This window comes from Ditibartonella choladocola, from assembly GCF_002007565.1.
Classification (GTDB): Bacteria; Pseudomonadota; Alphaproteobacteria; order Rhizobiales; family Rhizobiaceae; genus Bartonella; species Bartonella choladocola.
In genome coordinates, this window is the sequence record NZ_CP015625.1 from 1,038,087 (window position 1) to 1,095,757 (window position 57,671).

Here is a 57,671-nt window from a genome sequence, read left to right on the forward strand (position 1 = left end):
CGAAAAAGCCGATGAAGAACATCCGTTCAAGCTTGTTACCTCGCCTGCACATAATTTTCTGAATTCGACATTTTCGGAATCGCCGACATCTTTATTGAAAGAAATTCGCCCGACGCTCATGATTCATCCCGACGATGCGGCAATTTATGAAATTGCGGATGGCGATCTTGTCGAGATAGGCAATCACCGTGGCAGTGTGGCTCTTCATGCGAAATTGTTTGAAGGCCTGAAAAGGCGGGTTGTTATCTCGCAAGGATTGTTTGCCAATTCAAGTTTTGTTCGGGGCGAAGGGATAAATGTTTTGACCGGCGCAGATTCACCGGCTCCCAATGGCGGGCTTGCCGTTCACGACATAAAAGTGTGGCTGAAAAAACTGGAAAATTCCGAAAAAAAGCGACATTAGTAAAATGAACTGTATTTACCCGAAGATATTATAAAAAAATATAAGAAAATATGGAAAGGCGCCGGGGACGGCGAGACAAGAAAAAGATGCAAAAAATGAAAGCTATGATTGTTGGTGTGTCCGGCCTTTCACTGACAAATGACGAAAAGGATTTTATCGCTGAAAACCGGCCTTGGGCTTTCATTCTTTTTGCAAGAAATATCGGCTCGGCCGGCGAAATCAAACAATTGACTGCATCGCTTCGCTCGGCTTGCGGTCGCGATGATGCTTTTGTTTTTATCGATCAGGAAGGTGGACGTGTTCAACGGTTGCGTGCACCTCTTGCCCCCGATTATCCAACGGCAGCGACTTTGGGTGAACTCTATAAAAAGGATAAAGCCAAAGGGGTGCGCGCAAGCTTTATCATGTCACGTCTTCACGCATTCGATTTGCAGCGGTTGGGAATAAATGCAGATTGTCTGCCGGTTCTCGATGTTCCGATTGCAGGAGCGGACAATATTATTGGGAACCGCGCTTATGGCAACGATTGTGAAACTGTGATAGCTTTGGGACGTGCAGCAACCGAAGGCTTGAAAGCAGGCGGTGTTTTGCCGGTCATGAAGCATATTCCGGGTCACGGTCGTGCATTATGTGATACCCATAAAAGCCTTGCACGTGTCGATGCTCCGTTAGAGACTTTGCGGCTTACCGATTTTGCTCCTTTCGAGGCATTATCCGATCTGCCGGTGGCAATGACTGCGCATGTTGTTTATGAAAGTGTCGATCCGGAAAAACCGGCGACTTTGTCGAAAAAGATAGTGGGTAGCATTATCCGCAACGAGATCGACTTTGACGGTTTGTTGATGACAGATGACTTGTCGATGAAGGCACTTTCTGGCGACTTGGGTGATTTGGCAAAAGAAGCTTTTGCCGCGGGATGTGATTTGGTTTTGCACTGCAATGGCGAGAAAGAGGAAATGGAGAAAATTGCTGCTGCAACACCTTGGCTTGAAGGCAAATCGGCTGCGCGTGCGCAAGCGGCGACGAATTGGGTTTCCCAGCCTGACAATGCCGATGAAAAGGCCTTGCGGGAAGAATTTCACAGTCTCTTGATGTTCAAATAACGGATATAAGATTTGGCACCAAACGATAAAAAATCGCCGTCGAGCGGGAGAAAGAACACCGGACATCCTGCCCAGAGGGCAATGGAACCGATTTGGGAACAGGAAGAAGAACATGGCGTCAGTGAACCGACACTGGTGATTGATGTTCAGGGGTTTGAAGGTCCGCTTGATTTATTGTTACAATTGGCACGTAACCAGAAAGTCGATTTGGCACATATATCAATTGTCGAACTTGTACAGCAATATCTTGATTTTGTTAAAACAGCGCATGAATTGAGACTGGATCTTGCAGCCGATTATCTGGTGATGGCGGCCTGGCTTGCTTACCTTAAATCCCGCCTTCTGGTTCCACAAAGATCGGATGATGAAGGTGAAAGTGGCGAAGAGCTTGCCGGATTGTTGCAATTCCGTTTGCAGAGGCTTGAAGCCATGCGCGAAGCAGCAGGCCAACTTGTAAACCGTAACCGTTTGGGACGTGATGTTTTCAAGCGTGCCAATCCGGAAATGGTCGTTGTGGAAAAAAAGCACCTTTATGACGTATCTCTCTATGATTTATTGATGGCTTATGCCGGTTTGCGCCAAAGGCAGGCAGTGAAGCGCGTCGAAGTGGGAAAGCGGGAGGTCTGGTCGCTAAAGGCCGCGCGTGCAATATTGGTGCGGTTGATGGGTGAAGCAAAGGACTGGCAGGCTTTGGACAAATTCCTGTTTGCCTTTATTCCGACAGCGCAGGAACGTCGCACCGCTTTAGCGAGCACTTTTGCGGCAAGCCTCGAAATGGTGCGAGAAAAACAGCTTGATATTCGTCAGGCAGCACCATTTGCTCCGATTTATCTTCGGGCGCACAAAAAAACGGAAGGCGAGCAAAAAACGGTGAACGGCGATCGGGCAGAGCAGGGAACCAAGTGAAATGGCTGAACAAAACACAGCAGAAAAAAAGCAGAATGGCGAACTTGACATTACGCCCGAACTTGTCCGCATGGCCGAAGCGATTGTTTTCGCGTCGAGCGAGCCGGTAACCGATCGCGCTCTGGAAGAGCGGCTCCCTAAGGGCGCAAATATTGCTGCCATTATGGATGTGCTTACACAGGATTACAAAAAACGCGGTGTCAATCTCGTCAAAGTAGGTAATGCCTATGCCTTCCGTACAGCACCCGATCTTGCTTTTCTTCTGAATAGACAAGAGGAACGTCCGAGGAAGCTTTCTCGTGCCGCTTTGGAAGTGCTGGCAATTATTGCCTATCACCAACCGATAACACGTGCGGAACTAGAAGACGTCAGAGGCGTTGAAACATCGAAAGGTACGTTGGATGTGCTGATGGAAGCAGGTTGGGTGAAAATTCGTGGAAGAAGGCGCGTTCCGGGGCGACCTGTCACTTACGGAACGACCCTTGCTTTTCTCGATGAATTCAGCCTGCCGGAAATTTCCGATTTACCGGGGATGGAAGAGCTGAAAGGTGCAGGTCTTCTATCGTCAAGATTACCGGCAAGTTTCCGTATGCCATCACCAACCGCCGATCCTGATATTCTGACCGATGAAGAAGAACCGCTTGAAGATGTCAATTTGGAACAATTAGGACTTTTAAGTCCACTTGATCGGGAAGAAAAATCTTAAAATCACCTTGTTTGGGAATAAAAAATGTAAATACACGTGGTTGTGTTTAAAAGACTTGAAAAAAGTGTCTAAAAGTACACATTAAGACAGTTCCAGCATTGAAGAGAGTACATAATGGGAAATTTCTTTTCACCTGTTCACCTCATAGTGATTCTACTCATCATTCTTGTCCTATTCGGTCGTGGTAAGATTTCTGAATTCATGGGCGATTTTGCCAAAGGTATCAAGAGTTTCAAAAAAGGTCTGAAAGAAGACGATGACGAGGTTGAAACTCAGCAACCGGCGGAGCGGCCGGAAATCAAAACTATTGATGTTCAACCGGAAGAGACAGTTCAACCGGCCAAACGTGTAGCGAGTACACGTAAACCGGCGGCAGCGAAAACCGCATCCCGTTCAACCAAATCGAAAGCTAAAACAACGCAACGTAAAACGACGAAATCGTAAAGTTTTCTTGTTGACGGAGCTTTTCTTGAGAAAGCCTTTCTTATGGGAAAGGATCTTTGAATAATGTTCGGAATTGATGGACCGGAATTTATTGTCATCCTTATCGTGCTGATTGTTGTGGTCGGCCCGAAAGACTTGCCGAAAATGTTGAAAGCGATCGGCAAGGCGACGGCGCGTATGCGCTCGACAGCCAACGAGTTCCGGCGTCAATTTGATGAGGCGATGCGTGAAGCCGAACTCGATGATTTGCAAAAAACACTTTCGGATGTGAAAGATCTTGATCCACGCAAAAAACTCACAGAAATATTCGATCCTATCCGTGACGTAGCAAAAGACGTCAAAGCAAGCATAGATGTTCAAGAAAATGATAGCACATCCAAATCGGATGCGTCGTCAACTGAAGATGCTGGCGAAGAAAAACCGGTTGGTGCAAAAAATGGCGCGCCTCAAGGGCAAATAACGGGAAGTTCTGCCACAAGTTCGGTAAGAATTGTCGATGACGAAAAATTCCAGTCGGCCGAAGTTCCAATGGCATCGGCCGGTGGCGACACTGTAGCGAGAGCGGAAAATGCGCCGACACAAAGCTCGGATGAAGCTGAAAAAACAAAACAACCGGCCAGAAAAGCAACAAAAGAAAAGATAGCGGCGAAAAATAATTCTTCTACCAAGTCGAAAGCTGCGACTAAGACCAATAGAGCCGCTTCTTCAAAGCAGTCCGCGTCAAAAAAAGGTGTTGAAACTCGCGCGGCAGACGCTCCTTCACGCAAACAGAAGAGTGTAAAAGGGGCGGTTTCTGAAACGAAAAAGAAAACCACTATCGGTGTTTGAATAAAATAGGAAAAATCATCGTGCATGAGGATGAAGACGAAGTCGAAGCGAGTTCGGCGCCGCTACTGGATCATTTGATCGAGTTGCGACAACGCATTATTGTGTCTTTAATCGCGTTTGCCATTGCGTTCATCATCTGCTTTTTCGTCAAGGATTATATACTGAACTTTTTGTTATGGCCTTACCAATGGGCAATGAAAATTTCGGGTGGCAATCCTGATAGTATCCGGTTGCAATCGACACAGGTCTGGGAAACATTTCTGACAAAAATGAAGCTTGCAGCTTTTGGCGGTGTCATTTTGTCATTTCCTTATCTTGCGTTCCAGCTATACAGCTTTATCGCACCGGGGCTCTATCGCAATGAGAGGCGGGCTTTTTTGCCGTTTCTCATCAGTGCACCAATTTTATTTCTTTTGGGTGGGGCATTTGTCTATTGTGTGCTCGCCCCCATGATGTTGTGGTTTTCGCTTTCACAGCAATTGTTGCCTGATTCTCATTTGAAAGTGGAATTTATTGCACGTATTTCCGATTATCTGAGCTTCATGCAGTCTTTCATTCTTATATTCGGGCTTATCTTCCAGCTTCCTCTTGTTACCAGCCTGTTGACAAAAGCCGGGCTTATTACGTCGAAAATGCTGGTTTCCAAGCGGAAATGGGCAATTCTGATTGCTGTTGTTGTTGCAGCAATGGTGACACCTTCCGATTTCTTTACAATGTTTGGCGTCGCACTTCCTACAATTTTGCTTTATGAAGTTTCTATAATTGTTTCACGCTGGATCGAAAAGAAAGAAGCAAAAGAAAAGAACAAGGCTTCCTGATTAGTCCATTGTGGTTTAAGAACAGAAATAGAATTCAAAAATTTTATACAGGAATATCTTGATGCTTGATATCAAATGGATTCGCGAAAATCCGCAAAAACTCGACGAAGCTTTGGCAAAACGCAATGCCGAACCACAGGCAGAGAAATTGATAGCGCTTGATCTTGAACGGCGTAACCACGTTTCACATGTGCAGGTTGCCCAGGAAAGACGTAACGCCGCATCCAAAGAAATTGCGCAGGCTATGGCTTCCGGTGATACGGAACGGGCCGAAGCTCTGAAGTCGGAAGTGGCGGAACTCAAAACATTCCTTTCAACAGCAGAGACAAAAGGGAAAGATCTGACAGCAGCTCTTGATGATGCCCTTTCGCGTATTCCCAATATTCCGCTTGACGATGTTCCCGTAGGGCGCGACGAAAAGGATAATGTGGAACGCTATAAGGTGGGAACACCACCGTCTTTCCCGTTCGAGCCGAAACAGCATTTTGAAATCGGTGAAAAGCTTGGCCAAATGGATTTTGATCGTGCGGTCAAACTTTCCGGCGCGCGTTTCACAGTCTTGTCGGGACAACTCGCCCGTCTTGAAAGGGCACTCGGCCAATTCATGATTGATGTCCACACTCTGGAACACGGTTATCGTGAAGTTTCAGTTCCGGTACTGGTTCGTGACAGCGCACTTTTCGGTACTGCCCAACTGCCAAAATTTGCCGAAGACCTGTTCGAGACAACCGATGGCCGTTGGCTTATCCCTACAGCAGAAGTGCCTCTGACAAATCTCGTTGCAGGCGATATTCTGGATGCAAAAAAGCTTCCAATTCGTGTCACTGCCTTAACACCATGCTTCCGTTCGGAAGCCGGTGCTGCCGGTCGTGACACACGCGGAATGCTGCGCCAACACCAGTTCTGGAAAGTCGAAATGGTGTCTATTACCGACGAAGACAGCTCGTTGGATGAGTTGGAACGCATGACCGGCTGTGCCGAAGACATTTTGAAACGGCTGGGGCTTCCATTCCGCACAATTACTTTGTGTACAGGCGATATGGGATTTAGTTCCCGTAAAACATATGACCTTGAAGTGTGGTTGCCTGGGCAAAATACCTATCGCGAAATATCGAGTTGTTCTGTATGTGGCGACTTTCAGGCACGGCGCATGAACGCGCGTTACCGCAAAGAAGGCGAAAAATCGCCTCGCTTCGTTCACACTTTGAACGGTTCGGGCGTTGCGGTCGGCCGTTGTCTCATTGCAGTCATGGAAAATTATCAGCAAAAAGATGGCTCGGTGGTTATTCCGGAAGTTCTGCGCCCCTATATGGGCGGATTGGAACGGATTGAAGCTTAATTTTTTCAAGGAACTTCAATATGCGTATTTTGCTAACCAATGATGATGGTATCCATGCGGAAGGGTTGAAAGTTCTCGAACAGATAGCCCGTAAACTTTCGGATGATGTCTGGGTTGTTGCTCCGGAAGAAGACCAAAGTGGTGTATCGCATTCTTTGACCATTTCCGATCCTTTGCGTTTGCGTCAGATTGATGAAAAACATTATGCTTTGAAAGGTACGCCGACCGATTGTGTCATTATGGCAGTCAAGCATATTATGCCGGAAGCACCCGATCTTGTACTTTCGGGTGTTAATGCCGGCGGCAATCTGGCTGACGATGTGAGCTATTCGGGCACTGTTTCGGGTGCAGTAGAGGGGATGATGCAGGGAATCCGCTCGATTGCTCTTTCGCAAGAATTTTTGCATGAAACGAACCGCGACAATATACCTTGGAATACAGTATTGTCTCTTGCGCCCGATATTTTGAAAAAGCTCGTAAAAATTCCGCTTCCTGAAGGTGTTCTTTTGAATGTGAATTTCCCTGCTTGTGAAGCTCGCGAAGTTACCGGTTTGTCCGTTGCTCCGCTCGGTCATCGCGGGCACAAGATTCTGATTGACAAGCGTGCAGACGGCCGCGGCTTGCCCTATTACTGGATGTATTTCAGCAGGGGAAAGGGCGAGAACAAAGAAAAGACAGATATTGATGTCCTGCAAGACAAGGCCATTTCTGTCACGCCTATGAAACTTGACCTGACAGCCCATGATTTTCTTCACTCATTGGAAAAAGCACTTGGGAGTGCGTGACGAATGGAAGCTGCTTCGCCTTTGTCAGAGCGGGAGGAATTGATAAATCTTGTCCTCAAAATGCGGGGCAGGGGGCTTGATGATATGGCGTTGTTTGCAGCTCTGGAGCGAACATCGAGACGCGGCTTTGTATCGGCACCATTTATTGAAAGTGCTTATGAGAACAAAGTCATTCCGATTGAATGCGGTGAATATATCGAACGGCTTGAAGAACAATTATATATTATATCGGCTTTGGCATTGGAAAAGAAACACCGTGTGCTGGAGATCGGAACCGGTTCGGGCTTTACCGCAGCATTATTGGCGAGACTTGCCGGTCGTGTCACAACAGTCGAACGCTATAAAACTTTGTGCGACATTGCTCGCCAAAGATTTCACGCACTTGAAATAGATAACATCGTTTTACGGCAAATGGACGGTAGCCGTGCATTGTCGGGCTCAGGCCCCTATGACAGGATTCTGGTTTGGCCTTCGCGAAATAGAGAGCCACAAGAATTTCTGGATTTGTTGGCAGCAAACGGAATTCTGATAGAAGCAATCGGACCGGACGAGGGCGAACAGATGGTCGTAAGGTATCGCAAAACCGGTAGCCGGTTCGAGCGGATGGATATGTTTCGTGTGCGCTATCAACCTTTTATTGAAGGGATCGCGGCAATTTTATAAACCGCATCAAAAAACGCGAACGGGTTGGAAATAATGGCACCGTAAAGTCGGGCGGTTTTGTCGGAAGTTAATGGACAAACCCCGTTTTTTGTCAAATGCATGAAAATGATATATATTTTGTAACGGTTAAAAACCTGTCGGTAACCGTAAGCCAAGCTTTTGTCGGCAATAATTTTTTTTAACCTTAACAGAAATTTTAACCGTCAAGTAACATTAACACGATTTAATGCGCTTAGTTGAGTATCGGGTAAATGGACAAAAAACATGCGTTTGACAATAATGAGTAAAGCTTCGCACCGCTATCTTCAAACAGCGGCATTGTTCATCCTAGCTGGTTTTGCCACGGGATGCAGTTCCGGTACCCAACGTTTTACGGATAGTTTTTACACTGGCGCAACCGCCAATCAACAACAGGCGATCAATAAACAGGCCGGTTATCAGCAAATGCCGCAAACGACGGGTTCTATTCAAAGTAGCGAACTACCGCCGGTTGCCGGCCAACCGTCCTATCAGGCCGCCCAGTCGCAATCGCAACCAACCTATAGCGCGTCAGCTTCCCAACCCACCCAGGTAGCATCTGCAGGTCAGGTCATGGGCACACCGCCGCATAACCTTGGAGAAATGCCTTCATCTTCATCGTCCGGTTCGTCGACAACAGCGAAGAAAAATGGCAGCTATATCGTTCAGAGTGGTGACACTCTTTATAGTGTTTCCCGCAAAACCGGCGTAAGCGTCGAATCACTCAAAAGCGCAAACGGCTTGAGCAATGGAGCTATACGGGTCGGCCAATCCTTGATTGTTCCGGGTGGTCATAACACCGAAGTGGCTTCAGCAAACACAAAAACAGCGACACCGGCCGCTCTTCCTGAAACAAAACAGACAACGCCCGCAAAAACAGCCGCCGCAACCCCGCAGACACCCGCTCCGGCAGCAACCGAGCCGGCAAAGACTGCACAAAATGAAACGGCAAAACCGGCAGCAGAACCGGCCGTTGCCAAAAGCAGCGATACAACAATCAATCAGGCTGAAAATGTAGCCGTTGTCGCACCGCAAGCAACAGGCATTTCAAAAATGCGTTGGCCGGCACAGGGGCGCATTCTGTCAAGCTTCGGTCAGAAAGATGGCTCCAGTACGAATGACGGTATTGATATTATGGCGCCGGAAGGTTCATCGGTTAAGGCAGCAGAAAACGGCGTTGTTATTTATGCCGGTGACGGCCTGAAAGAATTCGGCAATACAGTGCTTATCCGCCACGAAAACAATATTGTGACTGTTTACGGACATAACAGCAAGATTCTGGTTCAAAGAGGTCAAAAAGTTCGCCGTGGTGATGAAATCGCAAAATCAGGTATGTCGGGCAATGCATCGACACCGCGTGTCCACTTTGAAGTGCGCAAGAACTCAAGTCCTGTTAACCCGATCAAATATCTGGAAAACTGATAAGACGATCAAGGCAAACATGCTATAAACGAGGTTACGCAAAAAGCCGGTTTTGAACCGGCTTTTTTATGATCTCCAAGATGATGTTTTCAATCAAGTTTCTTGCCTAAACGACCGGCAAGGGCAAGAATAAATTGCCATGCGACACGCCCCGAACGGTTTCCACGCGTTGTTGCCCATTCAAGTGCGTCGTGGTGGACTTTATCCAGTGGTTCATCAAGCCCGTAATGACGGACATATCCGTCAATCATATCAAGATATTCATCTTGTGCGCATTTATGAAAACCGAGCCATAAACCGAATCGGTCCGAAAGCGAGACCTTTTCTTCAATCGCTTCCGATGGATTGACAGCCGTCGACGATTCATTGTCGATCATTTCGCGCGGCATCAAATGACGCCGGTTCGAGGTTGCGTAAAAAAGAACATTTTCCGGACGCCCTTCAACACCGCCGTCGAGAGCGGCTTTGAGCGACTTGTAAGAGGTGTCGTCCTGATCGAACGACAGATCATCACAGAAAATAATGGATCTATAGGGTGTTTTTCTGAGTTCACTTAACAATACGGGAAGTGTTCCTATATCCTCGCGATGGATTTCAATCAGTTTTAGGGGACGTTTGTCTTTATTTTGCTGGTTAATTTTTGCCTGAACGGATTTTACCAGTGAAGATTTTCCCATGCCACGCGCGCCCCAAAGAAGAACATTGTTGGCGGGCAAGCCGTTGGCAAATTGGCGCGTATTTTCAATGAGCGCATCACGTGCCTGATCGACGCCTTTGATAAGATCAATATCGACCCTGTTTACATGTTTGACCGGATTGAGCGTCAATTTTTCAGGATTCCAGACGAAGCAGTCGCATTGATCCATATCAAGGGGCGTAACTTCAGGCGGTGCCATGCGCGACAATATTGCAATCAATTGATCGAGTTTACGGTTTAATGTTTCATCAGTCATTTGAATCTTCCGCCAATTGTTTTACGTATGTCATTATCACGTGTGATAATAAAACCAAAATTTTTCTTCTTGAAAGCTTTGTCGGTTGCGTTATCAAGGGCAAAGCTTTAATGCCTAGGATTGAATGGTGACCGCTTGAAGCGGTTGATCGAGCTTCGACCATGTAAATCGTGAAGTTCGACTTATCGATTGAACGAATATGTCCAAAAAGGATATGTCCAAAACGGGTGATGCCCGCTACCAAAGCTAGGAGATAGTTAATGTTTATTACCAACGCTTATGCACAGGCCGCTGGTGGTTCGACGGGGGAAGTGTCAACTTTGATGACGTTTGCACCTTTTATTCTGATATTCGTCATCATGTATTTTCTCATTATCCGGCCACAACGTAACCAGATGAAAAAGCGTCAGGAAATGCTTAATGCTATCCGTCGTGGTGATACAGTGGTGACTGAAGGTGGTCTTATCGGTCGCGTTACAAAAGTCATCGGCGATGCCACAGGCGAGTTAGAGGTGGAAATTGCTGAAAATACACGTGTTCGTGTCTTACGGTCAAAAATTCTGACTGTCGAAGTCAAGGGTGAGCCTGTATCGGAGCCAAAGCAAAAACCGGCTTTGAAAGCGAAAAAGGGTAAAAAACAGCTTACCGATGCAGGCCGTCAGGACAATGTCCAGACTGAAGAAAAAACCGAAGACGAACAGACAGACCAGAACGCCCACGAGGCGGAAACATCCGGAGCTCAAAAAAATACCGATACTTCGGAAAGTCACGAAAAGACCGGAGCCTGAGTAAAGTTAAAACGGCTATTTGACGTTTTTTTCAAGTTTGCTAAAGATGATTCCCGTTAAACGGGAATCGTTGATTCTCGGGAATGCAATCATTGTTGGCATTCCTCTGGAAACTGGCGGTTAAATCTTTTTAAAAAAGGTGGCCGCGCGCTTGTGTTACGTTTTCGGGTAGAAGCGTTATGATCGGGTGGTGATTTCAGTTTTCAAGGAAGTAAATTACGAGGTAAATTCGGGAGCCTGCTTATGCTTTATTTTCCTCGCTGGAAACGGCTTCTGATCTGGGTGATCGTGCTGCTTGGTGTTGTTGTCGCATTACCAAATATTTTGCCTCGCACTGTTCTTGACCACCTGCCAAAATTTTATTCTACGCTTCATTTGCCGATGGGTGTCGATTTACAGGGCGGTTCACGCCTTGTGGTTCAATTACCAAAGAATGAACTTGATAAACGTGACGCTACGATAGATGTCATGAAAAGGCGGCTTGATATAGGGGCTGCCGGTTTCAAAGATTATTCCATTGCCAAGCAAAGCAGGGATAAAATCCGCATTGAAGTTCCAGGTCTCTTCGATGTCCAACTTCTCAAAGATATAGTCAGCGTTACTGCCCGTTTTTCGCTTTATGAAGAAGATACATCTGTTCCGGTCAATGAAGTTGTTATGGGTAAAATCGCTCGTCCCGAAGGGACGATCGTTACCTATTCGATGGATGATCCGCCGGTAAGCTATTTGTTGAAAGAGCCGCCATTTCTCACCAATGACAACATTGCCGGTGCTTATGCGGAAAAAAACAAAAACGGGTCATTGCTGACCGTTGCACTGGATAGTGAAGGGGAGCAGAAGCTTTCCGGATTTACCGGAAAAAATCCTGATAAGCGCCTCATCATTGTTTTCGACAATGAAGTTCTGGCCGCTATGAGATTTCCTGTCCCTATCAACGATGGTTATATTCGTGTGGGGCCATTGCCGGATGACGTTGCACACAACCTCGAAACGGTTCTCACAACAGGTCCTTTGCCGACAGATCTGACCTTCATTGAAGAACGGACTGTAGGGGGCGATCTCGGCACTGCCTACGCTAAAGCCGGTCTTCATGCGGCTTTCGGAGCTCTTGTCATTGTCGCCGTGTTCATGATCTTGTCCTACGGTTTACTCGGATTGACGGCAGATGTCGCACTGGCCGCCAATTTGATGATGCTGGTTGCAGTCTTGAGCATTATCGGCACTCCGCTAACGCTTGCCGGATTTGCCGGTCTTGTTCTGATAATCGGCGTTTCGGTTGACGCCAATATTTTGATTTATGAACGTATACGCGAAGCACGGCGCAACAATTATTCGGTTACGCAGGCTGTAGAAGCCGGATTTTCCGGTGCAATGAGCACGATAGTCGACGCCAATGTCACAACTTTCATCGCAGCCCTTGTGCTCTTTATGTTGGGAACAGGCCCGATTCACGGCTTTGCACTGACTGTTACGATCGGCATTCTGACATCACTCTTCACAACATTTACCTTCACACGGATGATGATAAGTTGGTGGATCAGGACATTTCATCCTCGCGAAATTCCGCAACGCATTATTCGCATTATCCCGCCGAATACCAGTATCCGCTTTATGAAACTGGGCAAAATAACACTCGCAGTATCGACTGTTCTGATTATTTTGACAGGCAGCCTTTATGTAACAGCAGGGGTCAATTACGGCATCGACTTTGCCGGTGGGTCGCTTGCAGTGCTGGAGGCAAAAAACGGTAAAGCCGATATTTATGACATTGCTGATCGCGTCTCCGACCTCAATATCGGCGGTGTCAATGTTTCGCCGACAAAAAGACCTTCGGAAGCGGAATTGACAATTGCCAGCCAAGGTAATGGCGAGGATGCAGAACAAACCGTTGCAGTAAAACTTCGAGGCGAATTCGGAAATGATTATACATTGCAGCGCCTTGATATAGTCGGGCCGACTGTTTCAACCGAGTTGAGCCGTGTCAGTGCGCTTGCCATTTTCGTATCGTTGCTGGCGATATTTATTTATGTTTTATTGCGTTTCCGCTGGCAATTTGCCGTTGGTGCGGTTTTGACGACGGTACACGATATTATTATTCTTGTTGGCATTTTTCTTTTGTTCCAATGGCAGTTCAACCTTTGGAGCATTGCAGCATTACTCGCTATCATCGGTTATTCGCTCAATGATACGATCGTCGTCTATGATCGGGTGCGTTCGCTTCTTAAAAAACGCGGCGCGATAGATATGCGCAGTCTCGTTGATATTGCTATCAACCGTACATTATCGCGTACAATTTTGACATCGCTTGCGACTTTGGTTGCGCACCTTCCGCTTTATTATTTTGGCGGTGCAGACATGAAAGATTTTGCATCAGTGCTGCTCATTGGTATAATCATAGGTACGTATTCGTCTATATTTATAGCTGGTCCGCTGCTTGTACTTTTGAAAGTGAAGCCAAATCAGACTGGCGACAAAGGTTTGTAATGTCTGATGCAATCAAGATGAAGGAAGCGCATTTTCCAGGACGTGCGCCAATTGATGCTTATGGAAATGGCGGGTTCCGCTTTGCAGACATGTCCCATCGGGGTTCGATTGTTTGCGTTCCATCGGGCATATACGGGATTGAAATGAAAGCCCCCGTGCCGGAGATGGCTGATATGCAACATATTCTGGATGAAGCGGATAAAATTGAAGTGTTGCTTGTCGGCACAGGAGAAAACCTGTTACGGCTACCGCAAAATTTGCGAACTTTATTGCATAACAAACATATCTCGGCTGACACAATGAGCACCGGTGCGGCAGTCCGCACATTCAACGTACTTCTCGCGGAAGATCGTGCGGTTGCTGCAATCTTCTATGCAGTTGAATGAACGAGGATATTTCCCATTGTTTCAGACTTTTAAAAGAGAGCGATAGAGATCGCTATCTTTCGATTTTATTCGCGCCGCAATGCCACCGCGAAGGCTTGGCGAGCCTTTTTGCTTTCAATGTAGAGATGAATCGCATTTCGGAAACTGTACGTGAACCGATGATCGGCGAAATCCGCTTACACTGGTGGCGTGATGCGATCGAAGCCGATAAAACGGGAGAGGGCAATCCTGTGTTAAGTGCATTGCTTTCCACTATCCATAAATACGAATTACCGAAAGCGGCCTTATTACGCTATTGTGACGCACGTGTGTTCGATTTTTATGACGACCAAATGCCCGACGTGACAAGCCTTGAAGGCTATTGTGGGGAAACAGCAAGTGCTCTTTTTGAGCTGGCATGTCGAATTCTTGATCGGAATGCTTCGTCGCAGACAGCGGACGCTTCGGGGCATGGCGGTGTCGCGGATGTCGTGTGTCGGCTCTTGCGTTCGCTTCCTTTGATAAAGTCACACGGAAAACAGTATTTTCCGAAGACTATGGTTGAACCGACTGCGGATGATTACCTCGTTTCAAAAACGACGCAAAAGCCCGTGGAACCGCAGGAAAAAATGTTGAGTGCCGCAATCGGGTTGGCTGAAAAACATTATCGGGAATTCTATCACCATTATCGGACACTCGATGCAGCCGTTAAACCGGCTTTTTTGCCTCTGGCAATTATACCGGAGGCATTGAAGAAGATCGAGAAGAAAGGTGCACTCGCATTCAAGGAATGTGTGACACCTTCGCCCCTTCGCCATTATCTGCTGATTACAAAAGCAGCATTGAGTGGACGCATGCCGAAACTATAAAGCTATATTGGAAAACTATAAGCCTGCACCTTCGGGAATGAAAATACGGCAGGGTTCTCCAACCTGAAGGGGCGTTCCATTTTCCTCGCGTATGATGAGACAATCGGCATTGGCCATTAATCGTATCAACGACGAATCCTGACTGCGAACAGGCGTGACCCAGCGCTCGCCTTTTGAATTGACAGTCAGATTGGCACGGACAAAATGACGCCTTGGGCCGTTTTCGGGAAGCGGAACCGCAAGAAGCGCATCTTCAATATGCGGACGATAATTGCGTCCGGATAGTTTTTCCAATATCGGCACCAGAAAAATATGACCGCAAACCATGCTGGAGACTGGATTTCCGGGAAGCCCCAGTACCAACATTTTATGATCGTCAGGCAAAACACCGAACATTAACGGTTTTCCCGGCCTCATTGCCACTTTCCAGAAGTCGAGTTTCATACCTTCCGACTTCAACACCGTTTGCACGAGGTCATATTTACCAACCGAAACCCCGCCGCTTGTGACGAGGAGATCAACTTTTTCTTTCCTTGCACGTTCAATTTTTTCACGGATCGATTCTTCGTTATCGCGTGCAATGCCGAGATCGACGACATCACAATGATGCGCTCTGACAAGATAGGCAAGGCCGTAGGAATTCGAGCAAACAATCTGGTCTTTTCCCGGAATTTCGCCTGCCTCTACGAGTTCGTTTCCGGTTGCAAGTATTGCAATTTTAGGTCTTTTGACAACTTCCACCGCTCCATGCCCGGTCGAGGCACAAAGTGCCAAGGCCGACGGTGTCATAATCCGTCCTTTTTCAAGAACGCTGTCGCCTTTTTGAAAATTTCCCCCTCTGGGGCGGATATTGGCTCCCGCTTCGGGTGCTTTCGTAAAACTGACACGGTTGCCTTCAAGCTTTGCATCTTCTTGAATAATCACTGTGTCGGCATCATCGGGAACGGGAGCACCCGTAAATATGCGGACTGCTTCGTTTTTCCCGATTTTTCCGCTATAGCCTTTGCCAGCCGCCGATTCTCCTACGAGATCGAATTCTCTGTTCTGTTCGTAATCTTGATAGCGTATGGCGTAACCATCCATCGCAGATGAACGAAAGGGCGGCTCTGTCAGTTCTGCAATGACATCTTGTGCAAGCACTTGTGCTTCACCGATTTCAGCAAGCGGCGTCAGCTCGCTTTCAAGTGTATGCGTTGCGGTTAATAAACGTTTTAAAGATTCGTCAACATTGATGAGAGGCATTTTTATCTTCTCGCTTCCACGTGCCAGATTTTCCTCCCCGCTTTTCCAGTAAACAGATATTGCTTATGACCATGCTTTTATCCAGAGCTTTTGCCATGTCATAAATGGTCAGACAAGTCACCGATACGGCAGTCAGTGCTTCCATTTCGACACCGGTCTTTCCATTAAGGCCAACGGTGGCTGTAATTTGATAACCGGGTAAATCGTGATCGGGTGTGATGTCGACAGATATTTTTGTGAGCATCAGCGGATGACATAGCGGAACGAGTTCCGATGTCTTTTTTGCTCCCATAATACCGGCAATTCTGGCTGTCGCCAGAACATCGCCTTTCGGGGCATTGCCATTCTCGATTGCTTCGAGTGTTTCTCTTGCCATCTTTATCGAACCATGTGCGATGGCTGTACGGTCAGTCTCCCTTTTACCTCCGACATCAACCATGTGTGCTTCACCTTTGGCATTCACATGGGTCAGTTTATCTGTCATATCATAGCCCTAACAAGGTTTTTGTGGCCTTTACGACATCAGTCTGGCGCATCAAACTTTCCCCGATCAGAAAAGAACGAATGTTGCTTTTTTCCAATCTTTTCAGATCGCCATGGGTGAAAATTCCACTTTCACCGACCAATAAGCGATCATCAGGAACCATATGGGAAAGCCTTTCCGAATTGGCAAGATCAACTTCAAAATTACGCAAATTGCGGTTATTCACTCCGATAAGAGGTGAACGAAGTTTCAACGCGCGTTCAACTTCATTTTCATTATGCGTTTCAATGAGCACATCCATACCAAGTTCAAAGGCGGTTTCTTCCAGTGCTTTTGCCAAATCGTCATCAACAGCGGCAAGTATGATAAGGATGCAATCCGCCCCCCATGCACGGGCTTCATAAACCTGATAAGTATCGAACAGAAAATCCTTCCTGAGGGCAGGAAGATTGCAGGCTCTACGGGCAGAACGCAAATATTCGGGCGAGCCTTGAAAAGAGGGCGCGTCGGTGAGAACAGAAAGACAGGCAGCTCCCCCTTCTTCATACGCTTTTGCAAGTGCCGGCGGGTCAAAATCTTCTCTGATGAGACCCTTTGAAGGACTGGCTTTTTTTATTTCGGCAATCAAACCGAAAAGACCTGCATCTTCTTTTGCTTTCAATGCACGATAAAAACCACGTGGTTGATCCGCTTCTGCGGCGAGGCTTTTGAGTTTTTCAAGTGGCAAGGCCTGTTTAGCCTTGCTGATTTCCTGCCGTTTATAGGATTCGATTTTCTTTAAAATATCACTCATTGACGTTACCCAAGGTCATTTGAAACCTTTATCAATTGCTCAAGCTTTTCTTTGGCTTTTCCCTGATCGATACTTTGCTCGGCAATTTTAACGCCCTCTTTTAATGTGTCGGCTTTTCCGGCGATGATAAAGGCGGCGGCAGCATTCAAAAGAACAATATCACGATAAGCCCCTTTTGCCCCTTCAAGCACTGCACGCAGCGCACGTGCATTATATTGCGGGTCACCCCCTTTGAGGTCTGCCATGGTAACACGTTTCAAACCGGCGTCTTCGGGCGTGACGGTAAATGTTGTCAGGACTCCGTCTTTCAGGGCTGCGACTTCGGTTTCACCGGCGGTTGTCAATTCATCCATACCGCTACCATGCACAACCCAGAGCGATTTCGACCCAAGCCCCTGAAGAACTTTTGCAATCGGCACCACCCATTGTGGTGAAAAAACACCGATCAACTGGTTGGTGACACCTGCCGGATTTGAAAGGGGCCCAAGTATATTGAAGATTGTTCGTGTGCCAAGTTCGACCCGCGCAGGCCCGACATGGCGCATGGCCGAGTGATGTGTCGGGGCAAACATAAAACCAAGCCCCACTTCGCGGATGCAGCGTCCTATCATTTCGGGGGTTGCATCAATATTGACACCGAGTGCCGCCAGAGCGTCAGCCGCACCGGATTTTGACGAGAGTGCCCGATTGCCGTGTTTACCGACCGGTACACCGGCACCGGAAACAACAAAAGCTGTTGCCGTTGACACATTGTAAGAGCCGGATTGATCGCCTCCTGTACCAACAATATCGACAGCGCCTTCAACAGCATCTACCCGCAACATTTTTTTGCGCATGGATGCAACAGCGCCGGTAATCTCGTCTATTGTTTCACCACGTACCCTCAGCGACATTAAAAAACCGCCAATCTGGGCAGGTGTCGCCTGGCCGGACATCATGATCGTGAAGGCCTGTTCGGCTTCATCTTTTGTGAGTGAAGCGCCGGTTGCGACCTTGTTTATGAAAGGTTTTAGGTCACTCATGAGATCCTCATTGGAAAGTGTTGGTAATCGCTCTAAGGTTGTTTGTATTGGCTTTCACAGGTGCGATTTCATTGGCTATCTGCAACATTTCCATGCGCAGATCGGTTTCGATCATGGCATCGATGTTTTCCTTTATATTATCTTCGACAGATTTTTCGTCATTATTCAACGGTTCTACCACTTCTGTTACCTGATAAACGATGCGTTGGGTATGAATGGCAGCTTTTGAGATACCGCTGTGCCCCTTCGGTCCTGAAAACACGGCATTGACACCGTCGCTCCCCAGAACCTCGTCCGAACCGCCGCGCTTTAGCCCGCGGGCTGTTTTCTTTGTGACACCGAGTTGTTTTGCAAGATCGTCAATCGTTTTATGATCGGACAATTCTTTTTCCAGTTGCGAAGCTTTCTCGTCGAGCAATTTTTGAGTTTCGTCAGCTTTCCATCCGGTCACAACTTTGTCTTTTACTTCGTCAAGAGTTCTATCGCGGGCATTTATGACTTTGTCGATGCGATACCAGACATAACCGCCACCCTGAATTGCGATAGGGTCAAGGTCTGCGCCTTCAGCCGCCTGAAAGATTCCATCAACCAGAATGGATTGTTGTGGCAGGTTACCAACGGTTTGCCCTGCAGGTGTTTGTGCTTTGGAATCAATTGTTATTTTGCGTAAAACAAGTTTGTACTGGTTTGCGAGGTCATCAAGGGATACCCCCTCGAAACGGGCATTTTCTATCGCATCATGGTCTTCTCGCATGGCCTTGGCAGCATTGTTTTTTGCCAGAATGTTACGAATGTCCGGTTCTGCTTTTTCAAAAGGAATGGGACCCTGCGGCGTAATGTTTACGACACGCATGATGACCGGACCTTCAAGATCATTGATAACATCGCTGACTTTACCCTGTTCAAGACCAAAAATATCGGCAGAAATTGTCGAAGGGAAGCCGGTCTTTGAAGCAGGCCCTTTGGTTATGTCAGCAAGCGTTTTGTGCTCGGATTTGACAAGATCATCGAAAGTCATCCCACCTCTAAGCTTTGCGGAAGCATCATCAGCTTCCGGTCTTGATTTGAAGCGCAATATTTGGACAGTACGTTCTTCAGGAGAGATAAAATGTGAACTATTTGCATTATAATATTCTTTGGCTTCATCCTCTGAAATGTCGGCCGGTTTTATCAAGCTTTCGGGAGTCATCTCCATAAGCGTGACCTGACGATATTCGGGGGCGTGAAATTCGCTCTTGTGAGCGTCAAACCATTTTTGCAGGTTGTCTTCTGTCGGCTCCTCAAGCTTGCCGGCTTCTTTGGGTGAAATAACCAGATAGTCTGCCGAGCGTGTTTCGCCGCGATAGTTCAGTAATGCCGAATAGAAAACGGCGGGTGCTTTCATGGAGCCGGTCGCCGAATAGATGAGCTGGTCACGTTTTTCTTTTGCCGCATAATAGTCGACAAAATCGCCTTCATGAGTGTTGAGTTGACGCAGATAACCGTTAAAGAGATTGCGATCGAAATGCCCATCCTGCTGGAAGAACCGGTCAGCTCCGATAGCACGCGCAATACCGTCTTTGGAGACACCGATTTTCATAAGCCGCGCCTGTTCATCCAACAGAACATCCTGTTGAAGCTGGGCCAACACCAGTTGCGGGATACCATATTGCTGTGCTTCACCTTCCGAAAGCAAACGCTGCATACGATTGGCAACTGAAAAACGCATTATCTGGTCGCGCAGTGCAAGCCTGTAAGCATCGGCTTTGATCGTTGATTTTCCGGAGATGAATAAATCGTGACCACTGGTTTTTCTTAATTCCGGTACCCCCCATAAAAGTACAAAGCATAGAACAAGTAAACCGAGAAAAACCTTGGCGACCCAAGAATTGACAGCACTTCGTATTGTATCAAGCATTGGCTAATTCCGTTTTAATTGGCTTCATTTCAGCAGAAAGCTCTGATAGGATGTGCAACAAAGACGCGCAATATGCAAGGTTTAAGACTTGCTTTAATGGTGCAATTTGTTAGTTAAGGCGATTAATGCGCCGTTTTAAGACTGTTATTGAGGTAAAATAATGACACCGAATGTTCGACCGCTTGTTGCAGGAAATTGGAAAATGAACGGAACCGGCGAATCTCTCGCCGAATTACGGGCTATATCCGCCGGTGTCAATTCGGATTTCGGCCGGCTGTTCGAGGCACTTATTTGTGTGCCCGCCACGTTATTGTCACGTGCGGCCGACAGCCTTGATGGCGAAAAGCTTCGTCTCGGCGGCGAGGATTGCCACACTGCAGACTTTGGTGCGCATACCGGTGATATTTCGGCTCCGATGCTCAAGGAAGCCGGTGCAAGTTATGTCATTGTCGGTCACTCGGAACGGCGCAATGACCATCACGAGACAGATGAACTCGTTCGTCAGAAAGCCGAAGCAGCTTGGCGTGCCGGAATGGTTGCCATCATCTGTGTCGGTGAAAAGCTGGAAGAACGTCAAAGTGGCAAAACACTCGATATTATCAAGAAACAATTGGCCGGTTCTGTTCCCGATGGTGCTACACCGCAAAATACTGTGATAGCCTATGAACCCGTTTGGGCAATCGGCACAGGTAAAACTCCAACAGCCGAAGATGTGGGTGAAGTCCACAAATTTATGCGTGATGAACTGGTGGCACGCTTTGGTCAGTCCGGATTGCTCTTCCGTCTCCTTTACGGCGGATCGGTCAAACCGTCCAATGCAGTCGAACTTTTAGGTGTTGAAAACGTGGACGGTGCGTTGATTGGCGGCGCAAGCTTGAAAGCGAGCGATTTTTTGGCAATTTGTAGTGCTTATCGTAAATTATAACTAAAGTTTTTCATTGCACCTCTTGGAATATGTGTAATTTGCGTGTAAAGAGCGGCGAACAGTAACATCAGAGCAGAGCTTATGCAGACAGTATTGATTGTCATCCACCTTTTAATTGTCATTGCACTTGTCGGCGTTGTGTTAATTCAACGTTCGGAGGGTGGTGGTCTCGGTATTGGTGGCGGTTCCGGTTTCATGACTGCACGCGGCACAAAAAATGCGTTGACGCGTTTGACTGCGATTCTGGCTATCTGCTTTTTTGCGACATCTATCGCGCTGGTGGTGCTGGATAGTGTCTCCAAACCTGGCGCCGATATTATCAACCGTATTCCGGTGAATGATGCAAAAACACCTGTAGAGAATGTACCGTCGACCGGAACCGGACAAGCACCTGCCGACAATTCAAAAGAACCGACGATTTTTGAACAGCTCGGCGGCAAGGATGGAAACAGCAGCGAGAACAGCTCGCAGCCTCAAAACAGCACAGGAACGCCGGCAGAACAGAATCCGGTTCCTCAACAACCGGAAAATCCCGTTCCGAATAATTGATGGCAGGAATATTTCTGTTTCCGGTCTTTCTTAAAAAATTCAAAAAGAGCGTTTTCGCTCTTTTTTTATGGTGCTGATTATGTGCGGTACTGAATTTTTTAAAGATTATATCTTTTACGAGGTTCGATTTTGAATATCCGGAGATAATCTTTCTGTTGTGATCCCGAACCTTTAACAATCAAAACATTACTGCAATTGCCAAATCATATAAAATAAATCATATGGCAAATTGTGTTTCGGCTTGTATTCGTTCACTAATGCAGCAGATCGGCTAAATGTTATCATTAACCTATTCCAAAAGATTCTGTTAACGAACCCCTGTGACAACAGGAATGGACGCTCCTATTGAGGAGGTGAGGGAAAAACAATAGACATGTGTGAAACATGCCGGTTCAAAATAGAAGACTTTTAAAGCTGAAAACGGGGAAAATAGGCAGCAAAAGAGGGGGGGCGTGCAATATCAAGGTGAAAAGTTCAAGAAATCAAGATGAAAAGGTTCGAGAAATTTCTTCCAAGTGATTGAAATTGGTTGTTATTTTGTAACAGTTGAGAAAAATCGTTGAAGTCTTTCACTATCGGCAAAATGTTTGTCAAAATAGAGCGCTCTATGCACGTTTTGAATCATTCTTAAAAATGTGTTGCATTGCTGCCATAGCAATTCATCATCTTTTATTTCACCACTTGAAAAAGATTGAGAAGATACGAAATTGGTCGTATGGAAAAGGCAATTGTATTGCAAAGCTTTTTGTATTGCAAAAGAACCTTTCAAATCTTCGTCGCGGAATTGAGCTTGAAATGAACCACCGTTTATTGATTGCCGGTTTGTCCGGCTTGTTTTTTTTGTCGGGCAATGTTGCCTTTTCAGAAGAAATCGCTGATAGCAATGATGCGGATAGCGCGCAAGTTGCTTCTATCGCTCCTGTCGGACATGTGCAGATACCATCTGTAAAAAGCTATAATGTTCCGGAAAAATATCGTCCGCAGACAGTATCATTTTCTGGCTATAAGCCCGGCACAATCGTAATTGATCCTAAAAACTATTTTCTTTACCTGATCGAAACGCCAACGACAGCAAGACGCTATGGAATTGCCGTCGGTAAAATCGGTCTACAGTTTAAAGGAACTGCGAATATACGTTTCAAACGGGAATGGCCACGCTGGATTCCGACAAAAGACATGGTGAAACGCAGTCCGGAACATTATGCAAAATTTGCCAATGGTATGGATGGTGGGCCAGGAAATCCGCTCGGCGCACGTGCTCTTTATCTTTGGCAGGGTGATAAAGACACCTATATCCGTATTCATGGAACAGTGCAGCCGTGGACTATCGGCTCGTCGGCGTCAAACGGTTGTTTCCGTATGATTAATGATGATGTCCTTGATCTTTATGATCGTGTCGATGTCGGCACAGAAGTCGTTGTGCTGTAACTTGACAGAATGAAAAAGTTCAAAGCCCCGTATATGACGGGGCTTTTTTATTGAATGAATACAATTGGTTGAAGTGAAAATATGAATCATTTCGTTAGCTTTTCTTTGACCGGTTGTTGAAGTTTGTCTTTTGGTTCTCATTATAAAATGCTTTAAGACGGAACTGTCAGGAACGCTATTTCAATCCTTTAAAGGGATTTGAAAACGAAATGCAAAAGACAGAAAATTTGCATAAAACCCAATTTTTTGCTGGAAGAATCATCAATGAACAGTTATCTCCATAAGCCCATGGCACGATATGTTTTTATTACTGGTGGCGTGGTTTCTTCCCTTGGAAAAGGCATTGCCGCAGCAGCTTTAGCTGCATTGTTACAGGCTCGCGGGTACCGTGTGAGGATTCGCAAGCTCGACCCTTATCTCAACGTTGATCCGGGCACGATGTCACCTTACCAACATGGTGAAGTCTTCGTGACAGATGACGGAGCCGAAACCGATCTTGATCTCGGACATTACGAGCGTTTTACCGGCCGTTCTGCCAATAAGCAGGACAATATCACGACCGGCCGGATTTATCGGAATATCATCGAGCGTGAGCGGCGCGGCGACTATCTTGGTGCGACAGTTCAAGTCATTCCTCATGTTACCGATGAAATTAAAAATTTCATCATGGAAGGAAATGAAAATTACGATTTCGTTTTGTGCGAAATCGGCGGCACTGTCGGTGATATTGAAGCGATGCCGTTTCTGGAAGCAATCCGGCAGCTTCATAATGAATTGCCTCCCCATACAACGGTTTATATGCATCTTACATTGATGCCCTATATTCCTGCTGCCGGTGAATTGAAAACCAAACCGACACAACATTCGGTAAGGGAATTGCAATCGGTTGGTATCGCACCGGATATTTTGTTGGTTCGTGCCGATCGTCCTATTCCGGAATCGGAGCGTCGCAAGCTTTCACTCTTTTGCAATGTCCGTCCTTCGGCAGTTATTCAGGCACTTGATGTCGATACGATTTACGATGTCCCGATCGCCTATCATCGCGAGGGGCTTGACTCGGAAGTGCTTGCTGCCTTCGGAATTGATCCTGCACCCGAACCGAAAATGGATCAGTGGGTTGAAATCAACCGTCGGCTTCATAATCCGGAAGGTGAAGTGACGATTGCGGTTGTCGGTAAATATACCGGCTTGAAAGATGCCTACAAGTCGCTGAATGAAGCTTTGACGCATGGTGGCCTTGCCAATAAGGTCAAGGTCAATCTCGAATGGATAGAATCGGAAATTTTTGAAAAAGAAGATCCGGCTCCTTATTTGGAGAAAGTTCACGGCATTCTTGTTCCGGGTGCTTTCGGGGAACGTGGTGCCGAAGGCAAGATTATGGCAATCCGTTTTGCCCGCGAACGTAAAGTTCCGTTCTTCGGTATATGTTTCGGTATGCAAATGGCCTGTATTGAAGCTGCGCGAAATCTTGTCGGCATCAAGAATGCGTCTTCCACCGAATTTGGTCCGACCGATGAACCGGTGGTCGGTCTGATGACAGAATGGCTTAAAGGAAATGATCTCGAAAAACGTGCCGAGTCTGGAAATCTTGGCGGCACGATGCGTCTGGGTGCTTATGAAGCCATTTTGAAGGAAGATAGTGCTATTGCAAAGATTTACGGCAAAACCGATATTTTCGAGCGTCATCGTCATCGTTACGAGGTCAATATAGACTATAAGGAAAGGCTCGAAAATTGCGGCCTGATTTTTTCCGGCATGTCACCGGATGGTGTCTTGCCGGAAACGATAGAATATCAAGATCATCCCTGGTTTATAGGCGTTCAGTATCATCCGGAATTGAAATCTCGTCCGTTTGAGCCACATCCGCTTTTTGCCTCCTTTATCAAGGCTGCAATGGTACAAAGCCGATTGGTATAACCGAAGCTTGTAGTTTCAAAAATTTCAGGCCTTGCAAATTGCACCGGATGCGCATTTGCAAGGCTTTTTGTTGCGCCGGTCTCAGGCTTCAGCCGATCAAAATAATCGAAATTTTCATGCTGTTCAAAAACTGTTTTCCGTATGGAAAATGCCGGTTCCGGGTTCGGCTTTATAACGTGTCATTTAGCGAGACGTTTTGAAAATTTAAAATTCAGGAAAGGTTCGATCGAACTGTCGCAATAATGGCTTTCAAGCGACACAAATTCCTACTGGCATAAATTCCTACCGGCATAACTTCCAACCGGTATAACTTCCAATTGGCATAACTCTCAAATCGTTATGGCGATCACATATTATTAATAGCCCCCCGTTATCGGAGCTTCTCATAAATAAAAAATTCATAAGGTTGAAACAGAATTTTTTTGGGAAAGAGTTTTCAGCTTTTCAGGACTGTTCCGAAACAATGATATTGAACAGTTCGGGTTTTATAAGGTAAGGTCTGACAATCAGTAAAGATCATGTCAAAATGACTAGATTAGAGGATCAAATGACAAAACCGAATAGCACTGTCACCGTGGGTAATGTTAAATTTTCCAATAGTGCGCCCCTTTCAATTATTGCCGGCCCTTGCCAGATGGAAAGCCGCGAGCACGCTTTCGATATGGCAGGCAAGATCAAGGAGATTACAGAAAAACTGGGCATCGGTTTTGTTTATAAATCAAGTTTTGACAAGGCCAATCGTACATCGCTCAATAGCAAGCGTGGCATTGGTCTTGAAAAGGCAATGGATATTTTTGACGATTTGAAGCGGGAATTCAAAGTTCCGGTTTTGACCGATATTCATACAGAAGAACAATGTGCAATTGTTGCCCCCCATGTCGATGTGTTGCAAATACCCGCTTTTCTTTGCAGACAAACCGACCTGTTGATTGCTGCTGCCAAAACAGGGCGCGTTATCAATGTCAAGAAAGGCCAGTTTCTCGCCCCGTGGGATATGAAAAATGTGCTGGCGAAAATTACCGAAAGCGGAAATCCGAATGTGATGGCTTGTGAAAGAGGTGTTTCTTTCGGTTATAACACATTGATCTCGGATATGCGTGCACTCCCGATCATGGCGCAATTCGGTTCTCCGGTCATTTTTGATGCGACGCATTCTGTCCAGCAACCGGGCGGGCAGGGCACATCTTCAGGAGGACAACGCGAATTTGTTGAAACACTTGCACGTGCAGCTGTCGCAGTCGGCGTAGCAGGTGTCTTTCTTGAAACGCATCAGGATCCCGACCATGCGCCGTCTGACGGACCGAATATGGTCAAGCTTGAAAACCTGCCACATCTGCTTGAAACATTAATGGCATTTGACCGGCTGGCAAAAAAACTTTAATCGATTTTATAAGGCAATGGGTATTCCCTCATAAAGAGAGTTTGTCTATTCATTGAAAAATAACGAACCCTGAACGGGAAGGAAACGTGAGATGACTGCAATTGTAGATATTGTTGGCCGTGAAATTCTGGATAGTCGTGGAAATCCGACTGTTGAAGTCGATGTTGTGTTGGAAGATGGTGCGTTTGGTCGGGCTGCTGTTCCCTCAGGCGCATCGACCGGTGCCCATGAGGCTGTCGAATTGCGCGATGGTGGCTCTCGCTATCAAGGCAAAGGGGTTGAAAAAGCCGTAAGTGCAGTCAACGGTGAAATTCTTCAGGAACTCGGTGGTCTCGACGCAGAAGATCAAATTGCGCTTGATGAGGCGATGATTGCACTTGATGGTACGCCGAACAAGTCACGTCTTGGAGCGAATGCTATTCTCGGTGTGTCTTTGGCAGCGGCCAAAGCGGCAGCAAATTCTGCCGGTCTTCCGCTTTATCGCTATGTTGGCGGCACACAAGCCCATTTGATGCCGACACCGATGATGAATATTATTAATGGCGGCGTTCATGCCGATAACCCGATCGATTTTCAGGAATTCATGATTTTGCCGGTCGGTGCGCCCACCATCAAGGAAGCCGTACGTTACGGGGCAGAAATCTTCCATACATTGAAAAAACGTTTGAAAGATGCAGGTCTTAACACCAATGTCGGTGACGAGGGCGGTTTTGCTCCCAATCTCAAGAGCGCAGAAGCAGCACTCGAATTTATTGTGGAATCGATCAAAGCCGCCGGTTACAAACCGGGTGAACAGGTTGCGCTCGGTCTTGATTGTGCGTCATCGGAATTTTACAAAAACGGATCATATGTTTATTCGGGCGAAGGCAAAACACGCAATGCCGAACAACAGGCCGATTATCTGGAAAAGCTCATTTCCGATTTTCCGATTATTACAATCGAAGACGGTATGGCCGAAGACGATTGGGATGGCTGGAAAATTCTGACCGATCGTATCGGCAAAAAATGCCAACTCGTTGGTGACGATTTGTTTGTGACCAATTCTGCACGTCTGCGCGATGGTATCAAAATGGGTGTTGCCAATTCTTTGCTCGTCAAAGTCAACCAGATTGGTACTTTGAGCGAAACGCTCGATGCTGTTGAAACCGCCCATAAGGCCGGCTATACAGCTATTATGTCCCACCGTTCGGGAGAGACCGAGGATTCGACCATAGCCGATCTCGCTGTTGCCACCAATTGCGGCCAGATCAAGACAGGCTCTCTTGCCCGTTCCGACCGGCTTGCCAAATATAATCAATTGATAAGAATTGAAGAAGAGCTTGGTTCCCAGGCACGTTATGCTGGTATTTCGGCTTTTCGTATCTGATTGAAAAACGGCTTTACCAATTTTGATTTTCAAGAGCGGGCATGATGCCCGCTTTTTTTGCGTTTTTAAGACTCGTTTTTTCAAGTTTGTTACTTATTTAATCGGGTAATTCCAACTCATCGGATTTGAATTTAAAAAAGTGCAAAATTGATTGCCGATCAGATTGGTGATTTTGCAATTTGTCACGCAAAGATCAGGAGTTTTCATGCGCGGTTCGATTATAAGCTACAACAGGAACAAAGGTCTTATTTCGGGGTTTGACGGCAACCGATATGAATTTTCGCGGCTTGACTGGCACGGTAAGGGGGAACCTTCCGAGGGACGGGAAGTCGATTTTGTTGCTGAAGGCGTTTTTGCGAAAAATATATTCCCGTTGCAAACCGACAGCAAGCATTCAAAAGTTGTTCTGGCAATCGTTTGCTGGTTTTTCGGGATTTTCGGTGTACATCGTTTTATGGTCGGAAAAATTGGTACAGGCGTGTTGATGCTTCTTCTCACAATCACGGTTTTCGGTTCGATCATCTCCCTGATCTGGACAATTATAGACTTTATCGTGATTCTTATGGGAAAATTCAAAGACAAAGATGGAAATCCGATTACGAGCGAATATCTTTAAGCCAATCGTTTCCGATAAATGGATGAACGCCGGAAAGGGCAGGAATTTTTGTCATGATCGGATATAGCTCAGGGTTAATTTCGGCTTTTCATTCTCTAACCGGAAAATAGGAGAGCATTGTTTCTTCGTGACCAAACATTCATTTATTGTGATCGGGTATTTGCCTGCGAGCAATTGTTTTGCGTTTTGATAATGGCAGGGGGCGCGCGATATTTCAGTTTGTTTTGTTTTTTCGGAATTTAGTCTTCCGGTAATCTATCTTTAATCAAAATCGTGCATGACTGATAGAAGCTCGACAGGAAAGAATATGATGTGGACAAAACAGAAACGCAGATCAATCAAGGGGCGATTTATATTGCCGCTTATGACAATTGGTGTGCTCAGCTATTTTGGCTACCACATTTATCACGGTGAGTATGGATTATATTCGCGCGTCAAAGTAGAACAGCATATTGATAGTCTCAATAACGAGCTGAAATCTCTTGAAGAGCAACGTAAAGGAATTGAAAAAAAGGTTTCACTTTTAAAAGACGGGCATATCGAACGCGATATGCTTGATGAATATGCCCGTAAAAATTTAAATCTTTCCAAGCCGAATGAATTTGTTATCCTGACGGGTCAAGGTGATCTGTCAAAATAAAAAAATTCTGTTCATTTCTTAAAAAACAATCATATCAATATTTTACACCACGTTTTACAAACATTTATAGTGCTTGTATGTTCGGCGGGGAAAGCGTATTTTTAAAACACCAATTAAGGGAGTTTAATATGGCAGCACGGGCTAAAAAAACTTCTGCGAAAAAGACGCAGACCGTATTAACCAATACCGCCAGATCACCTGAGCCGGCGGAATTTACCAAAGAAGAAGAACTTCAGTTTTATCACGATATGCTTTTAATCCGACGGTTTGAAGAAAAAGCCGGTCAGCTTTATGGCATGGGCGTTATCGGCGGCTTCTGCCATCTCTATATCGGGCAAGAAGCGGTGGTAACCGGCACAGTCAAAGCGATCAAGGAAGGCGATCAGGTTATTACTTCCTATCGCGATCATGGTCATATGCTGGCGACAGGCATGAACCCCCGCGGTGTTATGGCCGAGCTTGCCGGCCGCAAAGACGGCTTTTCCAAGGGAAAGGGCGGTTCGATGCATATGTTTTCCAAGGAGAAAAATTTCTTTGGCGGGCATGGCATTGTCGGAGCCCAGGTGCCGATCGGAACGGGTTTGGCGTTCTCCAACAAATATTTGGGACGCGACAATGTAACGCTTGTCTATTTCGGTGACGGTGCGGCCAATCAGGGGCAGGTCTATGAAAGCTTCAATATGGCTTCGCTTTGGAAACTTCCTGTCGTTTACGTGATCGAAAACAACCAATATGCAATGGGAACGGCAGTTTCTCGTGCTTCTGCCGAGACCGATTTTTCACGTCGTGGTTTGTCTTTTGAAATTCCCGGCTATGTTGTCGATGGTATGGACGTTTGCGCTGTAAAATCGGCAGCCGATGAGGCCGTCGCCTGGGCACGTTCAGGCAAAGGCCCGATTATTCTTGACATGCAAACATACCGTTATCGCGGCCATTCGATGTCGGATCCGGCAAAATACCGCACCAAGGAAGAAGTTGAAAAAGTCAAGACCGAACATGATCCGATCAATCAGGTGAAGAACCGTTGTATTAAAAAGGGTTGGGCAACCGAAGACGAACTGAAAGAGATTGACAAAAAGGTTCGTGCTGTTGTTGCCGATGCAGCAGACTTTGCGGAAAACGATCCTGAACCGGATGTTTCCGAACTCTATACCGATGTTCTTCTTTAATAGCGAGGAAAGCGACTATGTCTATTGATATCTTGATGCCGGCGCTTTCGCCCACAATGGAAGAAGGCAAAATTTCAAAATGGGTCAAAAAGGAAGGCGATAAAGTCGAAGCCGGTGATGTTATTGCCGAAATCGAGACCGATAAAGCAACGATGGAAGTCGATGCTGCCGATGAAGGAACAATCGGCAAGATTCTTGTTCCGGAAGGAACAGAGGGTGTGAAAGTCAATACGCCTATTGCTGTTTTGCTGGAAGATGGTGAAACAGTGGCAGACATTAAAAATGCGGTTAATCCTGCAAAAGAAGCGGCTCCCAAAGCGCCGCAGCCTGCTGCACCTGCTCAAGCTGCGCCAGCCGCGTCTGTTGCTGCTGCGCCGAAACCTTCGCAACCTGTTGTCCAGTCCGATCCGGACATTCCGGCAGGAACAGAAATGGTCAAAATGACAGTTCGTGAAGCTTTGAATGAAGCTTTGGCAGAAGAAATGCGCCGTGATGACAAGGTTTTTCTGATTGGCGAAGAAGTTGCGCAATATCAGGGTGCTTATAAGGTCAGTCAGGGGCTGCTTGATGAATTCGGCGCACGACGTGTCATTGATACGCCAATTACCGAACAGGGATTTGCCGGTCTTGGCGTTGGAGCGGCTTTTGGTGGCTTGCGTCCGGTTGTTGAATTCATGACGTTCAATTTTGCGATGCAGGCAATCGACCAGATTATAAATTCGGCTGCCAAGACACATTATATGTCGGGCGGACAGATGCATGCACCGATGGTCTTCCGTGGTCCGAATGGAGCGGCTTCGCGCGTTGGTGCGCAGCATTCCCAGTGCTATGCTTCGTGGTATAGTCATGTGCCGGGCTTGAAGGTTATCATGCCTTATACTGCCGCAGATGCAAAAGGTCTTCTAAAAGCTGCAATCCGCGATGATAATCCGGTCATTTTCCTTGAAAACGAATTGCTTTACGGCCATCAGTTCGATGTACCGAAGCTGGATGATTTTGTTTTGCCGATAGGAAAAGCCCGTATCCATAAGGCCGGTAACGATGTTACGATCGTCGGTATGGGCATGGGAATGAATTATGCAGTTGAAGCACTGCCGGAATTCGAGAAACTCGGAATTGATGTCGAGTTGATCGATTTGAGAACAGTTCGTCCTATGGATCTGCCGACCATTATCGAATCGGTGAAGAAAACAGGTCGTCTGGTAACAATCGAAGAAGGTTTCCCGCAATCATCTGTCGGAACTGAAATTGCTACCCGTGTGATGCAGCAGGCATTTGATTATCTTGATGCACCGATTGCCACAATTGCCGGCAAGGACGTTCCGATGCCTTATGCGGCGAACCTCGAAAAGCTTGCCTTGCCGAGCGTTGCCGAGGTCGTCGACGCGGTAAAATCTGTCACTTACAAAGCCTGAAGGAGACTGCACTATGGCTATTAAAATTACGATGCCGGCGCTTTCTCCGACTATGGAAGAAGGAACTTTGTCAAAGTGGGACATCAAAGTCGGAGATAAAGTTTCACCCGGTGATACGGTTGCCGAAATTGAAACCGATAAAGCAACGATGGAAGTGGACGCGGCAGACGAGGGAACGCTTGCAAAAATCGTTGTTCCTGCCGGCACACAAGGCGTGAAAGTCAATGCATTGATCGGTATTCTGGCGGAAGATGGTGAAAGTGCCGAGGATGCTATTAAAGCGATTGAAGACGAAGAAAAGAAACAGGCTTCATCTTCTCCGACAACCGCGCAACCGGCTTCTCCTGCTGCTGCCCCGCAGAAAGCCGATGCGAGCGCGCCTGTTGCCGCAGCCGCCAGTCCAAATCCCGCTCCGGCAACTGCTGTGCCTCCGGCTTCCAAAGCTCCGGTGACAGACAAAGGAAACCGGATTTTCGCTTCCCCGTTGGCTCGCCGGCTTGCAAAACAAAACGGGCTTCAATTGGAGCTTATTTCGGGTACAGGACCACATGGACGCATCATCAAACGCGATATTGATGCGGCATTGTCAAATGGTACCGGTAAGGCTGCGCCTGCGACTGCACAGGCTGTCGAAACTCCTGCTTCGGCCGGTAGCTCGTCGTCGGACGAACAGGTATTGAAGCTCTTCAATACCGATGAATACGAGATTGTTCCTCACGATGGTATGCGCAAAACCATTGCCAAACGTCTGGTTGAATCAAAACACACAGTTCCGCATTTTTATGTCACAATCGATTGCGAGCTTGATGCCTTGTTGAAATTGCGTGCCGAATTGAATGCGGCAGCTCCAATGGTTAAAACAAGTGCAGGCGAAAAACCGGCTTATAAGCTTTCGGTCAATGATATGGTTATCAAGGCGACTGCGTTGGCACTTAAAGCCGTTCCGGATGCCAATGTTTCGTGGCTTGATAGCGGTATGATGCGCCATAAATTTGTGGATGTCGGGGTCGCCGTTTCCATTCCGAACGGATTGATTACTCCGATCATCAAACATGCCGAGGAAAAATCGCTTTCGACGATTTCCAATGCAATGAAAGATCTGGCAAAACGGGCGCGCGAACGCAAGTTGAAACCCGAAGAATATCAGGGTGGAACGACTGCCGTTTCCAATATGGGTATGTATGGCGTCAAAGATTTCTGCGCCATTATCAACCCGCCACATGCAACGATCTTTGCGATCGGTGCCGGTGAACAGCGTGCTGTTGTCAAAAACGGTGCATTGGCTATTGCCACTGTGATGTCGGTTACATTATCAACCGACCACCGCGCAGTAGACGGTGCACTCGCAGCAGAACTCGCACAAGCCTTCAAAAAGTTCATTGAAAACCCGATGAGCATGTTGGTGTAATAATGAAAAAAACTGTTCCGGCTTATGGAGATACCCCGTCACGGGGATTAAATCTGATAAACCAAACACGTCACGCAAACGAAATTCGTTGGCCCCGTGTGCCGGAACAGCAATTTGAAGGTTCGGTTGAAGTTGTAGAGGCGGCATTGTGCAGATGCATGAATTGTTTCAGCGATACAACTTCAATCGGAGTTCGTGATGGTTCGACGAGATTTCCCAGGGTTTCAGGCTTTGGTTGGCCGCTTGATCTCGGAATGATTATGCTTGCAACAAATGACGTGAAAACATGTGTTGCAAAGAAAAGAATGGCAGCAAGTGAAGGAATGGAAAGACCGGCTGAAAACGTCCGCTCCCATTCTCATCCACTGCAAAGCGAACCATCGGAAATTATTTTTGTTTCGCCACTTCATGCGGCAGAAACAATCCATCCCTTGCGTAGCGGGCTTTTTAACGGCACTGTTGCCAAATCGGGAAAGCCCGCAAGTTTCTCACCGGATATTGCTGACGAGATGGAATGTGCCTTCTTCGACGCGGCGTCTGTCCCTCTTGTGTCACCACTTGATGGTGTGCACTTGATGAAAACAACACAAAAGCAATTGGCAAAGGGCTTCAACCATTGGTGCATGTCGTTCCCGGCCTCTCGCTCTATCTTTCCCCATGGAGGAAAAATTGGCAAATTCGTATGATGTTATTGTTATAGGTTCTGGCCCCGGCGGATATGTGACCGCAATCCGTTCAGCACAATTAGGCTTTAAAACTGCAATTGTCGAACGCGAACACCTCGGAGGCATCTGTCTTAATTGGGGATGTATCCCGACAAAAGCACTGCTTAGAACAGCAGAAATCAAGCATTTTAGCGAACATGCCAAAGATTATGGTTTGAAACTCAATGGTTCGATCGAAGCGGATATAAAGGATGTTGTCCAGCGTTCCCGCAATGTTTCTGCCCGCCTTAATGCAGGTGTCGGCTATTTGATGAAGAAGAACAAGATTGATGTTATCTGGGGTGAAGCCAAGCTGACAAAGGCCGCGACAGACGGTGGACTTGGCGAAATCGTTGTCGGAAAAATAACCAAAAAAATTATGCAGCCGCAAAATCCGGTTCCCAAGGGCACATTGGGGGAGGGAACATATCAGGCCAAACACATTATTGTCGCAACCGGCGCGCGTCCGCGCACTTTGCCTGGTATCGAACCCGACGGCAAACTGGTTTGGACCTATTTTGAGGCGATGGTTCCGGAAACCATGCCGAAATCCATCGTCGTTATGGGGTCGGGTGCTATCGGAATCGAATTTGCCTCCTTTTATCGTGATATGGGGGCGGAAGTTACAGTTGTGGAAATGATGCCGCAAATCATGCCGGTTGAAGATGCGGAAATTTCCGCTTTCGCCCGCAAGCAATTGGAGAAAAAAGGTATCCGAATCCTTACCGAAGCAAAGGTTTCGAAAATCGAAAAAACGTCCAATTCTGTGACAGCCCATATTGATATAAATGGCAAAACCGAGACAATCACTGCCGATCGTCTGATTTCTGCAGTCGGCGTGCAGGGCAATATAGAAAACATCGGCCTGGAAGCGTTAGGAGTAAAAACCGAACGCGGTTGTGTCGTAATTGATGAGTGGGGACGCACCAACGTTCCCGGTATTTACGCTATCGGTGATGTAGCCGGAGCACCGATGCTTGCCCATAAGGCTGAAGAAGAAGGTGTGATCTGTGTCGAGCATATTGCAGGGCTTGAAACAGCCGAACCGTTGGACAAGAAAAAGATTCCCGGTTGCACCTATTGCACACCGCAAGTTGCCTCTGTCGGGCTTACGGAAGCAAAGGCCAAGGCCGCAGGCTATGACATAAGGGTCGGGCATTTTTCGTTCTCGGCTAACGGCAAGGCAATTGCCATGGGCGAGGATCAAGGAATTGTCAAAACCATATTTGACAAGAAAACCGGCCAATTGCTTGGTGCACATATGGTTGGTGCAGAAGTAACAGAATTGATTGAAGGTTTTGTGGTTGCTATGAATCTTGAAACCACCGAAGAAGAATTGATGCATACAGTCTTTCCTCATCCCACACTTTCGGAAATGATGAAGGAAAGTGTTCTGGATGCATATGGTCAGGTGTTGAACGCCTGACAAACATCAAGAAGTGAATTGCAATCTTGATGCTTATACTCCATATGAAGTGGGAAAGAGCGTGAGGTACTAAATGGTAACCGTTGTTGACACTTTATCGCAGAAGCGGGTACGGCATCCGGAGAAAGCCAATCGTCCGGATTCAGAGGTTCTGAAAAAACCTGACTGGATCAGGGTGAAGGCGCCGTCGTTACGTGGGCAATATGCCGAAACCCGTCATATTGTTCGTGATAACAATCTGGTGACGGTTTGCGAAGAGGCCGGTTGTCCCAATGTGGGCGAATGCTGGACGCAGAGGCACGCAAGTTTCATGATTTTGGGTGCAATATGCACGCGCGCATGTGCTTTTTGTAATGTTGCAACCGGCATACCTCTTCCTGTTGACAAAGATGAACCGGAACGGGTTGCCGATGCAGTCAGACAAATGGCGCTCAAACATGTGGTTATCACCTCTGTTGATCGCGATGACCTTCCCGATGGCGGAGCCCAGCATTATGCCGATGTGATTCATGCGATCAGAAGAAAGTCTCCTGGTACGACTATTGAAATTCTCACACCTGATTTCCGTCATAAGGAAGGCGCACTTGAAACTGTGGTAGCGGCCAAGCCGGATGTGTTTAACCATAATCTTGAAACCGTGCCGTCAAAGTATCTGACGGTGCGTCCGGGTGCGCGCTATTTTCATTCGATCAGACTTTTACAACGTGTCAAAGAGCTTGACCCGTCGATCTTTACAAAGTCCGGTATTATGGTCGGACTCGGTGAAGAACGGAATGAAGTCCTTCAATTGATGGATGATTTGCGCTCCGCCGATGTTGATTTCATGACGATTGGCCAATATTTGCAACCCACTCGTAAACATCATCCTGTTATCCGTTTTGTTACGCCGGAAGAGTTCAAATCCTATGCTATTATCGGCAAAACCAAGGGATTTCTTCATATGTCGTCAAGCCCGCTAACCCGTTCGTCACATCATGCGGGTGAAGATTTTGAAGCACTCAGAAAAGCGCGGGCGGAAAAACTGGCTCAAAAACGCGGATAAAGAATGCCGAAATTCAATACCCACCGGCAAGTCAAACATACCGATCTGGAGATGTTCAATCTCGTTTCGGATATTGAGTGCTATCCGGAATTTTTACCGATGTGTGAATCTCTCAATATCCGCTCACGTGAAGAACGGAGCGATAAAACATTGCTTACCGCCGATATGACTGTCGGCTATAAAATGATAAGGGAAACTTTTACCACTCAGGTTTTGCTTAATCCCGCTGAAAGACGTATTGACGTACGTTATATTGATGGCCCTTTCCGTTATCTTGAAAACCGTTGGATATTCAAGTCGCTCGAAGACGGTAAATCATGCGATGTCGAATTCTATATCGATTACGAGTTCAAAAGCCGGATGCTTGGCGTGCTTATGGGCGCGATGTTCGATATTGCATTCAAACGCTTCACCGAAGCTTTTGAAGCGCGTGCCGACAAAATATATGGCTTGGCTCAAGCCTGATTATTTTATCAGCGTGGTTCTTCCCGCTTGTCATCCTGTTTTGAAAGCCGGTTGAACAACACCCTTAAAAACTTGATAAAATAAATAAAGTTTAATGAAATCAATAGATTAAATAAGTTTAAGTTTTCTTTTGTGAATTGGATTCTATTTTCTTGTAATGAAGAAAATGAGTTTTAGCTTATAATGAGAAACTTGAAGATTTCGTATTTTCTAATCGTCCTGATTTCTATTGCGGTGTGGTTGGCAACCGGTGAAATTTTTGGCATCACTCGCGGTTATTTTGCTTTCCGGTCCGAGGCCATTCAATTGACAGGACTTGTCGCTTTCGTGGCAATGAGCATTGATGTGGTGATTGCCTGTCGTCTTAAAGTGTTAGATGATGCATTGGGCGGGTTGGACAAGGCCTATCGGCTCCATAAATGGCTTGGTATCACCGCACTTCTTACTGCCATCATGCATTTTCTCCTTGCCAAAGGAACAAAATGGGCCGTCGGCTGGGGGTGGTTGACAAGGCCTTCCCGCCATATTGATTTGGCCACAATGCCGGAAAAAGTCGGGCTTGAATATGTTTTCTCTGCATTCAGAAAAAATGCGGAAGTTTTTGGGGAATGGGCCTTTTATATAGCTGTAGTGCTTTGTCTTATCGCACTCATAAAACGTATTCCTTACCGTTTATTTGCGCATGTCCATACAATTTTCGCGGCGGTTTATCTCGTTCTGGTTTTTCATGCGGTTATTTTGACGAAATTTGCCTATTGGAACGAGCCTTTCGGGCTTCTTGTATTCGGCTTGTCAATTTTCGGGTCTATTGCTGCCATCACAATATTGCTGAAAAGATCGGGCTTTGGACGTAAAATCATGGCGACAATCGTAGGCAACAGGATCGGTACGTTAAATCATGTCATGCATCTGACGTTGAAAGTTTCCGATAAATGGTCGGGGCATAAAAGTGGCCAATTCGCCTTTGTGACATTGGATAAAGGAGAGGGAGCACATCCGTTCACGATTGCCTCTTCCTGGAATCCGGAAAACCGCTTGCTAACGTTCTTTGTCAAAGGACTTGGTGATTACACAGATAAACTTTTGAAACGAAATCTGCTTCATAAGAAAGTGCGTATTGAAGGTCCTTATGGCAAGTTCTGCTTTTCTGATGATAAATCGCATGACCAGATATGGATTGGCGCAGGAATTGGAATTACACCATTTTTAGCCAGACTTGACGAATTGGCCTCACGACAGGAAAACCGCAATTCTCAAATAAATTTTGTTTATATCGCTCAAGCACTTGATGATGATGACGAGAAAAAGCTTTCGCAATTGGCGCGGTCGGCGGGTGTCGTTCTAACGCTCTGGCTAACACCGAAACAGGGAAGATTTAACGGAACTCTGTTGCGAAAAATGTTTGCGGATTGGGAACAATCATCAATCTGGTTTTGTGGTCCGAAAAATTTTGGTGAAACCCTGGAAAATGAAATGGTTCAATGCGGATTTGACCGCCAAAAATTTCATCGCGAATTATTTGAATTGCGTTGAACAGGCGGTGGAACGAATTTTGTTTGTTACGACAAAATTTTAGAGCCAATAGCAGTTGAGATTGCCCGCTCCGGTAACACCCCGCTATAGTTCGTCAAATAATCGGTCAATTATCGGGCGAAGATCAATGAATGTGTTTTAATGGAAGAACAATCGGTTGAACCTTGTAAGCCATCTGGCGAGGCAAAACGCGGTAAATAACTTCACCGTCAATGTCGTTCTGGCAATAAGCTTCCGGCGTTAACCCGAATTTCTTTTCGCCAATCGTTAATCGTTTAAATGCCGTTTTACCGGTTTTTCGTGCAAATGCGGATGCTGCTTGCAGACTATATTGGACACAAATTGCAGACTATATATGAAAACTCTGTAGTTTGGCCGGACGGTTGTTTTAGTTGTTTCGCATATCGGGGACGCAGGGTAAAATCGAATCCGCTACATTGCAAAAAGACGGAGACGGGCATCAGGCTTTTGCAACCGCTTCCAATAAAAGATCCAATGCCCGTTCAACGGTTGCGTGACGAACATTTTCGCGGCCAAGATCGCCAAAACGGGCTTCATAATGAAGTGTCGGCCTATTCGCCAAAGCAACCGCCATATGAACCAGACCGACCGGTTTTTCGGCACTTCCACCGCCGGGGCCGGCTATGCCTGTCACAGAAACGGCAATGTCGGCACGCGAATGTTTGATACCGCCCTCGGCCATAGCAATAGCCACCGGCTTCGACACGGCGCCATAGCTTTCGATCATCGCAGAAGGGACACCGACCAGTGCAGTTTTCGCCTCGTTGGAATAGGTAATAAATCCACATTCAACCACATCCGAAGAGCCTGCTATGTCGGTAAGGCTGCCGACAATCAGGCCACCTGTGCACGATTCAACGGTTGCAAGCTTTAAATGGTGCAAACGGCAAGCGGCTAGAACTTTTTTGGCTTTGTCTTCAGCAATAAGTGTCATTCTGGAATACTCCCCGGATAGATAACTGTCGCGGTGGCAATAGCGGCAATACCTTCTTTACGCCCGACAAAACCCAATTTTTCATTGGTTGTGGCTTTGATAGAAATACGATCTGCAGAAATTCCAAGCATATCCATGAGTTTTTCGGTCATTGCTGCGCGGTGCGGCCCGATTTTCGGCGCTTCGGCAATTAACGTAATATCGGCATTAGCAATACGCCCGCCTGCATCTTTGATAATTGAAACAGCGTGGCGCACGAAAATATCCGATGAAGCACCTTTCCATTGTGGGTCGGAAGGGGGAAAATGTGTGCCAATATCTCCGGCTCCACGCGTCGCAAGAAGCGCATCGGTCAAGGCGTGAAGAGCGACATCCGCATCCGAATGACCACTCAACTTTTTTTCATAAGCGATTTTCACACCACACAGCGTAACACCGTCACCTGTCTCGAAGGGATGGACATCATATCCGTTGCCGGTCCGCACGTCCGGAAATTGTAAAGAAGAGGGGGCTTCGTTGATTTCGTTTGTCATGTTTTCTGTTTTCATGCGTAATTGCGCTAAAGCGAGGTCGGCAGGCCAGGTAATTTTGATATTGTCACTGCTGCCTTCTACAATCTTTATAGGAAGTCCAGCCGATTCCGCCAAGGCGCAATCGTCGGTAAAACCGGTTTGCCCAAGCTTATCAGCATTTTCATGCAATTCTAATATTTTGGAAAAAGGAAACGCTTGGGGTGTTTGCGCCCCGAAAAGATGATCGCGTTTGATCGTCCCGATAACCATGCCATTGTCATCAGCGCGTTTTAACGTGTCAGAGACAGCAACAGCAGGTAAAATTCCACAATCGGGAGCAAGCGCATGTTGAATGCGTTCAAGAAGCGCTTCTGATACAAATGGTCGCGCGCCATCGTGAATATAAACATATTCCGGCTGTCTATCTTCCGGCATTGCGTTTAACGCACGCAGTCCGCAAAGCGTTGATATTTGCCGTGTACTTCCACCATGCACAATGGTAATTGCATCGCTTATGCCATCAATCGCCTTTTTGCATAATTGTTCATCGTCCTTATGAATGACAAGAACAATGTTTGAAAAAAGCCCGCTGTCAATAAAATGCTTTAGCGTATGAAAAATAACAGCGCGACCGGCAATCATCCGATATTGTTTCGGTCCGTTTTCAGGTGAACCGATGCGTTCACCTCTACCGGCCGCTAATATAATGGCTGCATTGGATATGATAATCCCCTTCAGAAAAATTGGAATGCAAAAACATTTACCTTTTAATAGATATTAATTCAATGCTTTTACATGTTCTTCGCCTTCGGTGATACCGAGACGTTCTCTGAAATTGGGGCGTTGCAAATCGGCGATAGAAGTCGATTTCAGAACATCAAAAAAAGCGTTCAATGCCTTGCTCAATGTAGCATTGAGACCGCAAGAATTAACCAAAGGACATTCGATAGCGCCATTTTCAAAACACTCGGCCATGGCGAAATTTTCTTCGGTGACCTTTACCACATCGGAAACAAAAATTTCATCAGCAGGCTTGGCGAGTTTCACTCCGCCGTTGCGTCCACGCACTGTCTGCATCAAACCGGCTTCGACCAGCGGATGAAGTATTTTGAATAAAAATAGCTCGGAAACCGAATAAGCCTTGGCTATTTCAGGCACACGGCTCAACTCTCCCTCGTTGGCAGCGTAATACATTAACATCCGGATGGCATAATTCGTCTGTTTTGTGAGCCGCATTTCCAATCCTTTCTGTTTTCACATCATCTCTATATAATTTAGAACGATTCTTAAAAATGTGAAGATGTTTTCTTTACTTTTTTAGAAGGTTTTAGCAAACCATTGTCAATAAGCCGATTTACACTGCGGCAACTTGCCGTATGAGCTGTATTTTTTGGATTTCAATTTTCTGATTTGTCTTTTGCCTCTTCCGCTCTGGTTCCTGTTTCTTTGCTTCACCTTTTACGAAAAGCTTCGGTTCGGCTAAAAATTATTATCAATTTCAATTAGTTAAGAGAGACTATTCTGTTATGAATTCTTAAGGGAATAAATGTCAGCGGTTGAGGAAACGAATTTTGATGTTTTGTTTTGAGGATAACAGCGACAATTTGTGAAGCACAAATCATTATTCACAAAAAGAGTATAACAAATCATTCCGAACGAGAACGAATTTGTAAATATTTAAAAGCTGTTTCACTGTTTCTGTTGCATTTTCGCCACAAAGTGTTGCATGATTGTGACGACAATTGCTGGAAATGGGAAGAATCGCAAATTGGCAAAGCCTGTAGAAAAAAGCATATATAGCGGAAAACTACGCAATATGCATGCCTTCTTTGGTATTATGGTCATTGCGCTTGCATTGCTAACAGCAGTTGTTTCTTTCACAATCCTGTTAGGCTTCACGCCGATTATTCCAAGTACCTTTGTAACTCTGGTTCTTATCGGGGTTAATAGCGTTTGGGTGTTAGGGCTTATTGCTATCGCGGTTTATGAGCTTATGCCGATCATTCAGGCTTGGAAGGCGAGACGTGCTGCATCAAGGTTGCATGTCCGGATCATATCGCTTTTTGCGCTGGTTGCGACGCTTCCGGCGGTTGTTGTGGCAATTGTCGCCGGTGTCACTCTCAATCAGGGGCTTGACCGTTGGTTCGATACGACAACACGGCAGATCGTCGCTTCGTCGATAGATCTTGCCAATGGTTATGCAGATGAAACACTGCAAAATTTGAAAAATTCTTCTTATGCTATGGCATTGGCACTCGATAACAGGCAATTGCTGGCCTTGAATCCGACCGAATACCGGTTGCAACTCACCCGCCATGCAGCCGGCCGCGATTTGCGAGGTGCATTTTTGTTAAGCCCGAACGGGACTGTTTTTTTGCAAAGTAATCTCGGAGGAGAAGACAAACTCCCGATCCCGCCGGCGAACCTTATCGTGCAGGCAACAAAAGGTAGCCCTTTTACTTTTCAACCGGGTGAACACGACTATTTCGGAATTATACTGAAACTCAATGATATTCCGAATACGTTTCTTTATCTGGTACGCGATGTGGATCAACGCGTTCTGGCGGCCTTGCGTTTGACCGAGGCGAATACAGCTCGCTACCATGATCTGAACGAAAATCGTGTTCCGACACAAATTGCCTTTGCCGTTCTTTATTTTTGTCTTTTTCTTAGCCTGTTGATCTCTGCTATCTGGACGGGAATTGCGGTTGCCGATCGCTTGGTACGGCCAATCCGTCTGCTGATAGGCGCAGCCGATGATGTGGCCTCCGGCAATATGGATGTTGTCGTCCCTGTGCGCGCCAAGGATGGCGACATCGGCCAGCTTTCCAGAACATTCAATTATATGGTGAGCGAACTTAAAAGTCAGCGCAACGAGTTGATTTCTGCACGTGACCAGATTGACGAGAGACGCCGTTTTTCGGAAGCGGTGCTTGCAGGTGTCAATGCCGGTGTGGCCGGAATTGATGAAAATGGTGATATTACAATTATCAATCGTTCCGCGCAGACAATGTTCGCTCTTGACCCGAAGGAAGTCATTGGAAAAAGTCTGATGTCGCTTAATCCGGAGATCGGGCAGGTGTTTGAGGTTGCACGGTCTTCGGGACGGAAAAATCATCGCGAACAAGTCACACTCTCTCAGGACGGGCGTAACCGCGTTTATAATGTACAGGTTACCATGGAAGAAAATGATGGTCGCGGCCAATCATGGGTATTGACAATTGATGATATTACCGATCTCGTTGAAGCACAAAGATCAAGTGCATGGGCCGATGTGGCAAGGCGTATTGCCCACGAGATCAAGAATCCGCTTACGCCTATCCAATTATCTGCCGAACGGATACGACGCCGTTATGGCAAAGTCATTACTGATGATCGCGAGGTTTTCGACCAATGTATTGATACGATCATCAGGCAGGTCGGCGACATCGGCAGAATGGTGGATGAATTTTCTTCATTTGCCCGTATGCCGAAACCGGAAATGCGGCTTCTTGATATGCGTGAGCCATTAAGGGAGGCGTTTTTTCTTGTCGAGGTGTCCCGTCATGACATCAAATTCGAGCGCGATTTGGGAGATGAGCCGCTCATGGGAGAGTTTGATAGCCGTTTGATCGGGCAGGCGTTTGGGAATGTTATTAAAAATGCGAGTGAAGCAATAGATGCGGTTGCCCTCGAAAAAAATATCGAGGGGCATATTCTTGTTCGTTCCTATCGTCAGGGTGATAAATTGGTCGCTGATGTCATAGATAATGGCAAAGGTTTGCCCAAGGAACAAAGACAAAAATTATTGGAACCCTATATAACAACCAGAGAGAAGGGGACAGGGCTTGGACTCGCGATAGTACGAAAAATAGTTGAAGACCACGGAGGTTACATGGAATTGCATGATGCACCGGTGAATTTTTACAATGGCCGTGGTGCCATGATCCGTATGGTCTTTCCGGCAGCAGATATTGGTGAATCTGATGTCGAAGAAGTAAATATCGAGAAATAGGACGGTTAAGTGAGATGGCTTCGGATATTTTGATTGTCGATGATGAAGCGGATATACGCGAACTGGTCGGCGGAATACTTGAGGACGAAGGGCATGAAACGCGCCTTGCGGCTAATTCCGACGAGGCTCTTCAGCAGATCGAGAATCGTGTACCGAGATTGATTTTTCTCGACATCTGGTTACAGGGAAGCCGCCTCGACGGCCTGGCGTTGCTTGACAAGATCAAGACCCGTTATCCGGATTTGCCTGTCGTGATGATATCCGGTCACGGTAATATTGAAACCGCTGTTTCAGCTATTAAACGCGGTGCTTATGATTTTATCGAAAAACCCTTCAAAGCCGATCGTTTGATTCTGGTTGCCGAACGGGCGCTTGAAACATCCAAGTTGAAGCGTGAAGTCAACGAGTTGCGCAAACAATCAAGCGTGACACCGGAATTACTCGGCAAGTCGCTTGTTATGAACCATTTGCGCCAGACGATTGAAAAAGTAGCCCCCACCAATAGCCGTATCATGATTACAGGGCCTTCAGGGTCGGGTAAAGAAACAACAGCGCGTGCCATTCACGCATTGTCAAGTCGTGCCAATGGGCCTTTTGTGACGATCAATGCTGCTACAATTACACCTGAACGCATGGAAATCGAACTGTTCGGTACAGAAATGGATGGTGGAGAGCGTAAAGTCGGTGCTCTCGAAGAAGCCCATGGCGGTATCCTTTATATCGACGAAATAGCCGATATGCCGAGAGAGACACAAAACAAGATTTTGCGGGTTTTGACAGATCAGACATTCGAGCGCGTGGGGGGAAGTAAACGTGTTAAAGTCGATGTAAGGGTAATTTCGTCAACAGCACAAAACCTTGAAGGGTTGATCGCCGAAGGGCGGTTTCGCGAAGATCTCTTCCATCGTCTGGCCGTTGTCCCGATAGCGGTTCCGCCACTCGCCAGTCACCGCGAGGACATTCCCGAACTCGTCCATTATTTTATTCACCAAATATCCGAACAGGCAGGCATAAAGCCGCGCGAGATCGGTGATGACACAATGGCAATTCTACAGGCTCATAGTTGGCCCGGTAATATCAGACAGTTGCGCAACAACATCGAACGTCTGTTAATTCTGGCACGCGGAGAAGGTGGAGACGGGCCGATTACGGCAGAACTTCTGCCTGCCGAAGTGGGTGATACATTGCCGCGCGCCCCGACAGATTCGGATTTACATATCATGGCATTGCCGTTGCGTGAGGCACGGGAGCTTTTTGAAAAAGAATACCTTGTTGCGCAGATCAACCGGTTCGGCGGCAATATTTCGCGTACTGCCGAATTTGTTGGTATGGAGCGGTCAGCATTGCATCGTAAACTCAAATCGCTTGGAGTTTCTTAAAATATGCGCGTCATCATTTGCGGTGCCGGTCAGGTGGGTTACGGGATAGCGGAGCGTTTGTCGAACGAACAGCACGATGTCACGGTTATTGATATCGAGCCGAAGCTGATTGAAAAAATCCGCGACACTTTGGATGTCCGCGGAATAGTCGGCCATGGTGCGCGCCCCGATGTGTTACGTGCAGCCGGAGCCGATGAAGCGGATATGCTTATCGCTGTGACACTTTCTGACGAAGTCAATATGGTCGCCTGTCAGGTTGCCCATGCACTTTTTAACGTGCCGACAAAAATTGCCCGCGTTCGCGACCAATCCTATCTCGACCCGCAATATCAGGGGCTATTCCAGCGTGATGCTTTGCCGATTGATGTGGTTATTTCGCCTGAAATCGAGGTTGGCGAAATGGTATTGCGCCGTATTGCATTGCCGGGTGCTTTGGATGTTCTTTATTTCAGCTATGACGATATTGTCGCTCTCGCGCTTGAATGTATGGAGGATTGTCCGGTTATCAATACGCCGCTCAGGCAGTTAACCGATCTCTTTCCCGATCTTTTGACGACTGTTACTGCGGTAAAAAGGGGAAAGAAACTTTTCATTGCCCATGCAGATACCGAATTGAAGGTGGGGGATATTACCTATCTTGTTGCATCACGCAGTCAGGTTCGTCGTGCCTTGGGGTTGTTCGGGCATGATGAGCAGGCGGCCAATCGCATCATTATCGCAGGCGGTGGTCATATCGGACTTTATGTCGCCCGTGCTATGGAAAAGCGCCAACATAAAGCAAGGCTGCGTATTATTGAAGCCGATAAAGAACGGGCTTTGGCCATTACCGACCAGCTTGATCGTACGGTAGTTTTGAATGGCAGTGCGCTTGATCCGGCAATTTTACAGGAAGCAAATGTCGATCAGGCCGATTTGATCGTGACATTGACCAATCAGGATCAGGTCAATGTGCTGAGCGCCATCATGGCGAAAATGTTTGGCTGCAAGTCGAACATGGTACTCATCAACAATACGGCTTTTCAGGAATTTACCCGAAGTGTCGGCATTGATTCCCATCTTAATCCACGCAGCGTCACAATTTCCAAAGTGCTCCAGCAAATGCGTCGCGGTCGTATCCGCTCGGTCTATTCTGTTTTAAATGGCGAAGCTGAAATTATTGAAGCAGAAGCCATGCAAACTTCCCCGCTTGTGGGCAAACCTTTGTCCGAACTCGCACTGCCGGAGGGACTGCGAATAGGAGCGATTTATCGTGACAACACGATGATAAGGCCAAAAGGCGATACGCGGGTTTTAGCCGGTGATATGGTGGTTATTTTTGCAATGGCCGATGCAGTGCGTGATGTCGAACAATTGTTTCGGGTCAGTCTGGAATATTTTTAAAAGGGGCATTCAATGGACATCTGCACTTTCTGGTATGGAGATCGTTTGCGACCCATTGATTGGCTATGCCTTTCTTCCATGGTCAAAACCGGACAGCATGTGAAACTCTATAGCCACGGGAATGTTGAAAATGTTCCGGAAGGGGTAGAGCTTCTGGAGGCAGAGCCGATATTGCCACTTTCAACGCTTTATCGGTTAGACCCCACTTTCCCCGACTTCAAACCCATTCGCACAATTGTCCAGCTTTCCGATTTGTTTCGTGTAAGGCTCATGAAAAATTCTGCCGGCGTATGGCTTGATACCGATGTTTATCTCGTCAAACAATTTCATCCGGAAGAGGGCAAAGTTTGGCTTGCGCGTGAAAATCGTTCACGTGTCGGTGTTTCGGCACTTTATCTGCCTGCGGATAATCCGATAATCAAAGAGTTTGACGATTATCTCGAAAGTGGCCGAATGGTGCCGAACTGGCTGGGGTTTCACCGCGGTGTCTGGTTGCCATGGCGTCTCAAGAGGCAAAAATTACCGGTCGTTCCGGGGCGTTTGGGAATTACTGTCTTTGGCAATGATGGCATATCCCGCCTTGCCAAAAGATATGGCTTTTTTAAAGAAGCAAAAGAAAAAGAAACCTTTTATTATTGGACCGGACGCGACACCGAACGCATTTTCGATCCTGCTTACGGACTTGAGCCATTGAATGATCCCCGTTTTATCGGCTTTCATGTCCATAAGAAGGAAAGAACAAGAGATCCTATAAAAAGCGGGAGTTTTTACGATTGGGCCGTCAAACGGATTTCCGGCTTTGATAAAGTTCTGGAACAGGAAAAGAATAATTAAAACTGGCGAATTGCTGATAGAGAGAGCTGGTAAATTAGCTATATAAAAAGTTCGGCCGCATTGCGCCGGAGTTTTATCCCGTCGTACCTGATTTCGCGTTTGTCGGCATTTTGTCGACTTGGCATACTTTAATTTATGGGTTTGAATGTCCGGTCATTTTTCAAAAAAGCTGTGTTTATTGTTTTGTTATTTTGTTCCTCGCATCGGGGATTGAAATTACAGTGCCGATAACACATATAAGCTTGTCTCCCTTCATTTGAAGAAATCTGCAATTTTTCCGTTTTTCGGTATATCCGGTTATGCCGGTCGGTGTAGGTGCGGGTAAACAAGCGTTTCAAAAGGCAAAACAACAATCTATTGATCTTCTAATGGATTGATATTCTAGTTATAACGACATTTCAGGTCGTAAATGACGATTCGTATAATATGGAAGTGAAAATGAGTGATCCGATCCAGACTGCCCTCAATCTTGTTCCGATAGTTGTAGAACAGACAAATCGCGGCGAACGGTCCTATGATATTTTTTCCCGTTTGTTGAAGGAAAGAATTGTCTTTATAAATGGTCCTGTCGAAGACGGTATGGCTATGCTTGTCTGCGCCCAATTGCTGTTCCTTGAAGCGGAAAACCCGAAAAAAGAAATCAGCCTTTATATTAATTCGCCTGGTGGAGTTGTCACCTCCGGCATGGCTATTTATGACACAATGCAGTTCATCCGTCCTGCTGTTTCTACTCTTTGCATGGGGCAAGCAGCTTCAATGGGTTCGCTATTGCTGACTGCCGGTGCGAAAGGGCACCGTTTTGCTTTGCCGAATGCCCGCGTTATGGTGCACCAGCCGTCGGGTGGTTTTCAAGGGCAGGCTTCCGATATCGAGCGTCATGCGCAGGATATATTGAAAATGAAACGGCGTTTGAATGAAATCTATGTCCATCATACCGGACAGGATTATGAGACAATCGAACGCACACTTGATCGTGACCATTTTATGACGGCTGATGAAGCCAAAGAATTCGGCCTTATTGACGAGGTCATTCAATACCGCGCCGAAGCCGAAGAAGAAAAAAACGATCAAGCTTGAGACAAGCTTGAAATGGGATGATTGACGGCTAAGAACAAAGTAGGGGGCAACCCCTTCTTCAAATTGCTGTTTCCGGAATTTATGGAAAAATAACGTTTGGCATTTACCTATGACAGAGAAAACAGCGGCAAGTTATATGGTCGAACCTGATATTTGTTTTAGTTTGTTGGTGGAATGGTCTTGAAAAGTTTAACCGAAAAGGCAAAATATTTCATGCAATTCGGGCGAAAGGAAAAATGAAATGAGCAAAATTGGTAATAACGGGGGCGATTCAAAGAATACGCTTTATTGCTCATTCTGTGGCAAAAGCCAGCATGAGGTGCGTAAACTGATTGCCGGGCCGACAGTGTTCATTTGTGATGAATGTGTAGAGCTATGTATGGATATCATTCGTGAAGAGAACAAATCTTCAGGAGTGAAGGCTCGCGATGGCGTTCCGACACCGCAGGAAATCATGTCGGTTCTTGATGATTATGTTATCGGGCAAGCGCATGCAAAGCGTGTTCTGGCTGTTGCTGTCCATAACCATTACAAACGTCTGGCAAACCAGTCGAAAAGTAATGACATCGAGCTTTCAAAGTCCAATATTCTTCTGGTTGGGCCTACCGGTTGCGGTAAAACCTACCTTGCTCAAACGCTCGCGCGCATTATTGATGTGCCCTTTACTATGGCCGATGCAACAACATTGACAGAGGCCGGTTATGTCGGTGAGGATGTCGAAAATATTATTCTGAAACTGTTACAAGCCGCCGACTACAATGTAGAGCGTGCCCAACGCGGAATCGTTTATATCGACGAGGTTGATAAGATTTCACGCAAATCCGATAATCCTTCTATTACCCGTGATGTATCGGGCGAAGGTGTGCAACAGGCATTGTTGAAGATTATGGAAGGCACGGTTGCTTCGGTTCCGCCACAAGGTGGACGCAAACATCCGCAACAAGAATTTTTGCAAGTGGATACAACAAACATCCTGTTTATTTGCGGCGGTGCGTTTTCAGGCCTTGAAAAAATTATCTCCGCACGTGGAGAAAAGACATCCATCGGTTTTGGTGCCACGGTCAAAGCGCCTGATGAACGTCGTATAGGCGAGATTTTCCATGATCTTGAACCGGAAGATCTGTTAAAATTCGGTTTGATACCGGAATTTGTCGGACGTTTGCCGGTTATTGCCACATTGGAAGATCTTGATGTGGACGCATTGGTTCAGATTTTGTCGAAGCCGAAAAATGCTTTGGTTAAACAATATCAACGTCTGTTCGAGATGGAAGATGTCAAATTGACTTTTCATGATGATGCTTTGCGTGCAATTGCCAATAAAGCAATCGAACGCAAGACAGGCGCACGTGGTCTGCGTTCCATTATGGAAAAGATTTTGCTTGATACGATGTTTGAACTTCCAACCCTTGAAGGCGTTCAGGAAGTGGTTATTTCGAGTGATGTTGTCGAAGGCAAAGCGCGTCCGCTTTATATCTATGCCGAGAGAGACCATCCGAAAGAAAATGCCTCTGCCTGATTGAACGGTTATATCGGTTGGCAATTCAAAGTTTGAACGGTGTTGTGTTCCGGTTTCGCGTAGCTCTTGATTTATTGGTGGAAACACACCACCTAATCCCTTTGTGCGTGGGCATTTGCTTATTTTAAGGGGTGCCGACGTTGCAAACGAGCCTCAGGCTCCAGAAAGGAAATGTTATGCAACATGATTTAGAGAAGACGGCGGATGTCGGCGATAAGCTTTATGCTGTTTTGCCGCTTCGCGATATTGTTGTCTTCCCCCATATGATTGTGCCGCTTTTCGTTGGTCGCGAAAAATCCATACGTGCTCTTGAAGAGGCGATGGGTCAGGATAAGCAAATACTTCTGGCAACCCAGAAGAATGCCTCTGATGATGATCCGAAGGCCGACGATATATATGATGTCGGTACATTGGCAAATGTACTGCAATTGTTAAAGTTGCCGGACGGTACAGTAAAAGTTCTGGTTGAAGGTGTTAAGCGCGCCAAGATTAGCGGTTTTTCCGATAATCCGGACTATCATCAGGCTTATGCAACGCCTCTTGATGAACCGGAAGAAGATAAAGTCGAAATCGAGGCTTTGATGCGCTCGGTTGTTTCCGACTTTGAAAATTACGTGAAATTGAACAAAAAGATTTCACCGGAAGTCATCGGTGCTGTCAGCCAGATAGACGACGCAACAAAACTTGCCGATACGGTCGCTTCACATCTGGCAATCAAGCTTTCCGAAAAACAGGAAATGCTTGCATTGTTATCTGTCCGTGAAAGGCTCGAAAAAGCGCTTGCCTTTATGGAAGGCGAGATTTCTGTCTTGCAAGTTGAAAAACGGATACGTTCGCGGGTTAAACGCCAGATGGAGAAAACCCAGCGCGAATATTATCTCAATGAGCAGATGAAAGCTATCCAGAAAGAATTGGGTGATGGCGAAGACGGCCATGACGAGATTTCCGAACTGGAAGAGCGTATCAAAAAAACCAAATTGTCGAAGGAAGCCCGCGAAAAGGCAGAAGGTGAAGTCAAGAAACTTCGCAATATGTCACCAATGTCGGCTGAAGCGACAGTTATCCGCAATTATCTTGATTGGCTCCTTGGTATCCCTTGGGGCAAAAAATCCAAGATCAAGAATGATCTCGACTATGCTGAAAATGTCATGGATGAAGAACATTTCGGTCTTGAGAAGGTCAAAGAACGTATTGTCGAATATCTGGCTGTGCAGAGCCGTGCAGCAAAGGTAAAAGGGCCGATTATCTGTCTTGTCGGACCGCCCGGAGTTGGTAAGACATCGCTTGCCCGTTCGATTGCCAAAGCAACAGGGCGCGAATATGTCCGTATGTCATTGGGTGGTGTACGTGATGAAGCGGAAATTCGCGGTCACCGTCGTACCTATATCGGGTCCATGCCTGGCAAGATCATCCAGTCGATGAAAAAGGCGAAGAAGAACAATCCGCTTTTCCTTCTCGACGAGATTGACAAGATGGGGCAGGATTTCAGAGGTGATCCTTCATCGGCTTTACTGGAAGTTCTTGATCCTGAGCAGAACAACACGTTTATGGACCATTATCTCGAAGTCGAATATGATCTTTCGGATGTGATGTTTGTGACGACTGCCAATACGCTGAATATTCCCGAACCGTTAATGGATCGTATGGAAATCATCCGTATTGCCGGTTACACGGAAGAAGAAAAAATGGAGATTGCCAAACGCCATCTTCTGCCGAAAGTCATGAAGGAACATTCTCTTTCCAAGAAAGAGTTTGTCGTGACTGACGAGGCAATCCGTTCGATCATACAATACTACACGCGCGAAGCGGGTGTGCGTAGCCTTGAACGCGAATTGATGAAGCTTGCACGTAAGGCAGTGACAGAGATCGTCAAAAAAGAAAAGAAGGCGGTCAAGGTCGATGATAACAACATTGACGAGTTCCTCGGTGTCAAACGGTTCCGTTATGGACAGATTGAAGGCGAGGATCAGGTCGGGGTTGTTACAGGACTTGCGTGGACGGAAGTCGGTGGCGAGCTTTTGACCATCGAAGGCGTCATGATGCCGGGTAAAGGCAAGATGACAGTCACCGGTAATCTGCGTGATGTTATGAAGGAGTCAATTTCGGCTGCTGCGTCATACGTCCGCTCGCGTGCTGTCGATTTCGGTATAGAGCCGCCATTGTTCGAGCGTCGTGATATTCACGTTCATGTACCCGAAGGGGCAACCCCGAAGGACGGTCCTTCGGCAGGTGTTGCTATGGTAACAGCCATTGTGTCTGTTCTCACCGGCATACCTGTTCACAAGGATATTGCGATGACTGGTGAAATTACCTTACGCGGCAGGATTTTGCCAATCGGTGGTTTGAAAGAAAAATTGCTTGCGGCGTTACGCGGCGGTATCAAGAAGGTGCTCATTCCGGAAGAGAATGCCAAAGACCTTGTCGATATTCCCGATAACGTTAAAAACAATATGGAAATTGTTCCGGTAAGTTTTGCAAGTGAAGTTCTCGATCACGCTCTGGTTCGCCGGCCTGAACCGATCGAATGGGTAGAGCCGACAACCCCCGCTGTTGGCGGCAATATTACAGGTGATGAAGACGGTGTTGCTTCGATTGCACACTGAATCACTAGTCGATTAAATGGTTAAACAAACGTCGGAAAAGGCAGCTTTCTGCTGCCTTTTCTTTTTAACCTTGTTTTACAAGTGTTAAATGCGGTATTTTTTCCGTGAATAACTGTGATTTTCCCGTTAATTCGGGCTTTTTTTGTCGAAATTGGCTTCTGTTTGCCATAGTTTTCAATAAACTCGCACCCAACCGGTTGAATCAATATTGTCCGGTCATAGAAAGAAAGGAATTATCCAATGAATAAGAACGAATTGGTCAGCTCTGTAGCTGAAAAAGCCGGCATAACAAAAACGCAAGCTGCTTCGGCTGTGGACGCCTTCATTGCTTCCGTTACCGATGCTTTGAAAGATGGCGGTGACGTTCGTCTTCCCGGATTCGGTTCATTTGAAGTTTCCCACCGTGCGGCTACAAAAGGACGCAATCCTTCTACTGGCGCAGAAATCAACATTCCTGCCCGCAACGTTCCGAAGTTTTCGGCCGGTAAAGGCTTGAAGGACGCCGTCAACAGTAAATAATAAAAAATCATTTTAAAAGCCCGACCTTTATTCCAAGTGTCGGGCTTTTTATTGTCTAGATCGAATTATTCTACAGATTTTTCAAATCCATATATTGCTTCAGTTCGTCAATAAATTCCTGAAGTTCATGAACATTTTTGGCACGGTTATATTTCTGGCACCACTTGCGTGGCGATATAATCCCCGTCTCACCAATTCCGTCGACCAATACAAGGGTAGGGCTGCCGTTCCTTGAACTTAAGAGTATATTGTCGAATTTCAGGTCGTAACAAATGATGCGGGTTGTCTTTACCCAGTCAATAAAATCCGCGATTTCATTGCGATAATGTGGAATTTCGGCTTTGTGCGCGCCAAACGGTTTGGCATAGTTTCCCGACAAATCCCGTTCAGCTTTAACAAGCAATCCCCAACCGATGTCTGTGGAAACAATACCTGCTATTTGCATCAGATGTTTTTCATTCTGTGCTTTTTCGGGATCGGGAAAATGACGCATATATTCGCGGATTTCACGTGTGTTCGGCGTGTTTATATCAACGGCTTTTCGCATTTGACGCAATGGTGAAAATCCGGCAATTTTTTCCCGCCATGCTTTCGACGGAATTTTTATCAGATAATCGGGATCACTCTTGTTGACATAGACCGAGCGCGTTAGCCCTTCAAATAACGGCTTTTTATCCGATAAACTAAGGATATAATCCATTTTGACCTGATCTCGCTGTCGTAAAATCCGGAAAATATAGCCTTCCTGTCGCCTGGAATGTCAGCCAAGACACTTGGCAACAAGTTGCGGTGTCAATTCATTGAAATGACTTATTATTTTCGTCGGATTAAATGCGCTGACAGGTTTGTCTGTATAGCCGAAATCGACTGCGATCACCGGAATATCGGCACTTTGAGCGGCAAGAATATCTGCCTGACTATCGCCGACCATCAGAGCTTTTTCAGGACTGCAACCGGCACGCTCGATGGTGGAGAGGATATGGCGTGCATCCGGTTTATGATAGGTAAATGTGTCTCCGCCAACAATGGTTGCAAAACGGCCTGCTTCCCCCATTCCCTCTAGCAGACGACGTGCCAGTTTTTCATGTTTGTTGGTACAGACAGCAAGTTTGTAACCTGTTTTGGAAAGCGCGTCGAGTGACGCATCTGCGCCAGCAAAGAATTGCGTTTTACCGGGCATATTTTCAGCATAATGACGCAGGAAAGTTGCAAGTAACTGCTCGACATGGTTCTCATCCGGTTTGATGTTCTGGAATGCGAGTGCACGCTCGATCATAATCCGTCCACCCATGCCGACGAGACGGCGAATATCATCGGGTGCGAAAGTCTTCAGCCCTTCTTGGCTAAGACAGAAATTGAGACTGTCAAGCAAATCCGGTGCTGAATCAACAAGTGTTCCGTCAAGATCGAAGACAATTATGGGCGAGATACTCATTGGATTTTCCCCTCGTTCAACCATGTTTTGCAATCAGCGAGTGCGCGTGCTGTCAAAGCGCGTTTTTTCGCCAGAATTTTTTCTTTTCCACGTAAACGTATACCATCCTGTTTTTCAACCTCTACCGGTGGAAACAGTCCGAAATTGATATTCATCGGTTGAAACGATTGTTTGCCGGTGTCTTCTGTCGGAAGATGTCCACGGGTTATGTGATTAAGCAATGCACCGAATGCGGTCGTAACCGGCGGCAGTTTCGGTTTCACGCCATTATAATCGGCAATCGCAAAACGTCCGGCAACAAGCCCCATTGCTGCCGATTCCACATAGCCTTCACACCCCGTCATTTGACCGGCAAAGCGCAATCGTTCAAGCTTTTTCAGCCTTAAAGTTTCGTCGAGCAGAACAGGCGAGTTGAGATAGGTGTTGCGATGGATACCGCCAAGACGTGCAAATTCTGCATTTTCAAGTCCCGGTATAGAGCGGAAAATGCGCGTTTGTTCCCCATATTTGAGCTTGGTTTGAAATCCGACCATATTGTAAAGCGTTCCCAAGGCATTGTCCTGTCTCAACTGGACAATGGCATAAGCTTTTACAGTCGGGTTATGCGCATTGGTAAGTCCCATCGGTTTCATCGGGCCATGACGTAAAGTCTCGCTTCCGCGCTCGGCCATGACTTCGATCGGCAGGCAACCATCGAAATAGGGCACTTTTTCAAAATCGTGAAATTCGGCTTTTTCGCCTTCCATCAACGCTTTCACGAAGTTTTCATATTGTTCTTTGTCGAGCGGGCAATTGATATAATCCTTGCCTGTACCCCCTGGTCCAACTTTGTCATAACGGGACTGGTACCAACAAATATCCATATCAATCGTATCTTTATATACGATCGGAGCAATAGCATCGTAAAAGGAAAGGGCATCGGCGCCGGTAACAGTGGAAATAGCCTCTGCAAGACGGGGAGAGGTTAGCGGGCCGGTTGCAATAATAACGTTACCCCATTCTTCCGGAGGAAGCGTTGCAAGCTCTCCCCGATCAATGTCAATGAGCGGGTGGTTTTCTATTTTCTCTGTTATTGTTCGGGAAAAAATGTCGCGATCTACCGCAAGTGCACTTCCGGCAGGAACCTGATGATCGTCGGCAACTTTCATGACAAGCGAATGGGCAAGCCGCATTTCGGCATGAAGCAAGCCGACCGCATTGGTGGCAGCGTCATCCGAGCGAAGTGAATTGGAACATACAAGTTCGGCAAGCCCCGCGGTTTTGTGTGCCGGTGTTTGTTTGACCGGCCGCATCTCATGCAAAACCACCGGAATACCGGCTTCTGCTATCTGCCAGGCAGCTTCCGAACCTGATAAACCGCCACCGATAACATGGATCGGCTTGTTGGAAAAATTCGACATTGGCATTCTTTGCGTTAAATTATAAAAATCAGGGTGTTAAATTATAAAATCCGGCGTTACCCTATAAAAATCCGGATATAAGCCGGTCAATATCATCTTATGGCAGAAAAAGCACGGATATAATGAAGCCTTTCAGCTCGTACAGGCAATAGGTTCAATGCCGATATTCAGGCCTATCAAGGGAAAACGGTAGCGACAAAAATCATCGAATTTTTGACTATGTGAGGCCGCAGGATGTAATTGATTATCAATCGTTCTTCAGCCATTATTTAATGCGCGTAACCGGAAAATTCTTATAAAATGGCCTGACATAGCATGGATTATCGCCGGTCTTTCAGACGTGCACAAAATTGGACGCACTCGATCAATCGGCTTTTCAACAACCGGATTTCTAACGCTCGCGAATCAATCATTCATATCGGTTTTCAAGGAAACGGGGCAATGAAAAGTCCAGTCAGTCTGGATGGGGAGGTTGCCGACCGATGTTTATCGGAAATATTTTTTCATTGTTTATAAGGAGCCCAAAAAACTCCAAACGGGATGCGCAACGAGTGCATTGCAGATTTTTGTTCGTCGCAGTCGACTGGTCTACCGACGATCGCATCTCGTCGAAAAATAAACAGACGCTGACTTTCTCGCTAAAGCCGACCGGATGATTGTTCGACTTTTATTCAAGCTTTTACGGAGCAATCCCGAAATTTCGATGAAGACAGAAGATTTACGTGTATTACAGATCTTCAAAGGGGTATTTTGTTGAAATGGTTTTCCGATTATCGTTTGTTAACAAACCGGATTGTGTGATTTTGATCTATCTTCTACGCCAAATAAGCGTTAAAAAACGCAAGAGTCGGCTTTTTTCCTTTGATTGATAGAAATTGAATGATATAGAGACGCCGCTTGCCTATGGTTTGTTGCAAACCTGATTGTCAGGATTTGCGGATGTGGCGAAATTGGTAGACGCACCAGATTTAGGTTCTGGCGGGTAACCGTGGGGGTTCGAGTCCCTTCATCCGCACCACAGCAACAACCTTGAATGCAAAGAGAATTTTTGCGGGGTTACGCTTGAGGCGGAAGCCCGCTTCATGGTATTCTGACGCTTTAGTGTTGGAGCAGAATTGGTATCGGACAGGGCTTAAGCACTTGTCCTTAGAAAAATGAAGGTTGTTCGATGCAAGTTACCGAGACGCTTAATAAGGGATTGGAGCGCGAGATCAAGGTAGTGATCCCGGCTAAAGATCTGGAAGCAAAATTAAATGAACGTCTTGACGACGCTAAAGACAAGGTCAAGCTGAACGGCTTCCGCCCTGGTAAAGTGCCTGTCAGCCATTTGAAAAAGATGTATGGCAAGTCTTTCATGGCTGACGTCATCAACGAAATTTTGAAGGACACACCCCGTTCAATTCTTTCAGACCGTAATGAACGTTCGGCTACCCAGCCGGAAATAGATATGAGCGAAGATGAAAAAGAAGCCGAAAAGGTTTTGAACGGAGACGCCGATTTCGTCTTTACACTCAAATATGAAGTTTTGCCGAAATTCGATCTCAAGGATGTTTCCGGTATTGCTGTCACCCGTGAAGTTGTTGAAGTTCCTGAAACCGACATTGATAAACAGGTCGAGCGCGTTCTTTCTTCAACCCGTACTTATACGGAAAAGAAAGGTAAAGCCGAAGAGGGTGATCGGGTAACGATTGATTATCTTGGCAAGCTTGACGGAACACCGTTCGAGGGTGGTGCAGACAATGATGCCCAAC

The 57,671-nt window shown here is 46.5% G+C and carries 52 protein-coding genes and 1 tRNA gene (2 of these 53 cut by a window edge); 41 read left to right on the forward strand and 12 right to left on the reverse strand.

The features are described 5' to 3' along the window. The 11 genes from BBC0122_RS04630 to BBC0122_RS04680 form a co-directional block, all read left to right on the forward strand. A protein-coding gene (locus BBC0122_RS04630) for a molybdopterin oxidoreductase family protein (RefSeq protein WP_077991767.1) crosses the window boundary here: on the forward strand, positions 1-403 show its final stretch. Its footprint begins 1,718 nt before the window's first position; 403 of the gene's 2,121 nt are visible here — the last part of the coding sequence; the start codon falls outside the window, past its left edge; its stop codon occupies positions 401-403. A gap of 86 nt (positions 404-489) precedes the next feature. Further along, complete coding sequence (gene nagZ / locus BBC0122_RS04635; RefSeq protein WP_077991778.1) at positions 490-1,506, forward strand: beta-N-acetylhexosaminidase; 1,017 nt, start codon at positions 490-492, stop codon at positions 1,504-1,506. A gap of 81 nt (positions 1,507-1,587) precedes the next feature. Then, a complete protein-coding gene (locus BBC0122_RS04640) occupies positions 1,588-2,412 on the forward strand; it encodes a segregation and condensation protein A (protein ID WP_077994504.1) in 825 nt (274 codons plus the stop codon). A 1-nt stretch (position 2,413) separates the two neighbouring features. Beyond that, on the forward strand, positions 2,414-3,118 hold the full coding sequence (gene scpB, locus BBC0122_RS04645; protein WP_077991779.1) for an SMC-Scp complex subunit ScpB: 705 nt from the start codon (positions 2,414-2,416) through the stop codon (positions 3,116-3,118). A gap of 114 nt (positions 3,119-3,232) precedes the next feature. Beyond that, positions 3,233-3,562, forward strand: a complete 330-nt coding sequence (locus BBC0122_RS04650) for a twin-arginine translocase TatA/TatE family subunit (RefSeq protein ID WP_077991781.1) — start codon at positions 3,233-3,235, stop codon at positions 3,560-3,562. A 63-nt stretch (positions 3,563-3,625) separates the two neighbouring features. Continuing rightward, positions 3,626-4,390: a Sec-independent protein translocase protein TatB gene (gene tatB, locus BBC0122_RS13130; protein ID WP_077991782.1), complete on the forward strand. Its 765-nt coding sequence runs from the start codon at positions 3,626-3,628 to the stop codon at positions 4,388-4,390. A 20-nt stretch (positions 4,391-4,410) separates the two neighbouring features. Then, positions 4,411-5,208: a twin-arginine translocase subunit TatC gene (gene tatC, locus BBC0122_RS04660; RefSeq protein WP_077991784.1), complete on the forward strand. Its 798-nt coding sequence runs from the start codon at positions 4,411-4,413 to the stop codon at positions 5,206-5,208. A 61-nt stretch (positions 5,209-5,269) separates the two neighbouring features. Continuing rightward, a complete protein-coding gene (gene serS / locus BBC0122_RS04665) occupies positions 5,270-6,547 on the forward strand; it encodes a serine--tRNA ligase (RefSeq protein ID WP_077991786.1) in 1,278 nt (425 codons plus the stop codon). Positions 6,548-6,567: 20 nt separating this feature from the next. Then, entirely contained in the window at positions 6,568-7,332 is a 765-nt protein-coding gene (surE, locus tag BBC0122_RS04670) for a 5'/3'-nucleotidase SurE (RefSeq protein ID WP_077991787.1), read from the forward strand. A 3-nt stretch (positions 7,333-7,335) separates the two neighbouring features. Then, a complete protein-coding gene (locus BBC0122_RS04675) occupies positions 7,336-7,995 on the forward strand; it encodes a protein-L-isoaspartate(D-aspartate) O-methyltransferase (RefSeq protein WP_077991788.1) in 660 nt (219 codons plus the stop codon). Between the two features lie 264 nt (positions 7,996-8,259). Next, complete coding sequence (locus BBC0122_RS04680) at positions 8,260-9,435, forward strand: M23 family metallopeptidase (RefSeq protein ID WP_077991789.1); 1,176 nt, start codon at positions 8,260-8,262, stop codon at positions 9,433-9,435. A gap of 89 nt (positions 9,436-9,524) precedes the next feature. Here the strand turns inward: BBC0122_RS04680 and BBC0122_RS04685 are convergent, their stop codons facing one another. Next, positions 9,525-10,388, reverse strand: coding sequence for an ATP-binding protein (locus BBC0122_RS04685; protein WP_077991790.1), 864 nt, complete (start codon positions 10,386-10,388; stop codon positions 9,525-9,527). Between the two features lie 260 nt (positions 10,389-10,648). Here BBC0122_RS04685 and yajC point away from each other — a divergent pair, with 260 nt between their 5' ends. The 4 genes from yajC to BBC0122_RS04705 all read left to right on the forward strand — a co-directional run bounded on the left by yajC (position 10,649) and on the right by BBC0122_RS04705 (position 14,894). After that, positions 10,649-11,176 carry a preprotein translocase subunit YajC gene (gene yajC / locus BBC0122_RS04690; protein WP_077991792.1) on the forward strand — a complete coding sequence of 176 codons (528 nt, stop codon included), beginning with the start codon at positions 10,649-10,651 and terminating at the stop codon, positions 11,174-11,176. Positions 11,177-11,419: 243 nt separating this feature from the next. Further along, positions 11,420-13,660 (forward strand): protein translocase subunit SecD, encoded by a 2,241-nt coding sequence (secD, locus tag BBC0122_RS04695; RefSeq protein ID WP_077991793.1) that lies wholly within the window; start codon positions 11,420-11,422, stop codon positions 13,658-13,660. Further along, positions 13,660-14,046: an Mth938-like domain-containing protein gene (locus BBC0122_RS04700; protein ID WP_077991794.1), complete on the forward strand. Its 387-nt coding sequence runs from the start codon at positions 13,660-13,662 to the stop codon at positions 14,044-14,046. The genes secD and BBC0122_RS04700 overlap by 1 nt, the downstream gene beginning before the upstream one ends. Then, positions 14,043-14,894, forward strand: a complete 852-nt coding sequence (locus BBC0122_RS04705; RefSeq protein WP_077991795.1) for a phytoene/squalene synthase family protein — start codon at positions 14,043-14,045, stop codon at positions 14,892-14,894. Before BBC0122_RS04700 ends, BBC0122_RS04705 begins: the two co-directional genes overlap by 4 nt. 15 nt (positions 14,895-14,909) lie before the next feature. Here BBC0122_RS04705 and BBC0122_RS04710 read toward each other — a convergent pair whose 3' ends face one another. Genes BBC0122_RS04710 through BBC0122_RS04730 form a run of 5 tightly spaced genes read right to left on the reverse strand, consistent with a single transcriptional unit; the run spans position 14,910 to position 20,332 of the window. After that, on the reverse strand, positions 14,910-16,136 hold the full coding sequence (locus BBC0122_RS04710; RefSeq protein ID WP_077991797.1) for a molybdopterin molybdotransferase MoeA: 1,227 nt from the start codon (positions 16,134-16,136) through the stop codon (positions 14,910-14,912). Continuing rightward, positions 16,117-16,620: a cyclic pyranopterin monophosphate synthase MoaC gene (gene moaC / locus BBC0122_RS04715; RefSeq protein WP_077991800.1), complete on the reverse strand. Its 504-nt coding sequence runs from the start codon at positions 16,618-16,620 to the stop codon at positions 16,117-16,119. Before moaC ends, BBC0122_RS04710 begins: the two co-directional genes overlap by 20 nt. Position 16,621: 1 nt before the next feature. Continuing rightward, positions 16,622-17,413, reverse strand: coding sequence for an indole-3-glycerol phosphate synthase TrpC (gene trpC / locus BBC0122_RS04720; RefSeq protein WP_077991801.1), 792 nt, complete (start codon positions 17,411-17,413; stop codon positions 16,622-16,624). A 5-nt stretch (positions 17,414-17,418) separates the two neighbouring features. Continuing rightward, positions 17,419-18,435, reverse strand: coding sequence for an anthranilate phosphoribosyltransferase (gene trpD / locus BBC0122_RS04725; protein ID WP_077991804.1), 1,017 nt, complete (start codon positions 18,433-18,435; stop codon positions 17,419-17,421). A 7-nt stretch (positions 18,436-18,442) separates the two neighbouring features. Beyond that, positions 18,443-20,332 (reverse strand): peptidyl-prolyl cis-trans isomerase, encoded by a 1,890-nt coding sequence (locus BBC0122_RS04730; protein WP_077991806.1) that lies wholly within the window; start codon positions 20,330-20,332, stop codon positions 18,443-18,445. Between the two features lie 160 nt (positions 20,333-20,492). Here BBC0122_RS04730 and tpiA point away from each other — a divergent pair, with 160 nt between their 5' ends. The 16 genes from tpiA (at position 20,493) to BBC0122_RS04810 (ending at position 38,316) form a co-directional block, all read left to right on the forward strand. Then, positions 20,493-21,257 carry a triose-phosphate isomerase gene (gene tpiA, locus BBC0122_RS04735; RefSeq protein WP_077991807.1) on the forward strand — a complete coding sequence of 255 codons (765 nt, stop codon included), beginning with the start codon at positions 20,493-20,495 and terminating at the stop codon, positions 21,255-21,257. Positions 21,258-21,338: 81 nt separating this feature from the next. After that, positions 21,339-21,806 carry a preprotein translocase subunit SecG gene (gene secG, locus BBC0122_RS04740; protein ID WP_077991809.1) on the forward strand — a complete coding sequence of 156 codons (468 nt, stop codon included), beginning with the start codon at positions 21,339-21,341 and terminating at the stop codon, positions 21,804-21,806. 795 nt (positions 21,807-22,601) lie between these two features. Beyond that, positions 22,602-23,234, forward strand: coding sequence for a L,D-transpeptidase (locus BBC0122_RS04745; RefSeq protein ID WP_077994506.1), 633 nt, complete (start codon positions 22,602-22,604; stop codon positions 23,232-23,234). A gap of 288 nt (positions 23,235-23,522) precedes the next feature. Then, on the forward strand, positions 23,523-25,151 hold the full coding sequence (locus BBC0122_RS04750) for a CTP synthase (protein WP_077994508.1): 1,629 nt from the start codon (positions 23,523-23,525) through the stop codon (positions 25,149-25,151). A gap of 547 nt (positions 25,152-25,698) precedes the next feature. Further along, positions 25,699-26,532 (forward strand): 3-deoxy-8-phosphooctulonate synthase, encoded by an 834-nt coding sequence (gene kdsA, locus BBC0122_RS04755; protein WP_077991810.1) that lies wholly within the window; start codon positions 25,699-25,701, stop codon positions 26,530-26,532. 91 nt (positions 26,533-26,623) lie between these two features. Next, entirely contained in the window at positions 26,624-27,898 is a 1,275-nt protein-coding gene (gene eno / locus BBC0122_RS04760; protein ID WP_077991811.1) for a phosphopyruvate hydratase, read from the forward strand. A 205-nt stretch (positions 27,899-28,103) separates the two neighbouring features. Continuing rightward, on the forward strand, positions 28,104-28,514 hold the full coding sequence (locus tag BBC0122_RS04765; protein WP_077991812.1) for a TM2 domain-containing protein: 411 nt from the start codon (positions 28,104-28,106) through the stop codon (positions 28,512-28,514). A gap of 310 nt (positions 28,515-28,824) precedes the next feature. Then, positions 28,825-29,154, forward strand: a complete 330-nt coding sequence (locus BBC0122_RS04770) for an FtsB family cell division protein (protein ID WP_077991813.1) — start codon at positions 28,825-28,827, stop codon at positions 29,152-29,154. Between the two features lie 128 nt (positions 29,155-29,282). Continuing rightward, entirely contained in the window at positions 29,283-30,323 is a 1,041-nt protein-coding gene (gene pdhA / locus BBC0122_RS04775) for a pyruvate dehydrogenase (acetyl-transferring) E1 component subunit alpha (RefSeq protein ID WP_077991815.1), read from the forward strand. A gap of 17 nt (positions 30,324-30,340) precedes the next feature. After that, on the forward strand, positions 30,341-31,738 hold the full coding sequence (locus BBC0122_RS04780) for a pyruvate dehydrogenase complex E1 component subunit beta (RefSeq protein WP_077991817.1): 1,398 nt from the start codon (positions 30,341-30,343) through the stop codon (positions 31,736-31,738). A 13-nt stretch (positions 31,739-31,751) separates the two neighbouring features. Further along, the gene (locus BBC0122_RS04785; protein WP_077991818.1) at positions 31,752-33,146 is read left to right on the forward strand and encodes a pyruvate dehydrogenase complex dihydrolipoamide acetyltransferase; all 1,395 of its coding nucleotides are present in this window, start codon (positions 31,752-31,754) and stop codon (positions 33,144-33,146) included. A gap of 2 nt (positions 33,147-33,148) precedes the next feature. After that, positions 33,149-33,832, forward strand: a complete 684-nt coding sequence (locus BBC0122_RS04790; protein WP_077991819.1) for an SGNH/GDSL hydrolase family protein — start codon at positions 33,149-33,151, stop codon at positions 33,830-33,832. Then, positions 33,816-35,276: a dihydrolipoyl dehydrogenase gene (gene lpdA, locus BBC0122_RS04795; RefSeq protein WP_077991820.1), complete on the forward strand. Its 1,461-nt coding sequence runs from the start codon at positions 33,816-33,818 to the stop codon at positions 35,274-35,276. The genes BBC0122_RS04790 and lpdA overlap by 17 nt, the downstream gene beginning before the upstream one ends. A 73-nt stretch (positions 35,277-35,349) precedes the next feature. Beyond that, positions 35,350-36,318 (forward strand): lipoyl synthase, encoded by a 969-nt coding sequence (lipA, locus tag BBC0122_RS04800; RefSeq protein WP_077991821.1) that lies wholly within the window; start codon positions 35,350-35,352, stop codon positions 36,316-36,318. 3 nt (positions 36,319-36,321) lie between these two features. Then, entirely contained in the window at positions 36,322-36,783 is a 462-nt protein-coding gene (locus tag BBC0122_RS04805; protein ID WP_077991822.1) for a type II toxin-antitoxin system RatA family toxin, read from the forward strand. A 183-nt stretch (positions 36,784-36,966) separates the two neighbouring features. Further along, entirely contained in the window at positions 36,967-38,316 is a 1,350-nt protein-coding gene (locus tag BBC0122_RS04810) for a ferredoxin reductase family protein (protein WP_077991823.1), read from the forward strand. 460 nt (positions 38,317-38,776) lie between these two features. Here BBC0122_RS04810 and BBC0122_RS04815 read toward each other — a convergent pair whose 3' ends face one another. Genes BBC0122_RS04815 through rirA form a run of 3 tightly spaced genes read right to left on the reverse strand, consistent with a single transcriptional unit; the run spans position 38,777 to position 41,019 of the window. Further along, entirely contained in the window at positions 38,777-39,271 is a 495-nt protein-coding gene (locus BBC0122_RS04815; RefSeq protein WP_077991824.1) for a CinA family protein, read from the reverse strand. Next, positions 39,268-40,533, reverse strand: coding sequence for a bifunctional 2-C-methyl-D-erythritol 4-phosphate cytidylyltransferase/2-C-methyl-D-erythritol 2,4-cyclodiphosphate synthase (locus BBC0122_RS04820; RefSeq protein WP_225868177.1), 1,266 nt, complete (start codon positions 40,531-40,533; stop codon positions 39,268-39,270). The genes BBC0122_RS04815 and BBC0122_RS04820 overlap by 4 nt, the downstream gene beginning before the upstream one ends. Positions 40,534-40,560: 27 nt before the next feature. Next, positions 40,561-41,019 (reverse strand): iron-responsive transcriptional regulator RirA, encoded by a 459-nt coding sequence (rirA, locus tag BBC0122_RS04825; protein WP_077991827.1) that lies wholly within the window; start codon positions 41,017-41,019, stop codon positions 40,561-40,563. A 490-nt stretch (positions 41,020-41,509) separates the two neighbouring features. Here rirA and BBC0122_RS04830 point away from each other — a divergent pair, with 490 nt between their 5' ends. The 8 genes from BBC0122_RS04830 to BBC0122_RS04865 all read left to right on the forward strand — a co-directional run bounded on the left by BBC0122_RS04830 (position 41,510) and on the right by BBC0122_RS04865 (position 53,085). After that, a complete protein-coding gene (locus BBC0122_RS04830; protein WP_077991829.1) occupies positions 41,510-43,777 on the forward strand; it encodes a sensor histidine kinase NtrY-like in 2,268 nt (755 codons plus the stop codon). Between the two features lie 14 nt (positions 43,778-43,791). After that, positions 43,792-45,156: a nitrogen assimilation response regulator NtrX gene (ntrX, locus tag BBC0122_RS04835; RefSeq protein ID WP_077991830.1), complete on the forward strand. Its 1,365-nt coding sequence runs from the start codon at positions 43,792-43,794 to the stop codon at positions 45,154-45,156. Positions 45,157-45,159: 3 nt separating this feature from the next. Beyond that, positions 45,160-46,536: a Trk system potassium transporter TrkA gene (gene trkA / locus BBC0122_RS04840; RefSeq protein WP_077991832.1), complete on the forward strand. Its 1,377-nt coding sequence runs from the start codon at positions 45,160-45,162 to the stop codon at positions 46,534-46,536. 12 nt (positions 46,537-46,548) lie between these two features. Further along, complete coding sequence (locus BBC0122_RS04845) at positions 46,549-47,370, forward strand: glycosyltransferase family 32 protein (protein WP_077991833.1); 822 nt, start codon at positions 46,549-46,551, stop codon at positions 47,368-47,370. 438 nt (positions 47,371-47,808) lie between these two features. Then, complete coding sequence (gene clpP / locus BBC0122_RS04850) at positions 47,809-48,447, forward strand: ATP-dependent Clp endopeptidase proteolytic subunit ClpP (RefSeq protein ID WP_077991835.1); 639 nt, start codon at positions 47,809-47,811, stop codon at positions 48,445-48,447. A 241-nt stretch (positions 48,448-48,688) separates the two neighbouring features. After that, positions 48,689-49,963, forward strand: a complete 1,275-nt coding sequence (clpX, locus tag BBC0122_RS04855; protein ID WP_077991836.1) for an ATP-dependent Clp protease ATP-binding subunit ClpX — start codon at positions 48,689-48,691, stop codon at positions 49,961-49,963. A gap of 176 nt (positions 49,964-50,139) precedes the next feature. Further along, positions 50,140-52,566 (forward strand): endopeptidase La, encoded by a 2,427-nt coding sequence (gene lon / locus BBC0122_RS04860; protein WP_077991837.1) that lies wholly within the window; start codon positions 50,140-50,142, stop codon positions 52,564-52,566. Positions 52,567-52,806: 240 nt separating this feature from the next. Next, positions 52,807-53,085, forward strand: a complete 279-nt coding sequence (locus tag BBC0122_RS04865; protein ID WP_077991838.1) for an HU family DNA-binding protein — start codon at positions 52,807-52,809, stop codon at positions 53,083-53,085. A 70-nt stretch (positions 53,086-53,155) separates the two neighbouring features. On the opposite strand, the gene BBC0122_RS04870 is transcribed toward BBC0122_RS04865, so the two are convergent. The 3 genes from BBC0122_RS04870 to trmFO are packed head-to-tail and all read right to left on the reverse strand — an operon-like array spanning position 53,156 to position 55,920. Beyond that, on the reverse strand, positions 53,156-53,785 hold the full coding sequence (locus BBC0122_RS04870; protein ID WP_077991839.1) for a YrbL family protein: 630 nt from the start codon (positions 53,783-53,785) through the stop codon (positions 53,156-53,158). 60 nt (positions 53,786-53,845) lie between these two features. Beyond that, positions 53,846-54,520 (reverse strand): phosphoglycolate phosphatase, encoded by a 675-nt coding sequence (gene gph / locus BBC0122_RS04875; protein ID WP_077991842.1) that lies wholly within the window; start codon positions 54,518-54,520, stop codon positions 53,846-53,848. Further along, positions 54,517-55,920: a methylenetetrahydrofolate--tRNA-(uracil(54)-C(5))-methyltransferase (FADH(2)-oxidizing) TrmFO gene (trmFO, locus tag BBC0122_RS04880; RefSeq protein ID WP_077991843.1), complete on the reverse strand. Its 1,404-nt coding sequence runs from the start codon at positions 55,918-55,920 to the stop codon at positions 54,517-54,519. The genes gph and trmFO overlap by 4 nt, the downstream gene beginning before the upstream one ends. 935 nt (positions 55,921-56,855) lie before the next feature. Between trmFO and BBC0122_RS04885 the strand changes: the two genes are divergently transcribed. Together BBC0122_RS04885 and tig are read left to right on the forward strand one after the other, a co-directional pair. Then, positions 56,856-56,938, forward strand: a tRNA-Leu gene (locus BBC0122_RS04885). A gap of 150 nt (positions 56,939-57,088) precedes the next feature. Further along, a protein-coding gene (gene tig / locus BBC0122_RS04890) for a trigger factor (protein ID WP_077991844.1) crosses the window boundary here: on the forward strand, positions 57,089-57,671 show its start. Its footprint extends 914 nt past the window's final position; only the first 583 of its 1,497 coding nucleotides appear in the window; the start codon lies at positions 57,089-57,091; its stop codon lies beyond the right edge, outside the window.

Excerpts from the sequence above, each read along its gene's own strand:
- trpD (WP_077991804.1), bottom strand. The coding sequence starts at position 18,435 with ATGAGTGACCTAAAACCTTTCATAAACAAGGTCGCAACCGGCGCTTCA.
- gph (WP_077991842.1), bottom strand. The coding sequence starts at position 54,520 with ATGAGTATCTCGCCCATAATTGTCTTCGATCTTGACGGAACACTTGTT.
- surE (WP_077991787.1), top strand. The coding sequence starts at position 6,568 with ATGCGTATTTTGCTAACCAATGATGATGGTATCCATGCGGAAGGGTTG.
- BBC0122_RS04705 (WP_077991795.1), top strand. The coding sequence starts at position 14,043 with ATGAACGAGGATATTTCCCATTGTTTCAGACTTTTAAAAGAGAGCGAT.
- BBC0122_RS04810 (WP_077991823.1), top strand. The coding sequence starts at position 36,967 with ATGAGAAACTTGAAGATTTCGTATTTTCTAATCGTCCTGATTTCTATT.
- trmFO (WP_077991843.1), bottom strand. The coding sequence starts at position 55,920 with ATGTCGAATTTTTCCAACAAGCCGATCCATGTTATCGGTGGCGGTTTA.
- BBC0122_RS04770 (WP_077991813.1), top strand. The coding sequence starts at position 28,825 with ATGTGGACAAAACAGAAACGCAGATCAATCAAGGGGCGATTTATATTG.
- ntrX (WP_077991830.1), top strand. The coding sequence starts at position 43,792 with ATGGCTTCGGATATTTTGATTGTCGATGATGAAGCGGATATACGCGAA.
- pdhA (WP_077991815.1), top strand. The coding sequence starts at position 29,283 with ATGGCAGCACGGGCTAAAAAAACTTCTGCGAAAAAGACGCAGACCGTA.
- moaC (WP_077991800.1), bottom strand. The coding sequence starts at position 16,620 with ATGACAGATAAACTGACCCATGTGAATGCCAAAGGTGAAGCACACATG.
- secG (WP_077991809.1), top strand. The coding sequence starts at position 21,339 with ATGCAGACAGTATTGATTGTCATCCACCTTTTAATTGTCATTGCACTT.
- BBC0122_RS04745 (WP_077994506.1), top strand. The coding sequence starts at position 22,602 with ATGAACCACCGTTTATTGATTGCCGGTTTGTCCGGCTTGTTTTTTTTG.
- serS (WP_077991786.1), top strand. The coding sequence starts at position 5,270 with ATGCTTGATATCAAATGGATTCGCGAAAATCCGCAAAAACTCGACGAA.
- BBC0122_RS04865 (WP_077991838.1), top strand. The coding sequence starts at position 52,807 with ATGAATAAGAACGAATTGGTCAGCTCTGTAGCTGAAAAAGCCGGCATA.
- BBC0122_RS04685 (WP_077991790.1), bottom strand. The coding sequence starts at position 10,388 with ATGACTGATGAAACATTAAACCGTAAACTCGATCAATTGATTGCAATA.
- lipA (WP_077991821.1), top strand. The coding sequence starts at position 35,350 with ATGGTAACCGTTGTTGACACTTTATCGCAGAAGCGGGTACGGCATCCG.
- yajC (WP_077991792.1), top strand. The coding sequence starts at position 10,649 with ATGTTTATTACCAACGCTTATGCACAGGCCGCTGGTGGTTCGACGGGG.
- BBC0122_RS04640 (WP_077994504.1), top strand. The coding sequence starts at position 1,588 with ATGGAACCGATTTGGGAACAGGAAGAAGAACATGGCGTCAGTGAACCG.
- BBC0122_RS04710 (WP_077991797.1), bottom strand. The coding sequence starts at position 16,136 with ATGCCTCTCATCAATGTTGACGAATCTTTAAAACGTTTATTAACCGCA.
- tatB (WP_077991782.1), top strand. The coding sequence starts at position 3,626 with ATGTTCGGAATTGATGGACCGGAATTTATTGTCATCCTTATCGTGCTG.
- BBC0122_RS04765 (WP_077991812.1), top strand. The coding sequence starts at position 28,104 with ATGCGCGGTTCGATTATAAGCTACAACAGGAACAAAGGTCTTATTTCG.
- BBC0122_RS04675 (WP_077991788.1), top strand. The coding sequence starts at position 7,336 with ATGGAAGCTGCTTCGCCTTTGTCAGAGCGGGAGGAATTGATAAATCTT.
- BBC0122_RS04790 (WP_077991819.1), top strand. The coding sequence starts at position 33,149 with ATGAAAAAAACTGTTCCGGCTTATGGAGATACCCCGTCACGGGGATTA.
- trkA (WP_077991832.1), top strand. The coding sequence starts at position 45,160 with ATGCGCGTCATCATTTGCGGTGCCGGTCAGGTGGGTTACGGGATAGCG.
- BBC0122_RS04870 (WP_077991839.1), bottom strand. The coding sequence starts at position 53,785 with ATGGATTATATCCTTAGTTTATCGGATAAAAAGCCGTTATTTGAAGGG.
- clpX (WP_077991836.1), top strand. The coding sequence starts at position 48,689 with ATGAGCAAAATTGGTAATAACGGGGGCGATTCAAAGAATACGCTTTAT.
- scpB (WP_077991779.1), top strand. The coding sequence starts at position 2,414 with ATGGCTGAACAAAACACAGCAGAAAAAAAGCAGAATGGCGAACTTGAC.
- kdsA (WP_077991810.1), top strand. The coding sequence starts at position 25,699 with ATGACAAAACCGAATAGCACTGTCACCGTGGGTAATGTTAAATTTTCC.
- BBC0122_RS04780 (WP_077991817.1), top strand. The coding sequence starts at position 30,341 with ATGTCTATTGATATCTTGATGCCGGCGCTTTCGCCCACAATGGAAGAA.
- BBC0122_RS04785 (WP_077991818.1), top strand. The coding sequence starts at position 31,752 with ATGGCTATTAAAATTACGATGCCGGCGCTTTCTCCGACTATGGAAGAA.
- BBC0122_RS04830 (WP_077991829.1), top strand. The coding sequence starts at position 41,510 with ATGATTGTGACGACAATTGCTGGAAATGGGAAGAATCGCAAATTGGCA.
- rirA (WP_077991827.1), bottom strand. The coding sequence starts at position 41,019 with ATGCGGCTCACAAAACAGACGAATTATGCCATCCGGATGTTAATGTAT.
- lon (WP_077991837.1), top strand. The coding sequence starts at position 50,140 with ATGCAACATGATTTAGAGAAGACGGCGGATGTCGGCGATAAGCTTTAT.
- nagZ (WP_077991778.1), top strand. The coding sequence starts at position 490 with ATGCAAAAAATGAAAGCTATGATTGTTGGTGTGTCCGGCCTTTCACTG.
- clpP (WP_077991835.1), top strand. The coding sequence starts at position 47,809 with ATGAGTGATCCGATCCAGACTGCCCTCAATCTTGTTCCGATAGTTGTA.
- BBC0122_RS04845 (WP_077991833.1), top strand. The coding sequence starts at position 46,549 with ATGGACATCTGCACTTTCTGGTATGGAGATCGTTTGCGACCCATTGAT.
- BBC0122_RS04730 (WP_077991806.1), bottom strand. The coding sequence starts at position 20,332 with ATGCTTGATACAATACGAAGTGCTGTCAATTCTTGGGTCGCCAAGGTT.
- trpC (WP_077991801.1), bottom strand. The coding sequence starts at position 17,413 with ATGAGTGATATTTTAAAGAAAATCGAATCCTATAAACGGCAGGAAATC.
- tpiA (WP_077991807.1), top strand. The coding sequence starts at position 20,493 with ATGACACCGAATGTTCGACCGCTTGTTGCAGGAAATTGGAAAATGAAC.
- BBC0122_RS04650 (WP_077991781.1), top strand. The coding sequence starts at position 3,233 with ATGGGAAATTTCTTTTCACCTGTTCACCTCATAGTGATTCTACTCATC.
- secD (WP_077991793.1), top strand. The coding sequence starts at position 11,420 with ATGCTTTATTTTCCTCGCTGGAAACGGCTTCTGATCTGGGTGATCGTG.
- BBC0122_RS04700 (WP_077991794.1), top strand. The coding sequence starts at position 13,660 with ATGTCTGATGCAATCAAGATGAAGGAAGCGCATTTTCCAGGACGTGCG.
- BBC0122_RS04680 (WP_077991789.1), top strand. The coding sequence starts at position 8,260 with ATGCGTTTGACAATAATGAGTAAAGCTTCGCACCGCTATCTTCAAACA.
- BBC0122_RS04750 (WP_077994508.1), top strand. The coding sequence starts at position 23,523 with ATGGCACGATATGTTTTTATTACTGGTGGCGTGGTTTCTTCCCTTGGA.
- BBC0122_RS04815 (WP_077991824.1), bottom strand. The coding sequence starts at position 39,271 with ATGACACTTATTGCTGAAGACAAAGCCAAAAAAGTTCTAGCCGCTTGC.
- BBC0122_RS04805 (WP_077991822.1), top strand. The coding sequence starts at position 36,322 with ATGCCGAAATTCAATACCCACCGGCAAGTCAAACATACCGATCTGGAG.
- eno (WP_077991811.1), top strand. The coding sequence starts at position 26,624 with ATGACTGCAATTGTAGATATTGTTGGCCGTGAAATTCTGGATAGTCGT.